Source organism: Bradyrhizobium sp. GCM10028915, assembly GCF_042666195.1.
GTDB lineage: Bacteria > Pseudomonadota > Alphaproteobacteria > Rhizobiales > Xanthobacteraceae > Bradyrhizobium > Bradyrhizobium canariense_D.
On record NZ_JBHTFN010000011.1, the window covers coordinates 113,525 to 171,195 of the forward strand.

Sequence of the window (57,671 nt, forward strand, 5' to 3'; positions counted from 1 at the left end):
GCGGCAGGAGATCATTGCGGGAGCCGTGGCGGTGGCGATGAGGGAATTTTGCGAGAGGCGGTAGTTCGCGCCCCTAGCAATGACGGGAATCTATAGCGGCCCTCCCCGGTACTCCCGGTTTGCCAAGCTTGCCTCCTCCAGGTCCAGATCGCGCTCGATCCGCCGCCGCGTCTCGTCGGTGATCTGGCCCTCGCGCAGCAGCTCGTGGATGAACTTGCGCTCGGTGGCGATCAGACCGCGGGTCAGGGCGGTGCCGGCGGCGGAGACGTCGTGGTGGGTGGGATCGAGCGAGTCCGGCAGCTGGTTGACCCGGATCTCGTGGCGGGCGCGCAGGAGCCGCATCACCTCGTCGGACACGTCCTTTTCCTCGGTCAGCGCGTCGAGCGACTTTAGCGCCGCGTCGAGGGCCTGGCGCCGTGCCGCGATCTCGGCCTCGTGCTCGGCGGCATGCTCGTTGCGACCGGCTTCCGCGACACCGAGCCAACGAACCACGGGGGGCAGCGTGAGGCCGACGCCGATCAGTGTGATGAAGATGACGCCGAACGCGACGAACAGGATCAGGTCGCGAAACGGGAAGGCCTCGCCGCCCGGCAGCGTGAACGGCAGCGCCAGTGCTGCCGCCAGCGACACCGCGCCGCGCACGCCGGTGAACGCAAGCACGAACGGCCATTGCCATGGTGGTGACGGATCGCGCGCACGCAGCGACTTGCTGAGCATTCGTGGCAGATAGGTCGCGGGATAGAGCCAGGCGAAGCGCGCGATCACGACCACCGCCAGCACCACGGCAGTCGCAATCATGATGTCGTCGAGCGGGAACGCCTTCGATTTCTCGTAGAGTGCGCGCATCTGGAATCCGGTGAGCAGGAACAGCAAGCCCTCGATCAGATAGATCACGAGGTCCCAGAAGAAGATGCCTTGCAGGCGCGTCGATGCCGAGATCAGCAGCGGGCCATTCCAGCTCACATAGAGGCCACAGGCGACGGTGGCGATCACGCCGGAGCCGCCGAGATGCTCGGGCAGCCAGTAGGACACGTAGGGCGTGATCAGCGACAGTGTCAGCTCGACCTGCGGGTCTCCCGACCATTTGCGGAACCGCAGGGAGAGCCAACCGACGCCGATGCCGAAGGCGATCTCGCCGGCGACGATGAGCAAGAACTCGCCGCCTGCCAGAGGCAGCGAGAATTGCCCGACCATGATTGCGGCGAGCGCGAAGCGGTAGAGGATCAGAGCGGTGGCATCATTCGCGAGCCCTTCGCCTTCGAGGATGACCATCAGCCTGCGCGGCAGATGCAGCCGGCGCGCGATCGCGAGCGGCGCCACCACGTCGGGCGGCGCGACGATGGCGCCGAGCAGGAAGCCGATCGTCCAGGGCAGGCCGATGAAATAATGCGTGGCGGTTGCGACCAACGCCGCGGTGAAGATCACCGCACCGACCGCCAGCAGCACGATCGGGCGAAGATTCTTTTTGAACTCGCGCCAGCTCATCGCGACGCTCGCCGAGTAGATCAGCGGCGGCAGCACCATCAGCAGCACCAGTTCCGGCGGCAGTTCGACCGCTGGCATGCCCGGCACGAAGGCAAGGCCGACACCTGAGAGCATCAGCAGAATGGCGGGCGCGATGTTGAAGCGGCGCGCGACAAGCGCGGTGCCCGCCAGCACGGCGAGCAGGATGAGAAAGGTCTGAAATTTCGCTTCCATGATGGTCTGTCTTCACCCGGAAGCGGCCGCAAGGTCAATGCGTGCGGCTCACGCCAGCCGCTCGGCCACGATGCGGCCGATGCGTGCGAACACGGCTTCGATCTGCGCCGCGCTCGGCGTGCCGCCCTGGGTATAGGTCGCGATCAGGATCGGTGCATCGGGCTTCGTATCGGGCTTGGGCCAGGCCACCGCGATGTCGCCCGAGGCGTCCTTGCCGTTGTTGCCGGTCTTGTCGCCGATCTTCCAGCTTGCGGGGAGCCCGCCACGCAGCCGGTTTGCACCGGTCTTGCAGCCCACTAGCCACTCCGTGAGCTGCGCACGCGAGGTGGCCGACAGCGCCTCGCCCGTGAGCAGCCGGCGCAGATTGCCTGCCATCGCCGCCGGCGTCGTGGTGTCGCGGGGATCGCCGGGCGGTGAGCGGTTGAGCTCGGGCTCGTTGTGGTCGAGCCGCGAGGTGGTGTCGCCGAGCGACCGCCAGAACGCGGTGAGTGCGGCGGGACCGCCGATCCGCGCCAGCAATAAATTGGCGCAGGTGTTGTCGCTGAGCTCGACGATCGCCTTGCACATCTCGGTGACCGACATTGCGCCGGCGGCAATGTTCTGCTTGGCAACCGGTGCGTACTCCAGCAGGTCGGCCTTGCCGTACGGGATCATGGCCGCAAGCTGATCCTCGCCACGATCGACCCGCGCCAGGACGCAAGCCGCCAGCGAAGCCTTGAATGTCGAGCACATGACGAACCGTTCGTCGGCGCGCCAGGCGAGCCTTGCGCCGGTCGCGAGGTTCTCGGCATAGACCCCGATCCGGCCGCCACTCTCGCGCTCATAGGTTTCGAGCTCAGGCTGCGCGTCTGCGGCGAGCGCGGGGGAGGCGGCGATCCAGTACAGCGAGGCGAGCAGCGAACGGCGGTCGAGAAGCATGGTGGACCTTTTGAGCGAGACGGGGGCGGAGGAGAGATGCGGCATGCACTCCATCCGCATCGTCATTGCGAGCGCAGCGAAGCAATCCGGTCTTCCTCCGCGGAAAGACTCTGGCTAGCTTCGCTGCGCTCGCAATGACGGAGGATGTGGGACGAGTGTGCCCGATTTCGGGCAGCGGAAGCCCTCACTCTCGCAGATCATACCGGTAAGACTTCGATACGATCTGCCAGCCATCGGCGAGCTTCATAGCCACCAGATAGTCCGTGAAAAAACGCGGCGGCAGTTGGCATCGGACCTTGATGAAGGCGGTCTTGTCGTCCGAACGGTCAATCGTGACGATGAAATCCTCGCGCGGCTTGCCTTCGGCCTTGCCGGAGGGGCGCTTGCGCACGCGGTCGAGCCAGTCCGGCACGGTCAGCACCTGCAGCTCGCCCTTCTCGACCCAGCGCAAATCGGCGGAGGGATGGAAGATGGCGCCGAGCTTTTCGGCATCACCCTCGTAAAGTCCGTCGAAGTAAGATTGCACGACGGCTTCGACGCTCGAACGGTTCTGGCTCATGGGTCATCCCTTTGAATGATGGCTCAGGGCGAACTTAGTCGTACACGTCAAAATGCGCTATGGTGTCCGTACCATTTGCTGGGACGCTGTGATGACCGGATCAGAGAATTCGAACGCTCCCTTCCTGATCGGCGAATGCTGCTGCCGCGCCGTGCGCTACGAGGTAGCGGACGCGTTCTCCTATGCGATGAACTGCCATTGCTCGAATTGCCGCCGCACCACCGGCGCTGCCTTCAAGCCGTTCGCCGGCATCGAGCAGGGCAAGCTCCGCATCGTCAGAGGCGAGAACCAGCTCACCATCTACGGTGACGAAACCACCCACGACGCCCACTGCGCCCGCTGCGGCTCGTTGCTTTATTCCCGGGTGCGCGACGGAAAATGGGTCCACGTCGCCATGGGAACCCTGGTCGATGCCCCCTCGATCCGACCGAGCGCCCACATTTTCGTGGGGTCGAAGGCGCCCTGGCACGAGATTACGGATAATCTGCCGCAATATCGGGGCCACATCGGGGATGTCTGAGGGAACCTGCTGCGCACCTGTTTGGCGGCGAACCGCGGCCGGACTGGCGCGACGAACAAAGGGGATCTTTCGGCTTGCCGCCGGCGCCATCTTCGTGACCTCCGTTACAAGCGTCCGCGACGGACCCTGCTAAAGCCGTCCCAAAGGGCGCGAACCGCCCCGAAATCGGAAGTCGTGTCATGCGCAAATTGCTCAGACTTTGCCCAGTCCTCCTCGCCGTCGCGCTGCTATTCGGCGCCGGGCCTGCTTTCGCCGGAAAGCGCGTCGCGCTCGTGATCGCCAACTCCGCCTATCAGCATGCGCCGTCGCTGACGAACCCCGTCAATGACGGTTCGGTGATGGCCCGGACGCTGAAGGAGGCCGGGTTCGACATCGTCGATTCCCGGCACGACCTGACGGCGCAGGAAACCCGGCGTGTGCTGCGCGAATTCGCCGACCGGACCCGCGATGCCGATATCGCCGTGGTCTATTATGCCGGCCACGGCCTCGAGGTCGAAGGCTCGAACTATCTGATCCCTGTCGACGCCAAGCTGGAGCGTGACACCGACGTCTTTGACGAGGCGCTCTCCCTCGACCGCGTCCTGGTCGCGGTCGAACCGGCCAAGCAGCTTCGCCTGGTGATCCTGGATGCCTGCCGTGACAATCCGTTCGGCAAGACCATGAAGCGCACGATCGCCTCGCGAGGCGTCGGCCGCGGCCTCGCCCAGGTCGAGCCGACCAGCTCGAACACGCTGATCGCCTATTCGGCCAAGGCCGGTTTCACGGCGCAGGATGGCGACGGTGCGAACAGCCCCTTTACGGTGGCGCTGTCGAAGCATCTGACGAGGCCCGGCCTCGACGTCCGCCGTGCCTTCGGCTTCGTGCGCGACGACGTGCTCAAGTCGACAGGTAATAAGCAGGAGCCGTTCGTCTATGGCTCGCTCGGCGGCGAGGACGTGCCGCTGGTGCCGGTCAAGGTGACCGCTGGGGCTGCCGCTGCGCCCGCGCCCAACCCTCAGGCCGACATCCGCCGCGATTACGAGCTCGCGCTCCAGGTCGGCAACCGGCCGGCGTGGGAGGCCTTTCTCGCCCAGCATCCCGACGGCTTCTATGCGAGCCTTGCCAAGCTGCAACTCGAGAAAATCGGCGCCGAGCAGGCTCATGCGGCGGCCACCGAGAAGGCGAAACAGGCCGAGGCCGAGCGCGATCGTCTTGCCGCACTTGGCGCGCAGGAGGATACGCAGGCCAAGGCAGCCGCCGATGCGGAGGCCGCCGAGCAGATACAGCTTGCGGCGCAAAAGGCCAAGGAGCAGGCGCAGCAGCAGGCGGCCGCTGCCGAGCAGCAGCGCGTCAATCTCGCCGCCGCGGCGCCGAGTGCAGCGCCCGCCAGCACGGCGGGCCCCGCCGGCACCAACGTCGCCTCGCTGACGCCGGCCATCGCGCCGGCCGATCTCAGCCGCTCGGTACAGACCGAGCTCGGCCGCGTCGGCTGCTTCTCCGGCGCCCCCGACGGCAACTGGACGACATCCGCGCAGCGGTCGTTATCGCAGTTCAACCGTTATGCCGGCACCAAGCTCGACGTGAAGGTGGCGAGCACCGATGCACTCGACACGGTCAAGTCGAAACAGTCGCGCGTCTGTCCGCTGGTTTGCGAGCACGGCTTCAAGACCGACGGCGACAAATGCACCAAGATCGTCTGCCGTGATGGCTATGCGCTCAACGACGACAACGAGTGCGAGAAGCAGCGTGCCGCCAAGCCTGCGACCGCCAAGCCTGCGACCGCCAAGCGGGACGACGGCGACGAGCGTCCCGCACGGCAGCGTCGTCAGGCCGGCGGTGAGGCTGCCGGAGCGGCCGGCGGCATTGGTGGCGCTGCGGGCATCGCTGCTGCCGCTGGCGCCAGCCGCCGCTCGAGTGGCGGACAGCTATTCTGCAACAACAGTGGCTGTCGTGCGGTCAACCGAGGCTGCCATCTCGAATATCGCGGCGGCGGCGGCCCGGGCAACGATGGCAATGCCGAGGTCTGTAACTAGGATTGCGGAAATGAGTTCAGGTCGAGATCGCGCTCGCCGCGATGTTGACCGTCAGCGCCAGCAAGGCCGTGTTGTAGATGAATGAGACGATGCCGTGCGCGGTGGCGGTGCGGCGGATGGTCTTGTCGGAGATGCCGACATCGGAGACCTGCGCGGTCATGCCGATCACGAACGAGAAATAGACGAAGTCCCAGTAATCTGCGTGGTCTTCCTTGTCGCCGCTGGGAAACTGAAGGCCGCCCGGCGTGGCGTGCCGGTAATAATCATGCGCGTAATGCAGAGCGAAGATTGTGTGCACGGCGGCCCATGACAATACGATGGTGGTGATTGCGATGCTCAGCTCCAGGCCGCCGCGATGCGGCGTTCCAAGCTCGGAGACGATCGCGGCGATGCTGGCGAAGGCGCCGATCGCCGTCACCAGCAGGATCACGAAGCGACCGTCGTCCTGCATCGCTGCGGCGCGGCGGATGTGCTGGTGGTCGTTGCACAGCATCATCGCGTAGACCAGCACCAGATAAACGGCGATCAACGCATCCCAGCCGAACAGAAGCCGCGTGACCAGCCGGTGCGAACCCGGGATGAGCAGGCAGACGAGAATACCAACGGCAAGCGACATGAACGTCCGCGGACGCGCATAAATCAGCCGCATCGGCCGCGACATCTTGCGAAAGCGGGCGAGGGCGGGGTCTTCCTTGCTGCCGCCCGCCATCGCGCTATCAGCTCTTCCGTTCGGCCACGAACCGCGCAGCCGCTTGCAGCACGGCGGCCCGTTCGCCGAAGATCGACACGGCGCTGTCGGCGCGCGCGAGCAGATCGCGCACGCGCTGCTTGGCGCCTTCGATGCCGAGCTGGGTGACGAAGGTGGTCTTGCCGAGCGCTGCATCAGCGCCGGCAGGCTTGCCGAGCGCGGCGGCATCGCCTTCGACGTCGAGCAGGTCGTCGGCGATCTGGAAGGCTTCGCCGAGCGCGCGGCCGTAATCGTCGAGCGCCTGATATTCCTTTTGCGAGGCCTGGCCGAGGATCGCGCCGGCGATGCAGCCGTAGCGCAGCAGCGCGCCGGTCTTCATCTGCTGAATGCGGGCGACGTCGATCGGCTCGTTGCCGCCAAAGCGGCCTTCGCCGGCGAGGTCGAGAATCTGGCCGCCGACCATGCCGCCGATGCCGGCGCAGCGCGCGAGTGCGCGGGTCAGCAAAAGCCTCACATTGGCGTCGCGATGAATCTCGTCGCGGGTGATGATGTCGAAGGCGAGTGTCAGGAGGCCGTCGCCGGCGAGGATCGCGGTCGCGTCGTCGGTCTTCTGGTGCAGGGTCGGGCGGCCGCGGCGCAGGTCCGAATTGTCCATCGCCGGCAGATCGTCATGGATCAGCGAATAGCAGTGGATGCATTCGAGCGCCGCACCGACGAGCAGCGCGGCTTCGCGGGACACGCCGAACACGGCCGCGCTCTCGACCACCAGGAAGGGCCGGAGGCGCTTGCCACCGTTGAGGCTCGAATAGCGCATTGCGTCCATCAGTCGCTTGGGCCGGGCGATCTCATCGGGCAGGATGTCGTCCGACAGCAGGCGCCCGAGCAGGGCCTCGGTGTCATCAGCGGTCTTGTCCAGACGTTTGGCGAAATCGGACGGGGACGTGCCGGTCATCAAGAAGGGCTCCAGAACTAAAATTCGGCGGGACAATCCTTTATGCGCCCGCCTCAGTCAATCGTTTGGAAGGCCTAAAAAGTGCTGGAAAAGGCCCGAATTATCACAGACTTAATGCCGGGCCCGTGGCCGCGTTTCGTTCTGCGCCGGAAAGGTTGATTTGCGCGTCGTCAAAACCCTTCTCCTGGTGCTCGCGGTCGCGGCTCTCGCGCCCTATGTCGTCGCGCCGTTCTACCGTGCCGGCCATCCCGTTTCGACGCTGATGATCTGGCGCTCGCTGCGGGGTGCGCCGATGCAGCGGGAATGGATCGATCTGGCGGCGATGTCGCCCTCGCTGCCACGCTCGGTGGTGGCGGCCGAGGACGCCCATTTCTGCAAGCATCACGGCATTGACTGGGGTGCGCTGCGTGAGGCGATCGACGATGCGAAGGAGGACGGCACCCCGTTCCGGGGCGCTTCCACCATCACCCAGCAGGTGGCGAAAAACCTGTTCCTCTGGCAGGGGCGGGACTTCGTCCGGAAGGCGCTGGAATTCCCGTTGGCGCTGTGGATCGATCTCGTCCTGCCCAAGGCACGGATCCTGGAGATTTACCTCAACATCGCCGAGCTCGGCCCGCAGAGCCAGTTTGGGGCCGAGGCCGCCAGCGCCTATGCCTTCGGCAAGTCGGCGGCGAACCTCTCCCCCCGGGAGGCCGCGCTTCTAGCCTCTATCCTGCCGAATCCGGTCAAACGCAGCGCCAGGACGCCGGGACCGGGTGTCCGGCGGCTGGCCGGGACCTATGTGGCGCGAGCGCAGGCGAGTTCACTTTCGACCTGCTGGCGGGAGAATCGCTGATTTCCGGTCCTTTTCGGGCGCATTTTCCGGCCCAGAGCCCTAGATTTAAGGCAGGCCTTCCTCTATAAGCCCGGCCTTGACCGGCATTCAGCTCGCCTCGGTTTGCGGGTGCTGAGCCGTCCCCTCGCGGACGATGCCCCAAAACACCAATCCCTAGAGGATATTGAAATGGCCGTTCCGAGAAGAAAAACCTCGCCGTCCCGTCGTGGCATGCGCCGCTCGGCAGACGCCATCAAGAAGCCGACCTATGTGGAAGACAAGGATTCCGGCGAACTGCGTCGTCCGCACCATCTCGACCTCAAGACCGGCATGTACAAGGGCCGTCAGGTCCTGAAGAAGAAAGAGTCCTGAGTTCGGGACCTTTCTGTGGGCAGGACGATCGGGCCTGCCTGATTTCGGCCCACCCATGAGATATGACAGTGACGGCGGCGGAGCGAATGCATCGCCGCCGCATTGTCCTGTCTGGATATCTTGATCGAGAAGGCATTTCGCCGATGGTCGGTTTCCCGCTGCTCCTGATCCCGCTCGCGGTCTACAACATCATCGCATTCCTGATGCCGAGCGTGTCCTTTGCGGACGTGCTGTTCAAAGTGCCGATGATCACGGGCGAGGCCTGGCCGGTCACGCTCGCCGACGTGATGCTCGCGCTAGGTATCGTGCTGCTGCTGCTCGAAGTGGTCAAGGGCGCGCGGCCCGGCTCGAAATTCCTGATGGATCATCTGCTGTCGCTGATCGTGTTCGGCGCGGCTGCGGCCGAATTCGTGATGTGGCCGAAATTCGGCAACTCCACCTATTTCCTTCTGGTGCTGCTCGCGATGGCCGATTTCCTCGGCGGCATCGCCCAGCGCACCCGCCGCCGCGTCGCTTATGTCGCTGAAACGACGGTGCCGGCGCCCCGCAAGACCAAGCGCCAGGCCGAGACGCCGGCGGATGAGTTCGAGCCCAAGTTCGAGCCAGTGTCCGCTCCGCGACCAGCTCCGGCGGAGCCGCCCGCGCCCACGGCACAATCGGTCGCCGAATCCGTGCTGATGGATCACCCGGCGCCGAAGCCTGTGAGTGCGCCCTCGCCGGAAATTCCCTCGCCGCATTTGCAGCCGGGCAACGGCACCCAGCCGTCTCCCGACGCGCCGCGCTGATTCAAGCCACCTGCCGCGTGCGCGCGCTAACGCTCGGAAGCGGGCGCTTGCTGCCATAGGCGACCTGCGCATCCTCGGAAGACGCGCGGCGGAGCCGGCTCGCCTGGGGCAGATGCTCGGCATTGGCGATGAGCTGGGCGACGAAGCTGGGATCGGGGCGTGGCAGCGGGGCCTTGTGGACCCACTGCAAAACCGGCATCACCGGCACCAGGGCCGAGCCTGTGCCGTTGTCCGCCACGTCCAGTTGACCAGTACTCAACATCGCAATCACCGTTGACCGGCCTAGATTGTCGCGTTTCGAGACGCTGGCGCCGGTGCGTGTCATGTACTCGCAAGGCCTATGCCGGGTGAGCCGCTTCGGTTCCTGCGAGCGAGGAAACGTGGTTTCCAAATTGTTTATCAACTTTGCCTAGGGTCAATGGCGAATCTGGCTTTATCCTGTGCCGGCTCAGGACTCCCCGCTGTCCCGAAACGAGGCGATTTTGACCCCCGCATTGCCGCAAGCCTCCGACATCCTGGCTGCCCTCGGCCAGGCCGTGTTCGCCTGGGACATCGCCAGCGATGCCATCGTCTGGGGTGAGCAGGTCAGCGCCATCTTTCCCGGAATTCCCGCCGAACGGCTGGCCACCGGCGCCGAATTCGCCAGGCTGATCGAGCCCGCGCAATCAATGCGGACCGCCGCGCTGGCGCAGACCTCAGCCGTGCATGGCGCCGACGGCACGCCCTACCGGGTCGAGTACGGCGTGCGCATGAGCGCCGCCGATCCCATGGTCTGGATCGAGGAGACCGGCCGCTGGTTCGCCGGCCCCGACGGCCGCCCGGTGCGTGCGATCGGCTCCGTCCGCATCAACAATGAACGCCATGCCCGCGACGAGGAACTGACGAAGCTGGCCCGGCTCGATCCGCTGACCGGCGAGCTCAATCGCTCGCATCTGATCGCCGCGCTGGCCGAGGCCATCGAGGAGACGACCCGTTTCCGCTCGACCGCGGCCTTCATGCTGGTCGGCATCGATCATCTCGCGCGTGTCAACGAGGCCTTCGGCTTCGACGTTGCCGACGCCGTGATCCTCGACGTCGCCACGCGCATTCGCGCGCGCTTGCGCGGCGGCGACGTGCTCGGCCGCTTCTCCGGCAACAAGTTCGGCCTGATCCTGAAGAACTGCACCGTCGATGACATGAACGTGGCTGCCGAACGTTTCCTCGCCGGCATTCGCGACGAGGTGGTGCCGACCAAATCCGGACCGGTGTCGGTCACCGCCTCGATCGGCGCGGTCAGCGTGCCGCGCTATGCCCGCAACGCCGATGAAGCCGTCAATCGCGCCCACGAGACCCTGGACACCGCGAAACAACGCCGCGTCGGCTCGTTCGCAGCCTGGCGCCCGGATGCCGCGCGCGACGCCCAGCGCCGCGTCAACATCCGCGTCACCGACGAGATCGTCACCGCACTGAATGAGCGCCGCATCAAGCTTGCCTATGAGCCGGTAGTTGCCGCCCTTTCGCGCGACTGCGCCTTTCACGAATGCCTGGTGCGGATGGACCAGGGCGACGGCCAGGTGCTGCTCGCGCCCGACATCGTGCCGGTTGCGGAACGCCTCGGCCTGATCCGCCTGGTCGATCACCGGGTGCTCGAGCTCGTGGTCGCCGAGCTCGCGGCCGCGCCGGACATCTGCCTCAGCCTCAACATCTCGCCCGACACCACCATGGATCCGGATTGGTGGGCGGGAATCGAATCGCTGATGCGTGCCCATCCCGGCGTTGCCGAGCGGCTGATCGTCGAGATCACCGAAACCGTCGCGATCCAGGACATCGACGATGTGCGCGGCTTCGTCACCCGGCTGAAGAATTTCGGCAGCCGCATCGCCATCGACGATTTCGGCGCCGGCTACACCTCGTTCCGCAATCTGCGCAAGCTGGGCGTGGACATCGTGAAGATCGACGGTGCCTTCGTGCAGAACATCACCCGTTCCGCCGACGACCGCGCCTTCGTGCAGACCCTGATCGACCTCGCCCGCCGCCTCGACATCAAGACGGTGGCCGAATGGGTGCAGGACGAAGAAGCTGCGAACATGCTGCGCGACTGGGGCTGCGACTACATCCAGGGCCGCCTGATCGGGCTCGCCTCAGCCGACCGCCCCTGGGGCGCGCCGCCGGATAACGTGCTGCCCGCGGCAGGCTGAGACACCTGCCAATCCCTCACGCGCCCTCATCCAGCGCCACGAGCTCGCGCTTCTTACGCAGCGCGGGTAATAGCGGCGCCATCAGCAGCACCAGCGCGAGCGCAAGACACGCTGCCGAGATCGGCCGCTGCACGAAGGTCCAGAGGTCGCCCTGCGACAGGATCAGCGACTTGCGCAGATTGTTCTCCATCATCGGTCCCAGCACGAACGCCAGCACCAGCGGCGCGGGCTCGAAGCCGAGCTTGCGCATGAAATAGCCGATGATCCCGAACGCGATCATCACGTAGACGTCGAACACATTGTTGCTCGAGCAGTAAACGCCCAGGATCGTGAACAGGATAATCAGCGGGAACAGGATGTTGTAGGGCAACTTGAGCAGCTGCACCCACATGCCGATCAGCGGCAGATTGAGGATCAGCAGCATGACGTTGCCGATATACATGCTGGCGACGATGCCCCAGAACAGGCCGGGGTTTTGCGTGATCAGTAGCGGCCCCGGTTGCAGGCCGTGGATGACGAAGGCGCCGAGCAGCAGTGCCATCACCACATTCGGCGGGATGCCCAAGGTCATCAGCGGAATGAACGCGCCGCCGGCCGCCGCGTTGTTGGCGGATTCGGGACCCGCTACGCCCTCGATTGCGCCATGGCCGAAGCGCTCCGGCGTCTTCGACAGCCGCTTCTCCAGCGCATAGGACGCGAACGAGGCCACCACCGCGCCGCCGCCCGGGAGAATGCCGAGCAGGAAGCCAAGTAACGTGCCGCGCGCCACCGGGCCGGCGCTCGCCTGCCAATCGGCCTTGTTGGGCAGCAGCTGCGTGATTTTGGCGTTGATGATGTCGCGTTTGATCACCTGCTCGGTATTGAGCAGCACCTCGGCGACGCCGAACAGGCCCATCACGACGGGGACCAGTCCTATGCCGTCGATCAGCTCCATGCGGCCGAATGTCAGCCGCGGCTGCGCGGTGATGCTGTCGAGCCCGATCAGTCCGAGCACGACGCCGATACATGCCATCAGAAGCGCTTTCGGCATCGATCCCTGCGTGAGGAAGGTGAGCACGACGAGGCCGAGCACCATCAGGCTGAAATATTCGGCAGGGCCGAACGCGATGGCGATGTTGGCGAGCCGAGGCGCCACCAGCATCAGTGCAACGAGTGAAAATGTGCCGGCGATGAACGAGCCGAAGGCTGAGATGCCCAGCGCGGGGCCGGCACGACCCTGCTTCGCCATCTGGTGGCCGTCAATACAGGTCACGACGGAAGCCGCCTCGCCGGGAATGTTGACCAGGATTGAGGTCGTCGAGCCGCCATACATCGAGCCGTAATAGATTCCCGCCATCATGATGATGCCGGATTCCGGCGTTCCTGACAGTGTCACCGGAAGCAACAGAGACATCGCCGAGATCGGCCCGATGCCCGGCAGCACGCCGACCAGCGTGCCGATGAAGACGCCGATGAAGCAGTAGAGCAGGTTGATCGGCAGGAGAGCGACGCCAAACCCATGCGCGACGTTGAGAAGCGTATCCATGCGATCAGCCGATCCCGAACAGGCCGGAGGGTAACTGGATCAGCAGCAGTCGCTTGAGCATCCACCACATGCCGAGCGGTGCCAGAACGGCGATCGGCATCGCCAATGTCCACCGCAAGGGATCGATCAAGCGCAACAAAAGCAGCATGAGCGGGATCGATGACAGCAGGAATCCCAGCGGCTCAAGGGCAAAGGAAAACGCGGTAAGGCAGACGATGACGAGTAACGGCTTGCTCCAGCTCACGTTCTGCCAACGCGAAGCCAGCGTTGGTCCGCCCTCGGTGATGGCCGAGATGATAATGCTGGCCGCGAACACGCACATCAGGATGCCCGTGTAGAAAAGCACGTAGCCGGAGCCAGGGTCGTTGATGGTGCCGAGCTTGAGCTTTAAGCCTTGCCAGATCACGAAGCCGCCGAGCGCGAGCCCGATCAACCCACCCCAGAGTTCGGAGTTGTTGAGGCGGAGTTTGACGGTGGTTTGGTCGTTCATCAATACCTCTCGGCCGTGCCGGGACGCTACGCGGCGCGAAGCGGTGCGCTGCAGATCCGGGATCGATAGGTGCGTGGCAAAGGTAGGTCCCGGCTCTGTGGTGCAGCGCTGGAGAAGCGCTGCACCACGCCCGGAACACGAAAGTGGCTCAATACTACTTCTTCGCAAGCCCGAGCGTATCGATCACCTTGCGCTCCGATTCCGTGACCTCGACGACGAACTTCTTGTAGTCCTCGGTATTCTTGTAGCTCGGCACCATGTCGTATTTGGCGAGCGTGGCGATCACTGCGGGATCCTCGACTGCCTTCTTGAAGGCGTCGTGCAGCTTGGCGACGATCTTGGGATCCATGCCCTTGGGGCCGGCGATGCCGAACGGGGAATCATAGACCATGGGATAGCCGAGTTCCTTCAGCGTCGGCACGTCAGGATAGTTCGGTGATCGCGCGCCGGTCCACACCATGAGAAGCTTCAGCTTGCCGGCGTCGACCAAGGGTCGCCAACCGGTGGAGTCGGCCTGCAGCATGGTGTGCTGGCCGAGTACCGCGGCGTTGGTCTCTGCCCCGCCCTTGAACGGCACCTGCGTGAGCTTGATGCCGGACATCGCGGCGATCTGCTCCATGCCGATATGAAGCGAGGTGCCGGTGCCGGGCGTCGCGTAGGTCACCTTGCCCGGATTTGCCTTCGCGAACTCGACCACGTCTTTCCAGGACTTGAATTGCGACTCCGCGCTGGTGGTTACGCCGAAGGTGTAGCCGGTGAGATGTATGATGTAGGTAAAATCCTTTGCCGGATCCCACGACACCTCCTGCATCAGGGGCAGGCGGAAGACGGTGATCGGAAGCTGTGAGATGGTGTAGCCGTCCGGCTTCGCAGCCGCGGCCATGGTGGCCGGTCCAACCGTACCGCCGCCACCGGCTTTGTTGTCGATCACGATGGGCTGCCCCAGGACCTTGGACGCGCTGTCGGCGATCGCGCGCATCGAGATGTCGGTCGATCCGCCGGCCGGCCATGGAACGATCAGCGTCACCGGTTTGGTGGGATAATCCTGTGCACCCGCGGCGGTTGCGAGCAGCGCGCTCACGACGGCATGCATGGCGGCAATGGCAAAGGTCTTCAGCCCGTATCGCGACATCGAAACTCCTCCCTCGCGGTGGCCTCGTTCGGACCGCCGTTTCTCATTGTTATGACGGGATTGTCCCCGAAATCATGGGAGAAGAAAAGCGCATTGCGCGGCGGCCCCGCAGGGGCGATACGGTGATCCCGCCGAAAAGCGCACGTGCGACAATTGGTCGTTTGGAGGCGTGCCGAGATACGGAATTTGGCTCTCGGCTGAGCCCTTACGCCACACGGCGGACTGCGCTCAGCGTCTCGATCATGCGTCCGACCTCCGCGGCCGGCGAGGGCTTGCCGAAATAATATCCCTGCACGGCGGTGCAGCCGCATTCGCGGACGAAGTCGAGTTGTTCGATCGTCTCGACGCCTTCCGCCGTGGTCTCGACGCCGAGCACCGAGCCGAGGCTGGCGATGGTGCGGACGATCGCCACACTCTCCGGGCTTTCGCCGAGCGTGCCGACGAAGGAGCGGTCGATCTTGATGCGATCGAACGGAAACTTGCGCAAATAGCTCAGAGAAGAATAGCCGACGCCGAAATCGTCGAGGCTGACGCGCACCCCCAACGCGCGCAGCTGGTGCAGGATCTCGATCGTCGCCTCGCTGTCGTCGAGCAGCGCCGTCTCGGTGACCTCGAGCTCGAGCCGATGCGGCGGCAGGCCGGCCTCCGCAAGCGCGCTCGTCACCATCGTCACCAGCCCGCGCGATCGGAACTGCACCGGCGACAGGTTCACCGCGACGGTGAGATCGGGCCAGGTCGCGGCGGTCGCGCAGGCTGTGCGCAGCACCCACTCTCCGATCGGAACGATCAGCCCGTTCTCTTCCGCAATCGGAATGAATTCGGCCGGCGGGACGAGGCCGCGCGAGGGATGTTTCCAGCGCAGCAGCGCCTCGAAGCCGGTAAGTTCGGTGGTGTCGAGCCGCACCTGCGGTTGGAACGCCAGGTGGAATTCACGGGCCTCCAGCGCGCCGCGCAGATCGTGCTCGAGCGCGTGCCGGCTGCGCGCCTCTTCCTCCATTTTGGGCTCGAACAGCTGATAGGCGCCGCGCCCCTTGGCCTTGGCCTGGTACAGCGCGAGGTCGGCGCATTTCATCAGCTCGTCGGCATCGAGCCCGTGATCGGGCGCGATTGCGATGCCGACGGAGACGCCGACATGGATCGACTGGTTCTCCAGCGGCGGCGGGTGACCAATGATCTCCACCAGGCGGCGTGCGAGCCTTTCCGCCGATTGCGGCTGCGGTCCGCGCTGGAGAACCGCGAACTCGTCGCCACCGAGCCGCGCGACGGTGTCGTGCTCGCCGACATTCTCCTGCAGCCGCGCCGCGACCCAGCGCAACAGCCGGTCGCCGGCCGCGTGTCCGAGGCGGTCGTTGACGGTCTTGAAATTGTCGAGATCGAAGCACAGCACGGCCATCGCGCCGCCTGCGATTGCGACCTGGTTCAGCCCCTCGCCCATCTTCTCGCGGAACAGCGTGCGGTTGGGCAGGTCGGTGAGCGAATCGTGCCGCGCCATATGCGCAACGCGGGCCTGGGCCTTGTGGCGCTCGGTAACGTCCTCATAGGTGACGACCCAGCCGCCATGCTCCATTCGCTTGTGATTGAGCTTGATGATGCGGCCGTCGCCCAAATAGCGGTGCAGTGTGTGCTCGCCCTCGCGCAGCCTCTCGACATAGTCGGCATAGAGCCGCGCGGCGGTGGTGTTTGGATGGATGCCGAGCTCGCAGCTGTGCTCCATGATCTCGCGCATCGACACACCCGGCTTCACCAATTCGGGCGACAGTCCGTACATCTCGATGTAGCGCCGATTGCAGACGATGACGCGCAAGCTCGAATCGAGCATGCACAGGCCCTGGCTCATGTTGTTCAGGGCCGCGTCGAACCGCCGATACTGCTCGCTCAACTGCTCGACTGCGTGCTCGCGCTCGGTGATGTCCTCGTAGGTGGCCACAAAACCACCCTCGGCCAGGGCGCAATAGCGCACCGAGATCGTGGTGCCGTTCGACATCCGTCGGCGTATCGGCGAGGAGTTGCGGTCGGCGATCCTTGCGCTGGCGGCCTCCAGGAGGTGTCGCGGGCTATACTCGGAAGAGAACGCGCCGTTTGCCATCGAGCGTTCGATCAGTTCGCCGAGATGCGTGCCCGGCTTGGCTTCCTCCGGCGAGAGCCGATAGATCTTCCGGTAGGTGGTGTTGCAGACGCGCAGGCGCATCTCGCTGTCGTAGAAGGCGAGTCCGTGCGCCATGTTCTCCAACGCCGCATCGAGCATGAAGTTCTGCTGCCTCAGCATCTCCTCGTATTGCAGCCGCTCGGTGACGTCTTCGTGCACCGTCACCCAGCCGCCGTCGGGCAGAAAACGGGAAACCACCTGCACCATCCTTCCGTCATAGCGCATCACCAGCAGGGTTTTCTCCTTCCTGGTGCGCACGTCCTCCAGCCTGGTGTCGTGGAATTCCTCGCCCGGCATGCCCGGCAGGTTGCCGCGCGACATCCAATGCTCGATGACCGTACAATGCGAGACGCCCGGCTTCACGATTTCCGGGTCGAGGTTATAGAGATTCAGGAAACGTTCGTTGCAGACGACGACGCGGCTGTCGGCATCGTACATGATCAAGCCGTGCGCCATGTTGGCGAGCGCGTGCTGGCTGCGCTCGGTCTGCACGCGCAGCTCCGCCTCGAGCCGGGCGAGGCGGCTGACGTCGTCGCAGATCGTCATCCAGCCGCCGCCGGGAAGCGGCTTCAGCTCGAGCGCCATGACGAGGCCGCTCGCGAGTGTCTGTTGAGTCCGGAACGGCTGGCCGGCTGCGATCCGCGCCAGGCGCGCGGCATAGAGTGCGTCGACTTCCCCCGCGGGGATGTTGCCGAGGGCCACACTGTGGGCGAGCACGTCGCGGTAGCTCGTGCCGACCCGCACGATTTCGGCCGACATGTTGAACAGGCTGAGATAGCGCTGATTGACCAGCACGATCCGGTTGCCGGCATCGTAGACGCAGACACCCTGTTCCATGTGGTCGAGTGCAAGCTGGCTCAGCCCGACCAGGGCCTTCGGGCCCTGCTCGCGGCGTGCATCAAGCTCGTTGTCGCGGATCGACGTCATGGGGCGGCGGGGTCTCGGCGGGCAATAGACTTAACGCAGGGCAATTCAGCCGCCGAGGCTAGCGAACAGGCGGGAAAATTCCCTTAAGCGCCGTAGTTTACGGAGGGTGACCGTGATGCAGAGATGCTGCCAATGTGGAGGGGGGTGCAAGGTAGCGTCGCGCCGGTCGGCCTGCGCAATTGCGCCTTAGGCCCGGATGGACATCGAATGTCTGGTCCAAACGGGCCTAAGGCCCGTACAGCACGAGTTCCGTATCCGTGAGATCGGCGAGCTGCGGCCGGTGCGGGCCCTTGAAATATTTGCGGCCGCGACGCTCGGTGTAGATGCCGACGAGGCCGGGAACGGAGCCGTTGGAATCGACGGCGACCGCGATCTTGCCGAGCCGCAGCAGCAGCCGGCCGATGCGGCCCGCGCATTCGGTGTACTCGGCCGCGTTGCGGCAGTAGATCAGCTTCATCGCGGGCGGCGCAATGATGCCACGGCGGATGCGCACCGGTTGCAGGATGAAGGGGAACGCTCCCTTCGGCGTGCGGCAGACGAGGCTGAGGCAATTGTAGCGCGCATGCCGCGTCAAGAGCTCGGTCTCGGCATCGGAAAGCCCGTCGATCGTTTTGGCGTGCTGCGAGATGACCTCGATCTTGCTCCAGCGTGGGACGCGCGCCAGCGCAGGCACGGAGAAGAATATACCCCTGCAATAGGCGCGAAAGCCCTGCGTCTCGATGATCGGCCAGGTCCACGGCGCCGGGCTGATGTTGAGATAGGTGACGTCCTTGTGCCGCTGCGCGATCTTGGTCAGGAGCGGGGCGTAGTTGCGGTAGGCCGGATCGACGTACCAGCTCGACAAATTGCACTGGAGGGCGGTCTCATCGCCGTCCCTCCGCGCCGTGTAGATCAGCAGCAGCACGCCGACCGGCGTGCCGTCATTGTCGAGCATGTAGCCGAAGCGCGGGTAGCCATCCGGTACCGGTCGGAAGGCTTGCCGGCGCAGGCCTTGGATCCAATAGCCGCGCGAGCGCCCGACGAAGCCGCGCGTCAGCAAGTCCGCGACCGCATCGACGTCGGACTCGGTGATCTCGCGGCATCGGACCTTGGTGTGGATCACGCTCGTCTTTCCCGTGGAAATGACCGGCCTCGTTCCGTTAGCGCCCGCCTTCGCCGTGGGCATCGGCCGCGATCTGCGGCTGCAGGACCATGATCTCCCGCACCTTGGCGGGCCAGGCGGAAGGGTCGGTGCCGTGGGTGTGGAACATGGCGACGGCCAGGCGGTCCATGCCGAAGGCGACGCAGCCGGTGTGGGCCGGCTCGCCATTGGCGTCCTTGATGTCCCAGGTCGTGCCGAAATGCTCGCGGTGATAATTGAAGCTCATGCAGGCGGTCGGCTGCTCTTCCGAGCGCAGCGGGATCAGCAGTTCGAACTTGAGCTGCTGCTGCTTCTGGCTCACCGCCTTCATCTGACCGACGCGGCCGAAGAACGGATCGCTGGCATAGTCGACGCGGAATGTGAGACCGAGATCGGTCGCAATCGCCTGCGCGCGCACCATCCAGCGCTCGCGGAAATCGGCGACGTCATCGGGGCTGCCGATGCAGACATATTCCCGCATCCGGAACGATTGCAGCCGGTCGAGATGTATTGACGGTTCACGGCGGAAGCAGTCGGCGGCGACGTCGAAGCGGAGGCCACCCTTCGGTAACTGGCCGCGGCTCGCCGCGATCGGATAGACGGGATAGCAGGCCGCCGGCGACAGCACGAGGTCCGCCGGCGAGAGCGAGCTGGTCCAGTCACCGCCGGCATCGAAGCGGCTTACCGCGGCGTTGATCTCGCGTTCGGTGCCGTGCAGGCCGCAGACGCAACCGAGCAGGTTCGGAAAGCTCTTGAGGTAGCCGGATTTTTCCAGCTGGGACCGGCTCATCACCGGCGGGAAGCGCATCACCTCAGTGCCGGCCTCGCGATGGCTCGTGATCAGCGCGGCGAGCTTTTCGACGATGCCCTCATAGAGCGCGGTGCGGGCATAAACGCCGTCCGAGCCCATAGGGTGGAACAGCTTCTCGGCGAGATGATCCAGCGGATCCGCGATCTGCGGCGCGGTCTCAGGCGAGTTGGGGAGAACAGCAATGTTCATGTTCGGCTTCCTGCTATCTGAAATTGTTCTTATTGAACGAAGGCACGTCGGTCTCGAAAGCTCGTCAGTCCCGAAGGCTTGTCGGCACGCCGCTCATCAGGGTCGACGTCGCGGCATTGGCCAGAATGCGGTCGTTGTTGATCATGATCGGCGACGACAATACGTCGCGCAGGTGGCGGCCCATGGTGAACTCACCGTCGTTGCGGTAGCCGGAAAGGCCTGCGGTGCGCATCGCGTGCATCACGGTCTCGACCGCGAGCTCCGAGGCCTGCACCTTCAGAAGCGTGATCGAAGACTGGAAGTCGAGCGAGCCGAGCGCGCGTTCATCGTGCTCGGCGAGAGCAAAGGCGTCGATATTGGCCGATATCAGCGCCCGCAGCTTGGCCAGCGACATCTTGGCGGCGGTGAAATGTGCGGCTGCCGGAGGCATCTGTCCGCCCGAGGTGCGGGCCGCCTTGCGGACGAAGGCCTGCGCACGGGTAACGGCGGCTGCAGCGATACCAGCCCAGGCCGAGGACCAGCACAGATGCGCGAACGGCGTCATGGTCTGGGCGTGGATCTTGTCGTAGGATTCCGGGAAGACGCGGTCGGTGGGGCAGTCGACCTTCAGCTCGAAACCGGTCGAGCAGGTGCCGCGCATGCCGAGCGTTTCCCAGCCCAGCGTCCGCTTCAGCGAATAATCGTCCCTGGCGAGCGCCAACAGCACCTGGTCGGACGCAGAAGCGTCTGTGGCGCGGCGGGCGATGGTCACGAGGCCGTCGGCCTCGGCACCGTAGGAGATCACGGTGGCGTCGCGCAGCAGCGAGACAGTGTCGCCGGCGACGTCGACGGCGGCGGCGCTAGCGCGGATGTTGCCGCCGTTCTGACCTTCGGTGGTGGAGGAGGCGAGCAGCCACTGGTCGCGTGCGACCCGGCGCATCATGGTTTCCATCCAGGGGATGCCGTGGCCGTGCCTGACGACGCAGGCGACCTTCGTGGTGTGCATGGCGTAGATCATCGCCGTGGAGGCGCAGGCGCGTCCGAGCGTGTAGCAGACGTCGGTGGCGTCGTGGATCGAGGCACCGAAGCCGCCGAACTCGGCCGGGATCATGACGCCGAGCAGCTTCTGCTCACGCGCAACCTCGAAAGCCTTGTGGGGGAAGCGGGCATCGCGATCGACCCCGTCTGCGTCGGCAGCCGCCACGGTGGCGGTGCGGGCGGCGCGCTCAATGAGAGAGGGACCATGCTCGAGAAAGCTCGTCTGCGTCTCGTCGACAGTGAGGACTGCTTCACGCACGTTCATATCGTCCGCCTCCGGTTTGCCGTTCAGGATCGCCGGCATCATTCGCGATGCCGCTTGAGCGATTCCTTCGACCATCTTTGCTTATGAGATGAGGCTACGGATTTAATTCAAATTCGTCGATGAAATAGAGGGTAAACAAAGCCCAATTCCGAACGAACAGTTAAGTTCGGGTTGTTTGCCTCGTCCGGATTTCCGCGATCGCGTTAGGGATCTGTAAGAAGCCGGAAATCCAACAATCTGAGTCATCGTTTACTAAGAAACGCGAAGTAATGGTGGCGTCCATTGCGGGATCGGCCCGCCGTGCCCATCGTAGCCGGCAACCGGTCCGACCTTTGTCGACAGATGGGAATTTACCGATGCAGGCTTTCGATACCGAGTTGCGCAATCGCATCATCAAGCTGGTGAAGGGCATCCTCGCGCAGAACTCGCTCTCCGCTGAGGTCACGCCGCAGGCCAAGCTCGTCGACGTCGGCCTGACCTCGATGGACATGGTCAATCTGATGCTCGGCGTCGAAGCCGAATTCGACTTCACGATTCCCCAGGTCGAGATCACACCGGAGAACTTCCAGTCCGTCGAGACGCTGGAGCGCATGGTCGCGACCCAGCTGCGGTCGGCGGCCGCGGCATAGCCGGGAGTGCTGGCGCGCGTTCTCCTGACGGCACCTCTTGACCCCATCACCCGTTCCAAAACCGACGTAAAACTGGCATAGCTTCTCCACGGAATCGCGATGGCGCGAACGGGGTGGAGCAGGCATGACGCAGGCGGTATTGGGCATCATCGGCGGCTCCGGCATCTACGATCTGCCGGGGCTGGAGGACGCTCGCGAAGAGGTGATCAGGAGTCCCTGGGGTGAACCGTCGGCACCCCTGCGGCGCGGCTCGATTGCCGGCCTGCCGATCGTGTTCCTGCCGCGCCACGACAAGGGCCACCGGCTGTCGCCCTCCGACATCAATTATCGCGCCAATATCGACGTCCTCAAGCGCGCAGGGGTCACAGACCTGATCTCGCTGTCGGCCTGCGGCTCGTTCAGGGAGGAACTGCCGCCGGGAACCTTCGTTCTCGTCGACCAGTTCGTCGATCGTACCCACAAACGCGAGAGCTCGTTCTTCGGGAGGGGATGCGTCGCGCATGTGTCGATGGCGCACCCGGTCTCGCCGCGGCTGCGCATCCACCTTGCCACGGCGGCCGAAGCCGAGGGCATCGCGTTTGCGCGCGGCGGCACCTATGTCTGCATGGAGGGACCGCAATTCTCGACCTATGCGGAAAGCATGACCTACAAGACGCTTGGCTATTCCGTAATCGGCATGACCAACATGCCCGAGGCGAAACTCGCGCGTGAGGCGGAGCTTTGCTACGCCACCGTCGCGATGGTGACGGATTTCGATTGCTGGCATCCTGATCACGACGCCGTCACCGTGCAGGACATCATCCGCGTTCTGAGCTCGAACGCCGACAAGGCAAAAGCGCTGGTGGCGCGGCTGGCGAAAGACTTCCCGCGCGAGCATGAGCCGTGCCCGATCGGCTCGGACCGCGCGCTCGATACCGCGCTGATCACCGCGCCCGAGGCGCGCGATCCCGAGCTCTTGAAGAAGCTCGACGCGGTGGCCGGGCGCATCCTGCGAACGTGATACGAAAGGCAGAATCCCATGAAGGTCGACGGCAAGCATTTCCGCAGCATCTGGCGTGAGCGCGACGGCTGGTCGGTCGGAGCGATCGACCAGCGCCGGCTGCCGCATGAGTTCATCGTTGCGAAGCTGACCTCATGCGAGGACGCGGCCCTCGCCATCCGCGACATGCTGGTGCGCGGTGCGCCACTGATCGGCGCGACCGCAGCTTACGGCATGGCGCTGGCGATGCGCGAGGACGCTTCCGACGCCGGCCTGAAGCGCGCCTACGACACGCTCGTGGTGGCGCGGCCGACCGCGATCAATCTGAAATGGGCCCTGGACGAGATGCGCGCGAGCCTCGCGCCGATCGATGCACTGGAGCGCGCGGAGGCCGCCTATGCGCGCGCCGACGAGATCGTCGAGCAGGACGTCGAGATCAACCGCGGCATCGCCGGCAACGGCCTGAAACTCATCGAGGCGATCGTCGCAAGGAAGAAGCCGGGCGAGACCGTCAATGTGCTGACCCATTGCAATGCCGGCTGGCTTGCGACCGTCGACTGGGGCACGGCGACGGCGCCGATCTATCTGGCGCACGAGCGCGGCATCAAGATCCACGTCTGGGTCGACGAGACGCGGCCGCGCAACCAGGGCGCCTCGCTCACGGCCTGGGAGCTTGGCCATCACGGCGTGGCGCATACGGTGATTCCGGACAACACCGGCGGGCATCTGATGCAGCACGGCATGGTCGATCTCGCCATCGTCGGCACCGATCGCGTTGCCGCCAATGGCGATGTCTGCAACAAGATCGGCACATATTTGAAGGCGCTCGCCGCTCACGACAATAATGTGCCGTTCTATGTCGCGCTGCCGTCGCCGACGATCGATTTCGCCGTTGATGACGGCATCCGCGACATCCCGATCGAGCAGCGCAGCGGCACGGAAGTCACCGACATGACCGGCCGCACCGCGGACGGAAGGCTTGAGACCGTGCGCATCGTGCCGGAGGGCTCGCCGGTCGCGAACTATGCCTTCGACGTGACCCCGGCACGGCTCATCACCGGCCTCATCACCGAGCGCGGCGTGCTGAAGCCCGATCGCGCCTCACTTGCCGCGGCGTTTCCGGAGCGGATCGCAGCTGCGGCGGAGTAGTTCTGGCTCGGCGATAGCTCGCAATGACGGAGAATGACGCTCTAGCTCAGCTTCAATCCCGTCGCGGCCTCGAGCCCGGCGATCGCCTGGGCGCCGCTGGTGACCTTGATCGTCGTCATGCCCATCTCGCGTGCCGGCTTCAGATTGACGCCGAGATCGTCGAGATAGACGCAATTCTTCGGATCGACCTTCAGCGTTTCGACCATCAGCTGATAGATGCGCGGGTCGGGCTTGCGCAGGCCGATTTTGGCGGACTCGATGACATGGTCGAACAGCACCATCACCTCGGCGACATAGAGTGAGCGCCCGGTCATGCTGCCGATCGCATTGGCCGGCAGATTGTTGGTAATGCAGCCGGTCTTGAATTGCGCCTTGATGCGCTTCAACGCTTCGACCATCTCGGGGCGCAGATCGCCCTGAAGCAGCGGCAGCACGTCGCGGCCGCGCACCTCCGCGCCGAGCGCCAGCGATTCCGTCGCGAACAGTCTGTCGAACGTGTCGATATCGACCTCGGCGCGCTCGAACTTGGCCCAGGCATTTTCCAGATGATTGGCGGCATTGGTGCGCCGGATGATGTCGATGGGCAGGCCACGCTCTGTCTCGAACCGCGTGAACGCTTCAAACGGCGAACTCGTCAGCACGCCACCAAAATCAAAGATCACAGCCTCGATCGTCAAGATCCCGCCCTCGTCAATTCCTTTCCAAGAGCGCTAGCATGCGCTATCGGCAAGGGCCAGTCCGAAGCCATCCTAATGCTGTCACCGACGCCAACACCAAAGCGTGTTCCCATGAAGAAGCTCGTAACCCTCATTGCGATCGCGCTGCCGCTCGCCACGCCCGCTTATGCCATCGTTGGTGGCGGCACGCCCCAGGCCGATGGCGTCGCGCGCGCCGTCGTCACGATCGTCGGCTCGCGCGGCAATTTCTGTACCGGCACCCTCGTTGCGCCAAAGCTGGTGCTTACCGTCGCCCACTGCGTGCAACCCGGCGCGGACTACAAGATCGTCGATCGCGGCACCGACGGGCAGCCGCAACTGCTGAATGTCCGCACCGTCGCGATCCATCCGAATTTCAACATGCAGGCAATGCAAGCGCATCGCGCTACCGCCGACGTGGCGCTGCTGCAGCTGGAAATTCCACTCAAGGGAAAATCGACGGTGCCCGTCGGCGCGCCGAATATTCCGATCCAAGTCGGCAGCCGCTTCGTCATCGCCGGTATCGGCGTCACCGTGCGTGGCGAGGGCAAGAGTGGCGGCGCGACGCGTGTTGCCGGCCTCGTCGCGACGGGTCAGCCCGGCACGCTCCAGATCCGGCTGGTCGACCCCGTAACCAACGGTGTTCGCGACGGAATTGGCGCCTGCACCGGCGATTCCGGCGGTCCCGTATTCGAGGACAAGCCGACCGGATCCGTGCTCGTCGGCGTCATCAGCTGGTCCACGGGGCCGAACGGAGCCGCCGGCTGCGGCGGGCTGACCGGTGTTACGCCGCTCACGCTCTATCGCGACTGGATCTTGCAGACCGCGCGGAGCTGGGGTGCGGCGCTGTGATTTGACCGCGACCCGATCTATGTCATCTTGAAGCGGAAGCGCGATGGGCGACCATGTCCGTCGCGGAGGAAACGCGCCGCCCAACCAAGGGCGGCCACAAAAACAAGCAAGGCATAGAAGCAACAATGAATGTCGCTGTTCGCAGTCACGCCACGGCCAAACAGGCTTCTGAACATTTCGACGTGCTGATCGTCGGCGCCGGCATCTCGGGCATCGGCAGCGCCTATCACATGACCAAGCAGCTTCCGGGTGCGAGCTTCGTCATCCTGGAAACGCAGGCGACGTTCGGCGGCACGTGGACCACGCATCGCTATCCCGGCATCCGCTCCGACAGCGATCTCCACACCTTCGGTTATAGCTTCAAGCCCTGGGTCGGGCCGCCGATCGCGACCGCCGAGGAAATCCTCGCCTACATGAACGAGGTGATCGACGAAAACGATATCGCGCGGCATATCCGCTACAAGCACAAGATCAATTCGGCGAGCTGGTCGAGCGAGCAAAACCTCTGGACTATCGAGGCGGTGACGACCGACACCGGCGAAGCGAAAACATTCACTGCGAACTTCCTCTGGATGTGCCAGGGCTATTACCGCCATTCGGAAGGCTATACGCCGGAATGGAAAGGTACCGATCGCTTCAAGGGCCGCATCGTTCATCCGCAGACCTGGCCTGATGATATCGACCTCGCGAACAAGAAAGTCGTCGTGATCGGCTCCGGCGCGACGGCGGCGACGCTGGTGCCGAACATTGCCGACAAATGCGCGCATGTCACGATGCTGCAGCGTTCGCCGACCTATTTCCGTCTCGGCCGCAACGCCATCGAGATCGCGGAGGAGCTGCGCCGGCTGCAGGTCGACGAGGCCTGGATCCACGAGATCGTTCGCCGCAAGATCCTGTTCGAGCAGGACGCGTTCACCAAGCTTTGCTTGTCAAAACCCGAGCAGGTGAAAAAGGAGCTGATCGGGCAGATCAGCGCAGTGCTCGGTCCGGAGTACGATGTCGACACGCATTTCACGCCGAGCTACCGGCCGTGGCGGCAGCGCATCGCCTTCGTGCCCGATGCCGATCTGTTCAAGGGCATCGCCAGCGGCAAGGCGTCCGTCGTCACCGACGAGATCGAGTGCTTCGTCGAGAACGGCATCCAGCTCAAATCCGGCAAGCTGCTCGAGGCCGACGTCATCATCACCGCAACCGGCTTCAATCTCGCGGCGCTCGGCGACATCGCCTTCGAGGTCGACGGCAAGCCGCTCGCCTTCGGCGACACCGTCACCTATCGCGGCATGATGTTCACGGGCGTGCCGAACATGGTCTGGGTGTTCGGCTATTTCCGCGCCAGCTGGACGCTGCGCGTCGACCTCGTCGCCGACTTCGTCTGCCGCCTGCTCGGTCACATGAAGGCCAAAGGTGCGAAGAAGGTCGAGGTCAAGTTGCGAGCCGAAGACCACAACATGCCGATCCTGCCCTGGATCGATCCGGAAAACTTCAATCCCGGCTATATGATGCGCAACATGGACTTGCTGCCCAAGCGCGGCGACAAGCCGGAATGGCAGCACAGCCAGGATTACTGGACCGAAAAGGACGAGATCCCGAAGACGAATCTGGATGGCGGGGAGTTTGTGTACGGGTGAGGACTAGGCGCTAACCAAGCATTGCAACGTCGTCCCGGCCTAGTGCGCAATTGCGCACGGGGGCCGGGACCCATACAGCGAGGCCTATCGATTGCGGACGGTGCTAGTCCGAACGACTAGTCTTCGCCAAATCACTCCCTGGGGTTATGGGTCCGGCCTTCGCCGGGACGACACGGTGTGCTGAGTCACATCCCAACTCACTCGGAGCAAGACTACGAATTCCTTCTTGTCGCATTCGTTGCAATCGCCGCAGCCGCGGTCCGGTTCTCGACTCCAAGCTTGGAGTAGATCTGCTCGAGATGCTTGTCGACCGTGCGCGGGCTCAAGCCCAAGATCTGCGCGATGTCGCGGTTGGTCTTGCCCTTGCTGAGCCAGGCCAGCACCTCGCCTTCGCGGGTGGTGAGGCCAAGCTCGCTGGTGAATTCGGGTGGCGGCGCGGTGCCGGACTCCCTAGAAAGCCGCAGCAGGAACTCGTTCGGAGCGGTCTCGCCCATGTAGTACAATCGGAGCTGAGGATTGTCGGGCAAGGAAGCCGCCTGCGACTTCGAGCTGCCCTTGCCCTTCGCCTGCTCCAGCCATTGCAGCAATGATACCGGCAGGACGAAATCGTCGTCGGCCTGCGCGCCGTGGTGGTCCGCCAGCAGCTTCTGCGCCTGCGGGGTCGCCCACAACAATTTGCCCTGGCGGTTGACCGCGAACAGGAATCGGCCGGAGACATCGAGCGCGGCGCGTGCGCTTTGCGTCAGCCGCGCATTGCCGAGATGAACGCGGATCCGCGCCAGCATCTCCTCGATCACGATCGGCTTGGTCACGTAGTCGACGCCGCCGGCCTCCAGCCCGCGCACGATGTGCTCGGTCTCGGCGAGCCCCGTCATGAATATCACCGGGACATTGGCAAGGCCCGCATCGCGCTTGAGGCGGCGGCAGGTCTCGAACCCGTCCATGCCCGGCATCACAGCGTCGAGCAGCACGATGTCAGGCGTGATTTGGTCGACGATACGCATCGCGGCCGCGCCATCGAGCGCCACCATCACCGTCATCCCGGCGCTGTCGAGCGCGTCGGTGAGCAGCCGCAGCGTCTCCGGGGAGTCGTCGACAACGAGCGCGACGTCGCGCTTTTTCGACTCAGTGCTCATACGCATGCAACGTCTTCAATGTGGCCATGTACTGGCCGAGATCGAAGCGGTCGATCAGCGACCGCATTTCCGCGACGAAGTCGGCATGTTCAGGGTGCTCACTGCCGATCTCGTCCAGCTTCAACTGGATAGCCTTGACGTAGCCGATCTGACCGAGCCCGATCAGAGCCTCGATGTGTCGTACGGGCGGCCGCGAGCCGCTCTCCGGCCGCCACAGCGGCACCGCGATCTCCTCCGAGCCGTGTTGCCATTCGACCTTGAGAAGCTGGCGGATACTTTCCAAAAGCCTGGGAATATCGATCGGCTTCATCAGGTAGCCGTCGTGGAAAGGCTGTGCCAGCGGTGTGCCGTGCGCCTCGAGCGCGCTGGCAGACACCATCAGGATGCGCGCCTGATGGTGGCCGCTGGCGCGCAGCGTCTCCGCCACCGTCCAGCCGTCCATGCCAGGCATGGAGATATCGAGCAGGAACAGATCAGGCCGGCAGTGCTGGGCTAGCGCCAGGCAGCCAGGCCCGTCGGGCGCGCTGAGCAGGATGAAGCCGAGTGGGGTCAACACCTCGCGCAGGAGGTCGCGATGCACGGGATCGTCGTCGGTGATGAGGATGGTCTTGCGCGCGCCGTGATAGCCCGAGATCGGGGCCTCCACCGGCGCAATGCGCTGCGGATTGGTGACTTCGGATAGCAGCATCTTGACCTTGAACGTGCTGCCGCTGCCGACCGTGCTCAAGACCTTGATGTCGCCGCCCATGACGCCGGCGAGCAACCGGCTGATGGTGAGGCCCAGCCCCGTGCCGGTCTGCGGCTGCGAGACACCGAGCGCGCCACGTTCGAAAGGTGCGAAGATGCGTTCGAGATCGTCGCCCTGGATGCCGGGGCCGGTGTCGATCACCTCGAACTCCGCGACCGGGCTGCGATAGTGCACCACGAACTGCACACTGCCGACCTGGGTGAATTTGATCGCGTTGGACAGCAGATTGATCAGCACCTGGCGCAGCCGCTTCTCGTCGGCATAGACCACGACCGGCAAATGCGCCGGCCGCCTGAACACGAAGTCGATGCTCTTGGCCGCGGCCTGAAGGCGGAACATGCCGACGAGCTGGTCGAGGAATTCGGTCACGCGCACCTCGTCGCGCGACAGGTACAGCCGCCCCGCCTCGATCTTGGAGATGTCCAGAATGCCGTCGATCAGGCCGGAGAGGTGATCGGCGCTGCGGCGGACGACGCGGACCTGGTCGCGCGGCTTGGTGTTGAGCGTGGTGTCCTGCTCCAGGAGTTGGGCATAGCCGCTGATCGCATTCAGCGGCGAGCGCAGCTCGTGGCTCAGGCCCACCACGTAGCGGCTCTTGGCGAGGTTGGCGGATTCTGCGATTTCCTTGGCGCGCTGGAGCTCGGCATCGGTGCGCTTGTGGGCGTCGATCTCCTGAATCAGCAGCGTGGTCTGGCGTCGGGTCTCGGCCTCGGCGGCCCGTCGGCTCTGCTGCGCCAGCACGAACAGCCAGGCCACGACGCCGATGATGATGCTGAGCGAGAAGAACACCTTCCAGAGCACGTTGGAGACGAGCATGTTCTCGCCGGGCACGCTGACCGAGGACTGGAGGTAGATCAGCCCCAGCACCAGCGCGACGAGGCCCGCGGAGACCACGAACACACCGATGTAGTGGCCAAACTGCGAATTGATTCGCTGATAGATGGCCTGCGGCAAGATCCTGGCGAGTGCGTCGGCGAACTGCACCTGCGCGCGCGCATGCGGTTTGCACAAATCGTGGCAGCGCGCATCGAGCGAGCAGCATAGCGAGCAGATCGGGCCGGCATAGGCAGGACAGGAGGTCATGTCCTCCGGCTCGAAATGGTGCTCGCAGATGCAGCACTGGATCGATTCGATGTTGGCCCAACTCCTCTTCGGCTTGCGCGCGATGTAATATTTTCCGTCGGTGAGCCAGGCGATGACGGGCGCGGTGACGAAGGCGACCGTCAGCGCGACGAAGGCCGCGAGCGCTTTCATGGTCGAGCCGAACAGGCCGTAGAATGCCGCGATCGAGACGATGGTCGCGATCGTCATCGCGCCGACGCCGACCGGGTTGATGTCGTAGAGATGGGCGCGCTTGAACTCCATCTGCGGCGGGCGCAGGCCGAGGGGCTTGTTGACCACGAGATCAGAGACCAGCGCACCGACCCAGGCGATCGCGACATTGGAGTAGAGCGCGAGCGTCTGCTCCAGCGCCTTGTAGACGCCGATCTCCATCAGCAGCAAGGCCACCATCACGTTGAACACCAGCCAGACGACCCGGCCCGGATGGCTATGAGTGAGACGCGAGAAGAAGTTCGACCAGGCGATCGAGCCTGCATAGGCGTTGGTGACGTTGATCTTGAGCTGCGACAGGATCACGAACGCGCCGGTGAGTGCCAGAGCCATGTCCGGCTGCGACAACACGTAGCGAAACGCCTCGAGATACATGTGCGCAGGCTCGGCCGCCAGCTCGCTGGAGAGGCCGTGGCTCAGCGCGAAGAAGGCGAGAAACGAGCCCAGCAGCAATTTCAGCGCGCCGAAGATGATCCAGCCGGGCCCCGCGATCAGCAGGGCGGCCCACCACGACGTTCGCGAGGTGCGGCGGTCGCGCGGCAGAAACCTGAGGAAGTCGACCTGCTCGCCGATCTGAGCCACCAGCGAAAACACCACGGAGGATGCTACGCCGAACAGCAGCAGATCGAAATGTCCGCTGGGGTCGCCGTGCTCGCCGGCGAATTTGCGCCACTCCGTGAACGAGTAAGGGTTGGCCCAGGCGATGGCGGCAAAGGGCAGGATGTGCAGGATGATCCAGATCGGCTGCGTCCAGAGCTGGAAGCGGCTGATCAGCGTGATGCCGTAGGTGACAAGCGGGATAATCGCGACCGCGCTGATGAGATAGCCGATCGGGCGCGGAATGCCGAAGCACATCTCGAGCGCCGTGGCCAGGATGACCGCTTCGATCGCGAAGAAGATGAAGGTGAAGGAGGCGTAGATCAGCGACGTGACGGTCGAGCCGATATAACCGAAGCCGGCGCCGCGGGTGAGCAGGTCAATGTCGATGCCGCATTTGGCGGCATAATAGGCAATCGGGACGCCGCAGCAGAAGATGATGATGGAGACGACGAGGATCGCGGCGGTGGCGTTGGTAACCCCATAATTCAGGGTGATGGTGCCGCCGATCGCCTCAAGCGCGAGAAAGGAGATGGCGCCCAGGGCAGTGTTGGCGACGCGGGCAGCGGACCACCGGCGCGCGCTCTTGGCGGTGAAGCGCAGCGCGTAGTCTTCCAGCGTCTGGTTGGCGACCCATTGGTTGTACTGGCGCCTGACGCGATCTATTCGCTGCCGCCCTGCCACTTCAGCCCCCACTCCTACTCCCGAACGCGCCGGACCCCCTCGCAAAATCCGTACCAAAAGCCTACGTCGTCATTTTGCGGTGCAGTATACGCGATCTTGCGTATGCTTGCAGTGCACAAATTCGAGCCATCCTCACGGCACCAATCGCGTGTCCTCGAACAACAGTGGGGTGCTCATGTCAGACGAAGCGAACAAGGGCCTATTATCGCCGCTCCGGCGCAAATTATTGATGGGAATGGCGGCCGTGCCGGCCATCACCATGCTACCGCGAGCATCTTTTGCGCAGGCCCCAGCGACCTCGGCAGTCAACACCACGGGTCTCGCGGTCACCGACACCGAGGTGACGGTCGGCATCCTGCATTCGGCGACCGGCACCATGGCCATCTCCGAGACCGGCTCGATCGAAGCCGAAAAGCTTGCCATCGAGCAGATCAATGCCATGGGCGGCGTGCTCGGTCGCAAGATCAAGTTCATCCAGGAAGACGGCGCCAGCGACTGGCCGACCTTTGCCGAGAAGGCCAAGAAGCTGCTGGTCAACGACAAGGTCGCGGCGATCATGGGCTGCTGGACCTCGGCGTCCCGCAAGGCCGTGCTGCCCGTCATGGAGCAGTACAACGGCATGCTCTATTACCCGACCTTCTACGAAGGTCTCGAGCAGTCCAAGAACGTGATCTACACAGGTCAGGAAGCCACTCAGCAGATCCTCGCCGGCCTGAACTGGATCGCCAAGGAGAAGGGCGCCAAGTCGTTCTTCTTCATCGGCTCCGACTACATCTGGCCGCGCACCTCGAACAAGATTGCGCGCAAGCATGTCGAGAACGTGCTGAAGGGCAAGGTGGTCGGCGAAGAGTATTATCCGCTCGGCAATACGCAGTTCAATTCGGTCATCAACAAGATCAAGCTGACCAAGCCCGACGTGATCTTCACCGACGTCGTCGGCGGCTCGAACGTCGCGTTCTACAAGCAGCTCAAGGCGGCCGGCATCGACCTCTCCAAGCAGGCGCTGCTCACGATCTCGGTGACCGAAGACGAGATCGACGGCATTGGCGGCGAGAACATCGCGGGCGCCTATGCCTGCATGAAGTACTTCCAGTCGCTCGACAATCCGAACAACAAGACCTTCGTCCCGGCGTTCAAGAAGATGTGGGGCGAGAAGACCGTGATCGGAGACGTCACCCAGGCTGCCTATCTCGGCCCGTGGCTGTGGAAGTTGACGGTGGAGAAGGCGGGCTCCTTCGACATCGACAAGATCGCGGCGGCGTCGCCGGGCATCGAGTTCAAGGGCGCTCCGGAAGGCTATGTGCGCATCCACGAAAATCATCACCTCTGGTCGAAGACCCGGGTGGGACGCGCCAAGCTCGATGGCCAGTTCGAACTGATCTACGAGACCGCCGATCTGGTCGAGCCGGATCCGTTCCCCAAGGGCTACCAGTAAGACGAGATCTATCAGTTAGTCACGGCGTTCGTCGCCGTTTCCCTCTCAGGCAAAACCTCTCCCTGGCGTGGACCGCAAATCCACGCCCAAGACCCCCGCGTCGCGAACCTGCTCGCGACGCGGGACCCTTTCCCGACGGAGGACATCGATGTTCGGCGACTACTCGCTTGGTGACCTTGGCTCCATCTTCGTCATGCAGGGCTTTGCAGGACTGATCCTGTTCTCCGTCTACGTCCTGATGGCGCTGGGTCTTGCGATCATCTTCGGCCAGATGGGCGTCATCAACATGGCCCATGGCGAGTTCATGATCCTTGGGGCCTACGTCACCTGGATGACCTCGAGCTTCTTCCAATCCTATTTGCCGAGCCTGTTCAGCGGCTATTTCTTCCTCGCGATGATCCTGGCCTTTGTCGCATCCGGTGCGTTGGGGATGCTGGTGGAATGGGTGCTGATACGGCATCTCTACAAGCGCCCGCTCGACACGCTGCTCGCGACTTGGGGCCTCAGCCTGATCCTGCAACAGGCCTATCGCTCCGTGTTCGGCGCGCGCGAGGTCGGCGTCGAGCTGCCGCAATGGATGCTCGGCTCGCTGCACGTGACCGACAGCATCGAAGTGCCGATCAACGGCGTCTTCGTGATGTGCCTCACCGTCCTGATCACTGTCGGCGTCGCCTACGTGATGTACAAATCGCGCTGGGGTCGACAGGTGCGCGCCGTCGTGCAGAACCGCATCATGGCCGGTGCCGTCGGCATCAACACCGAAAAGGTGGATCGCTACACTTTCGGCCTCGGCTGCGGCATTGCCGGTGTCGCTGGGAGCGCCTTCACCATGATCGGCTCGACCGGGCCGACCTCCGGACAGCTCTACATCGTCGATACGTTCCTGGTGGTCGTGTTCGGCGGCGCGGCAAGCCTGCTCGGCACCATCGCATCGGCCTTCTCAATCTCGCAGACCCAATCCACCCTCGAGTTCTTCCTGTCGGGCTCGATGGCTAAGGTGCTGACGTTGCTTGCCGTTGTCGGAATCCTGATGCTGCGGCCGCAGGGTCTCTTCGCCCTCAAGGTCCGCAAATAACAAGAAGCAGGCAAGTCATGGTCATCAACTCACGCTTCTTCAATCGATCCGAGCTCATGGGCTTCCTCGTGCTGGCCGCCGTGCTGTTCGTGATCCTGCCGCTCTCGCTGGATGTGTTCCGTCTCAACCTCGTCGCGAAGTATCTGACCTACGCCTTCGTCGCGCTCGGTCTCGTGCTGTGCTGGGGCTACGGCGGCATTCTCAGTCTGGGGCAGGGCGTGTTCTTCGGCCTCGGCGGCTATTGCATGGCGATGTTCCTCAAGCTGGAGGCCTCCAGCGTCGAAAATACCAAAATCCAGTCGACGCCAGGCATCCCGGACTTCATGGACTGGAATCAGATCACGTCACTGCCACTGTTCTGGCAGCCGTTTCACAGTCTCGCCTTCACCATCCTCGCCATCATCTTGGTCCCCGGCATCTTCGCGCTGATCATCGGCACTGCGATGTTCAAGCGGCGCGTGGGCGGCACCTACTTTGCCATCATCACCCAGGCGGTGGCGGCCATCCTCACCATCCTGATCGTGGGCCAGCAGGGCTACACCGGCGGCATCAACGGCATGACCGACCTGCGCACCCTCAAGGGATGGGACATCCGGCCCGACCACGCCAAGGTCATCTTGTACTTCGTCGAAGTGGTGCTGCTGTTCGCCTGCATCGGCATCGCGCAGTTCATCCGCCTGACCAAGCTCGGCCGCATCCTGGTGGCTATGCGCGAACAGGAGGACCGCGTCCGCTTCTCCGGCTACAGCGTCGCCAACTTCAAGATCTTTGCGTTCTGTATGGCCGCGGTTTTCGCCGCGATCGGCGGGGCCATGTTCGCGCTCAATGTCGGTTTCATGTCGCCGTCCTTTGTCGGCATCGTGCCGTCGATCGAGATGGTGATCTACACCGCGGTCGGCGGACGGATGTCGATCTTTGGCGCGATATGGGGGGCCATTCTGGTGAACTTCGCCAAGACCAGCCTGTCGGAATCCTTTCCGCAACTCTGGCTGTTTGGTCTCGGCGCGCTGTTCATCGCGGTCGTGCTCGCTTTCCCGAACGGCCTGTCGGGGCTCTGGGCCGACTATGTGCAGCCGCGCGTCGACCGCCTTTTCGCCTCGCGCAAGAAGCCGGGCTGGAGCGACAATTCGGTTGCCGACGGCGCACCAGCAGAGTGAGGAGACCATCATGCTCGTTGGTCATCACGATGCCGATGCCATGCTGGCAGTGAGGAGATAGGTCATGCTCGTCGGTCATCGCGATGCCGATGCCACGCTGGCAGTGAGGAGATAGATCATGCTCGTCGGTCATCAGCCCAAGGAATTCCTGCTCGCGGTCTCCGGGCTGACGGTTTCCTTCGACGGCTTCAAGGCCGTCAACGATCTCTCGTTTTACGTCGAGGAGAACGAGATCCGCGTCATCATCGGCCCCAATGGGGCCGGCAAGACCACGGTGCTCGACCTGATTTGCGGCAAGACCAAGGCGACCGAAGGCTCGATCCAGTTTCGCGGGACCGAGCTGACCAAGCTGAAGGAGAACGAGATCGTCAAGGCCGGCGTCGGCCGCAAGTTCCAGACGCCGTCGGTGTTCGAAGACCTCACCGTGTTCGAGAATCTCGAGATCTCGTTTCCGCGCGGCCGCACCGTATTCGGCTCACTCACGTTCCAGCGTGACCAGCTGGTGAGGTCACGCGTCGGAGAGGTTGCCGAGATGATCTTCCTCAAGGACAAGCTCAACACCTATGCCTCCGAGCTCAGTCATGGCCAGAAGCAATGGCTCGAGATCGGCATGCTGCTGATTCAGGATCCTGACCTGCTGATGCTGGACGAGCCCGTCGCCGGCATGAGCGTGTCCGAACGCACCAAGACCGCCGAGCTGCTCAACCGCATCATCAAAAACCGCTCGGTGCTCGTGATCGAGCACGACATGAAGTTCGTCGAGGACATCGCGCACAAGGTCACCGTGCTTCACCAGGGCCAGATCCTCTCGGAAGGCACCATGGAAAAGGTGAAGAACGATCCCAAGGTCGTCGAAGTTTATCTCGGTCACTAAGGAGCGCGACGATGCTGGCTATTTCTGATCTTCACGTCGCCTACGGCCAGAGCGAGGTGCTGCACGGGCTCAACGTCAAAGTCGCGCCCAACGAGATCGTGGCGATCATGGGTCGCAACGGCATGGGCAAAACCACGCTGATGAAATCGCTGATGGGGATCCTGCCGGCCAAGAGTGGCTCGGTGACCATGGACGGCGCCGAGCTCGGCAGCCTGCCGAGCTACGAGCGGGTGGCCAAGGGGCTCGCCTATGTGCCGCAAGGCCGCATGATCTTTTCTACCATGACGGTGAAGGAGAACATCGAGACCGGCCTCGTGGTCTCCGGCGGAACCGAAGTGCCCGGTGACATCTACGAACTGTTTCCGGTGCTGCTGGAGATGAAGGACCGCCGTGGCGGCAATCTCTCCGGCGGCCAGCAGCAACAACTCGCGATCGCTCGTGCGCTGGCGACCAAGCCAAAAGTGCTGCTGCTCGACGAGCCGACCGAAGGTATCCAGCCGTCGATCATCAAGGAGATGGCGCGCACGCTCAAGCGCATCCGCGACGAGAAGGGGCTTTCAATCGTCGTGTCCGAGCAGGTCCTGAGCTTCGCGCTCGATATCGCCGACCGTGTGCTGGTGATCGAGAACGGCGAGATCGTCCGTGATGATCCGCGCGACGCCGTCGATGCCGCGCAGGTCTCGAAATATCTGTCCGTCTAACCAACCGTGTAAAAGGGGAGCTTCTCGATGCCAGAGACACTGATCAAGGTCGATCTCACCAAGTCGGCCTATGAAAATGACATGGTGCATAACCGCTGGCACCCCGACATTCCGATCGTGGCCTGGGTCAATCCCGGCGACGACTTCATCATCGAGACTTATGACTGGACCGGCGGTTTCATCAAGAACAACGATTCCGCCGACGACGTGCGCGACATCGATCTGTCGATCGTGCACTTCCTCTCCGGCCCGATCGGCGTCAAGGGCGCCGAGCCCGGTGACCTCCTCGTCGTCGACCTGCTCGACGTTGGCCCGATGAAGGAGAGCATGTGGGGCTTCAACGGCTTCTTCTCCAAGCAGAACGGCGGCGGATTTCTTACGGATCATTTCCCGCTGGCGCAGAAGTCGATCTGGGACATCAAGGGTCTCTACACCTCGTCGCGGCATATTCCGGGCGTCAACTTCGCCGGCCTGATCCATCCCGGCCTGATCGGCTGTCTCCCCGATCCGAAGATGCTGGACACCTGGAACAAGCGCGAGGCCGAGCTGATCGCAACCAATCCGACCCGTGTGCCCGGCCTCGCCAATCCGCCGTTCGCGCCGACCGCTCATGGCGGCCGCGCCAAGGGCGAGGTCAAGGACAAGATCGGAGCCGAAGGCGCGCGCACCGTGCCGCCGCGGGAGCATGGCGGCAATTGCGACATCAAGGACCTTTCGCGCGGCTCGAAGATCTACTTCCCGGTCTACGTGCCCGGCGCCGGTCTCTCGATGGGCGATCTCCACTTCAGTCAGGGCGACGGCGAGATCACCTTCTGCGGTGCGATCGAGATGGCCGGCTGGCTGCATCTGAAGGTCGAGGTGATCAAGGACGGCATGGCGAAGTACGGCGTCAAGAATCCGATCTTCAAGCCGTCGCCGATCACACCGAACTACAAGGACTATCTGATCTTCGAAGGCATCTCGGTCGACGAGGCCGGCAAGCAGCACTATCTCGACGTCACCATCGCCTACCGCCAGGCCTGCCTGAATGCGATCGAATATCTGAAGAAGTTCGGCTACTCCGGCGCCCAGGCCTATTCGATCCTTGGTACGGCACCGGTTCAGGGGCACATCTCCGGCGTCGTCGACGTGCCCAATGCCTGTGCCACATTATGGCTGCCGACGGAAATCTTCGACTTCGAGGTGATGCCGTCCTCGGCAGGTCCGATCAAGCACATCAAGGGCGATATCCAGATGCCGATATCGCCGGACAAGTAATCCCTGCGCGACCGGATGCGAGACGGCGTATCTGCCGCCCCGCATCCGCCGCGACAGTTCTCTCACAGACAACAGCGTAGGGATGATGCGATGCCGGTCTATGAATATCTCTGTGACGATTGCGGTCCGTTCAAGGATATGCGCCCGATGGCCGAATGCGACGATCCGCAAGCCTGTCCGCAATGTGAAATCATGGCGCCCCGCGTGATTCTGACCGCCCCGAACTTCTTCTGCATGCCGTCGGAGACGCGCAAGGCTCACGCCGCCAACGAGCGCAGCACGCACGCGCCGCAGACGCTGGCGCAATACAAGGCCTCGCATGGCCCCGGTTGCGGCTGCTGCTCCACGGGCAAGAATTCGTCAAAGAACGCGCCGGATAAGAACAAGCCGGCGCGGCTGGTGACCAAGACCAGGAGCGGTGCCAAGGGTTTTCCCACCGCGCGGCCCTGGATGATCAGTCACTGATTCACGCGGCAATCTCAAACAGAGTAGAGGAGCAATTCAAATGCTTCACGGTGACATCTCCAGCAGCAACGACACCGTCGGCGTCGCGGTGGTCAACTATAAGATGCCGCGCCTGCACACCAAGGCCGAGGTGCTCGACAACGCCCGCAAGATCGCCGACATGGTGGTGGGCATGAAGACCGGCCTTCCCGGCATGGACCTAGTGATTTTCCCGGAATACTCCACCCAGGGCATCATGTACGAATCCAAGGAGATGTATGAGACCGCTTGCGCGGTGCCCGGTGAAGAGACCGCGATTTTTGCGGAGGCCTGCCGCAAGGCCAAGGTGTGGGGCGTGTTCTCGCTCACCGGCGAACGCCACGAGGAGCATCCGCACAAGGCGCCCTACAACACCCTGATCCTGATGAACGACAAGGGTGACATCGTGCAGAAGTACCGCAAGATCATGCCGTGGGTGCCGATCGAGGGCTGGTATCCCGGCAATTGCACCTATGTCTCCGACGGCCCGAAAGGGATGAAGGTCAGCCTGATCATCTGCGACGACGGCAACTTCCCGGAGATCTGGCGCGACTGCGCCATGAAGGGGGCCGAGCTGATCGTGCGCTGCCAGGGCTACATGTATCCGGCCAAGGAGCAGCAGATCCTGATTTCAAAAGCGATGGCATGGGCCAATAATGTCTATGTCGCGGTCGCCAACGCTGCCGGCTTCGACGGCGTCTATTCTTACTTCGGTCACTCCGCGATCATCGGTTTCGACGGCCGCACCCTCGGCGAGTGCGGCGAGGAGGACTACGGCATCCAATATGCCCAGCTGTCGAAGCATCTGATCCGCGATGCGCGCCGCAACGGCCAGTCGCAGAACCATCTCTACAAGCTGGTCCACCGCGGCTACACCGGCATGATCAATTCCGGCGAAAGCCCGCGCGGCCTCGCCGTCTGCCCCTATGATTTCTACAAGAACTGGATCGCCGATCCCGAAGGCACCCGGGACATGGTCGAGGCGATGACGCGCGCGACGCCCGGTACCGCCGAATGCCCGATCGACGGCATCCCGAATGAAGCGGCGCCCACCAATTACTAAGCCGTTGCCCAAATCAGTGTGTGTGAAGGCGTGCCGCTCGCTCCCGTTGGGACGCGGCGCCGCCCCAGATGATCAGTCATTGATGTGAACGACGGTCAATATTGCGACCGAACCGAACACGCAAACGTCGTGGATCGACCAGGCTGCGCCGGAAAAGCGTGCCTCTGGTGCAACATGGTCCGCTGAATCAGTCCGGTTTTGCTGTCCCCCAGCGATTCCGCCGATTCCGTAGTTCCACGGAGGGGCCCGGCGGCCTAGTTTGCCGGCGGCGCCGCTGGGGAGCGCTGGACTGAGGGCATCAAAGTGGAATTTGGGCCGCCGAGGGCTGGTCGGATTGGGCGGCGCCTTGCCGCGGTCGCTTCGTCTGTCGTGGCGGTCGTTCTCAGCCTCGGCCTATCGGCGACACCTGCGCAGGCGGACTGCGCGCCCGACCCGGCGGCAAGCGGGCAGACCGTCACCTGTAGCGGCACCGATGCCGACGGCTTTGCGGCAAGCGGCGGCGTCACCAATCTGACCGTAAATGTGCTGACTGGCGCCAGCGTCAACGATAACGGCACGGCGGCGATCAACGTCAATGACACCAACGTCATCACTAACAATGGCACGGTGGCGGCGGGCTCGGGCCTCACCGGCATCAATGGCGGCAATTCGAACACCGTGACCAACAACGGCGCCATCACGGTGCTTGATAACGGCCTCGGTATCTCCGCGCTCGATCACAACATCATCATCAATGCCGGGACCGTCACCACCGGCGACCACGGCAGCGCGATCTCGGTAGGAAACAACAATAGCGTTAGCAACAGCGGTGCGCTGTCCATCGGCGCGTCGGGCGCGGGCATCTTCGCGGTCCAGAGCAACACGATCACCAACGCCGCGACGGGCACGATCACCGGACTCGATGATTCAATCGGGATTTTCGCTTCGTTCGGTGGCACGACCGTGACCAATGCAGGCGCGATCAAGGTCGGCGATTCCTCCGGCTTCTCCGGCGGCATCGTTGCGACCATGGATAACAACACGGTCACCAACACCGCCACCGGCACGATTTCGGTCGGGCAGGGTGCCGCTGGCATCTTTATGCAGGGTAGTTTTCAAATCGTCAGCAATTTCGGCGCAATCACGGCCGGCGACTTTGGTGCCGGCATCGCCTTGTTCGGTGATGACGCCAAGGTCACCAATAGTGGCTCGATCAAGTCGGGCGATGGCACGTCCGCCGGCATTGCGGTGCAGGGCAATCGGGTCGCGATCAACCAAAACGGGACGATCAGCGTGGGTCTGGGCGGTGCGGGCATCGCGTTTACGGGCCTGTCCTCCACGATCAGCAACAATGGACGGATCACAGGGGCCGATTTCGCCGAGGGCATCGTAGCTCTCGGTGATTCCAACACCATCATCAACAGAGGTACGATCACGGTCGGCGATTCCGGCTTCGGCATCGACGTCAGCTCGTTCACAACGACAAACCACGTTGTCAATACCGGAACCATCACCGTCGGTGCTGGCGGCGTCGGCATCAGCGTGAGCGGCGGGGCCAACGTCTTCAACTCCGGGACCATCAACGCTGCGGCCGGAATCGCTGCAATCGAGTTTTGTGTCTGCGGCCCCAACACGCTGACGCTAGGACCCGGCAGCATCATCAACGGCCTGGTGCTCGGCACTGGCGTCGACACGTTCCAGCTCGGAGGCATCGGCAAGGATACGTTCAACCTCGACCTGATCGGTCCCCTTCTTCAGTATGACGGCTTCTCGACCTTCAACAAGGTCGACAATTCGACCTGGACGGTGACCGGCACGGGTAATCAGGACTGGAACGTGCTGGGCGGCACGCTCACGCTGGCCGGCACCATCAATGGCAATGTGAGTGTCGCGGCCGGCGGCACGTTCGGTGGCGTCGGCACGGTCGGAAGCTCCATCTCCGTCAACGGCGGCACGCTAGCACCGGGCAGTCCCACTGGGACGCTCAACGTGTCCGGTGATCTCTCGTTTACGTCGGCGTCGCACTACATGGTGCAGGTCTCGGGCACCAGCAACGGCGTCGCGGTCGTCACGGGAACGGCGACGCTCGCCGGTGCCACGGTCGTCGTCGTACCGACCGGCTCGATCGCGAAGCACTACACGATCCTGAACGCGGGCACGCTGCCCGACAGCTTCAATCCGGTCGTCGCGGGTTTGTCGTCGAACCTGCATGCGACCCTGAGCTACGACCCCAACAACGTCTTCCTGGATCTCGCGCTGGGCTATGGCGGCGGCCTCAATATCAACCAGCAGAATGTCGCCAACATTCTGACGCACTACTTCGACAACACCGGCAGCCTTCCCGTGGTGCTGGCGAATCTCTCGCCGACGGGACTGACGCAAGCCTCCGGCGAATCAGGGACGGGATCGCAGCAGACGACGTTCAATGCGATGAACCAATTTATCGGCTTGTTGACCGACGTCTTCAGCGCGGGACGCGGCGGCGCACCGGGCGCGACGCGCTATGCCGACGAGACGAACGCGACTGCCTATGCCGCGACCCGCAAGAACGCCAGCGACGCCCTTGCTTCGATCTACCGCAAGGCACCGCCGCTGACATTCGAGCAGCGCTGGGACGTCTGGGCCGCCGGCTATGGCGGCTCGCAGGCGACTGACGGCAATGCGGCGCTTGGCTCGAACAACGCCACCAGCAGCGTGTACGGCACGGCGGTTGGTCTGGATTATCGCTTCTCGCCGTCGACGATCGTAGGTTTTGCGCTCGCCGGCGGCGGCACCGGCTTCAATGTCAACGGGCTCGGCTGGGGCCGCTCGGATTTGTTCCAGGCCGGCGCCTTCGTGCGTCACAACGCAGGACCGGCCTATGTCACGGCCGCGCTGGCCTATGGCTGGCAGGACGTCACGACCAATCGCATCGTCACCGCCGCCGGCGTGGATCAGTTGCGTGCGCAGTTCAACGCCAACGCGCTCTCGGGCCGTGTCGAGGGCGGCTATCGCTATGCCTGGCAGTGGATCGGCCTCACCCCCTATGCGGCGCTCCAGGCCACCGTGTTCAGCCTTCCGAGCTATTCGGAGTTCGCTGTGGTCGGCAGCAACGTCTTCGCGCTGAATTATGCCGCCAAGGACGTGACCAGCACCCGCACCGAACTCGGCCTGCGCGCGGACAAGTCCTTTGCCGCAGCCGGCGGCCTGATAACCTTGCGCGGCCGCGTCGCCTGGGCGCATGACTACAATCCGGATCGCACCATCGGTGCGGTCTTCCAAACGTTGCCGGGATCGGCGTTCGTGGTGAACGGCGCCGCCCAAGCGCACGATGCCGCGCTGACCACAGCGGCGGTGCAGATGAGCTGGATGAACGGCTGGTCTGCGTCGGCGACTTTCGAGGGCGAGTTCTCGAACGTCACCCGCTCTTACGCCGGCAAGGGCGTCGTCCGCTACGCGTGGTAGGCGCTACCGTTTCTGCTGCGCCGGCTTGCGGGGCGGTCGCGGAGCGGCGGCCGGTGTGGGTGTCCCGCTCATCTTGTTGGCGGCTTCGCTGACGTCGAGCAGCGAGCGACGGATGTCATCGAGGAAGTTCGCCGATTTCTTTTTCATGGTGTCGGCGAGTTCGTGCAATCCCTGGATCTTTTCAAACATTTCATCCGCCTTGCCGTCGGCAAAGCCGGGCACCACGCCTTCGATCTTTGTGACCGCCTTGTCGAAGCCCGCGAAGGCGCTGTCGACCTTGGCCATGACGGAGTCGATTTCGCCGCCCTTGCTCCGGAGATCGGCGGTGTAGTTCTCGAACGTGCGCAGGCCTTCCTTGATCGCCGGGGCGTTGCTGACGATCGTACGGTCGACGCTATGCAGGGTGTCGACGATCGATTCGGCATCGCTGAGATCGGCGGTCAGCACGGGGACGCCGTCGGAGTCCAGCGGCACTGGCGGCGCCGAGGGCGCGCCGCCGATCAGCGAGACCGCGGCGACGCCGGTGAGGCCCTGGAACTCGATGCCCGCGACGGTGTCCTTGCGTATCGGCGCGGTATTGTCGAGCATCACCAGGGCCACGACCTTGCGCGGATTGTCCAGCTTGATCGACAGGATTTGGCCGGCGGGGACGCCATCGAAATTGACCGGTCCGCCGCGGCGCAATCCGCTGGCGGAGCCCCCCTCGAATACCACGCGCAACTGGCTGCGGCTCTGGAGGGTGCGCCATTTCTGCACGCCGAGCACGCCGCCGAACGCCACGGCGATCACCGCCAGCGTCGCCGTTCCGATCACCAGATTGCTCGCGCGTGCCATGCGGGATGATTTTACGGCCAAAGCGGGGAAGTTGGAAGGATGATGGCGTGGCCGCAATAATAGGATGGGCGAGTTAGGGAAGCGTAACCCGCCACTTCCTCTCGCGTTTTGTCGCAAGGATTGGCGGATTACGCCGCGCTAAACCGCCCTCAGCGACATCAATGCCCGGCGGTGTTCTTGGCCGCAGCATTGTTCAGCACGATCAGGGCATCGACGGCGACGCCTGTTTTGGCATTGATCAGGAACGGATTGACGTCGATCGAGGCGATCCGGTCGCCAGCATCCGCGATCAGGTTGGACAGGCCGACCAGCGCCTTCACCGCGGAGGCCTCGTGCAAGGCCGGTTTGCCCCGATAGCCGCGCATCTTGATGCCGGCCTTGGTGCGGCCGATCAGGAGTCGAGCCTCAGCCTCGTCCAGCGGCGCGCCGGCGAGCGCGACGTCCTTCATCAGCTCGATGTCGATGCCGCCGGTGCCGAACAGCACGACCGGGCCCATCTCGGCATCGAGGGAGGCGCCGACCACCAGTTCCAGATCGGCCTTCACCTGTTGCGCGATCAGGATGCCGTCGAGCTTCGGCTTGCCCTCCAGCTTGCTCACCCGCGCGGTGATGTCGGCGAACGCCTTCTTCACCGCGGCCGGGTTGTTGAGATTCAGCACCACGCCGCCGATATCTGATTTGTGCAGGATCTCGGCGCTGACGACTTTGGCCACGACGGGGAAGCCGATCTGCTTGGCGATCTTCACGGCCTCGGCTGCCGTCTGTGCGATTGCCTCCTTCGAGATCGGGATGCCATAGGCCTTCAGCAGCTTCTTGGAGGCGACCTCGTCGAGCGCGGCGCCAATTGCCGATTTCAGCGCCTTCTCAAGCACGGCGCGCGCTGCAGGCTTCGAGCTGGAGACGATATCAGGCACTTCCTTGCGCAGCTTGGCGTAGTCGAGCAGCGACTTGATCGCAGTCACCGCGCGATCCATGCCCTGCATGACCGCGAGATGCGGCAGCGACTTGCGCAAGGTCTTGGTGAACTCCGTGAAGCCGATCGACATCGCGCTGATATAGATCACCGGCTTGCCGGCCCGGCTCGCCATCTCGTCGACGATGCGCAGATTGCGCTCGCGCAGCTCGTGCGGCGCTTTCGGCAGCTCGGCATCGATGATGACGATGTCGATATCGGGGTCGTCGATCATCAGCCCGATCGATTTCATGTAGACGGAGGGATCGACCACCGCGGCAAAGCCGGCGTCGAGCGGGTTGCCGACGATCGAGCCCGGCCCGAGCATCTTTGCCAGCTCCGAGCCGACATGCGAGCTGAGTGGTGCAAAATTCAGGCCTTCTGCATCGAAGGCGTCGATCAGCATGCCGCGCTTGCCGCCGGATAGCGTCACTGCGGCGAGCCGGTCGCCCCTGGGCACTGCGGCGTGGACGAAACATTCGGTGGTCTCGATCAGCTCGTCGAGCCCGCCGACCCTGATGACCCCTTCGCGCGTTGCAATGGCGTCGAAGGTCTCGATCGAGCCCGCGAGCGCGCCGGTATGTGCCATCGCCGCCGCGCGGCCGCCCTCGGACGCTCCGAGCTTGAGCGCGATCACCGGTTTGCTCGCGGCGCGCGCCGCCTTGCAGGCGTCCCGGAATGCCTTGGTGTTGCGCACGCCTTCGAGGTAGACCACGATCACCTTGATGCTAGGATCCTCGGCGAAATAGCGCATCAGGTCCGGCGTCTCGAGCCCGGCCTCGTTGCCGGTCGTCACCATGTAGCCGACCCCGACGCCGCGATCTTCCAGGGCCTGGCGGATCGCCATGACGATGGCGCCGGATTGCCCGGCAATCGCCACCGCGCCCTGTTCCATGGTGACGATACGGTCGTCGATATTGGTGAAGAGCTTTTCGCCCGCGCTCAAATTGCCGAGGCAGTTCGGGCCGGTGACCGCCAATCCCGTCTCGCGCACGGCTGCTTGCAGTTCGGCGGCGAGCTTCTGGCTTTCCTCGTCCTGCAACTCGCTGAAGCCCGAGGTGACGATGGTGGCCGAGCGCGCGCCGGCCGCGGCGGCATCGCGGATCACCTGCACGGCAAAGCGCGCCGGCACCAGCACCAGCACGTGGTCGGGCTTCTCCGGGAGGCTTGCAAAGTCCTTGTAGCAGGGGACACCCCAGATGGTGTCGCGCTTGGAATTGACGGGATAGAGCCCGCCCTCGTAGCCGTATTTGACCAAATTGTTCCAGATGCGCTCGGCATAGTTGCCGGGCTTGTCGGTCGCGCCCACCAGCACGATGTTGCGCGGATGCAGCATGGCGTGGATGCCCTTGACGATGTCGCTGGCATCGGGCGGCGGAGACCATGGGCGCGATGAAGCTGAGGCGGCAGATACGCGAGCTTCCATGGTGTGACCTCACCTGTTGTTCTTGTTGGCGGTGCGTCACTCTGTTCTATGGCGAGTTCTTCGGACTGGCAACCACGTGGGCGGGTATGCCGTGCGGTGGAATGAGCGCGCGCCAAGCCCTGGTGATCGACATTTTGGGATCACTGCTCGCGCCGTGGTTCAGTATCGCAGGATGCCGAGCTTGTAGGCGTAGTGATAGGCCAGCTGCTTCGTCAGATAAGGAGCGATGGCGCGCCGGATCTGCATCTGTGTCGGTTCGAAGCCGAGAATGCGTCGCCGCAGGATGCCCATCTCCCTGACGCCGACCGCATAGGTCGATGCCGTCTTTTGTGCGTCATGGATTCGGAAGCAGGCGAGAAATCGCGGCAAGCGTGCGAATTTGAATCCTGCGGCTTGCGCCCGCAGGATGAAGTCCCAGTCCATCGCGTAGTGTAAGCTCTCGTCGATCGGCCCGATCCTGTCCCACACGCGCTTGCGCCAGAACATCGTCTCTTGCGGAATGTAGTCGGCATATCGCAACGCCTTGCCGTCATGAGGCGGGAGCACGGCGCGGCCGACCTCGAGTCCCTCGCGATCGATGAAGACGCGATGGCCGTAGACGACGTCGACACGCGGATGTGCGATGAAGTAATTTGCGACATACGCAAGTGTCCCGGGCAGCAGCACGTCGTCGCTGTTGAGATAGGCCATGATCTCGCTCTCGGCGCCGACGAAGCCGAGATTGATGGCGCTGGATTGCCCCTTGTCCGGTTCGCTGCTCCAGCTCAGGCTATCGCCGCGCCTCTTCAGGAGACCGAGCGTGCCGTCGATCGAGGCGCCGTCCTGCACGTGATAATACAGGTCCGGATAGTTCTGGCTGACGATGCTGTCGATCGTGGCGCCGAGATATTGCGCATGGTTGTAGCTCGGAGTGACCATCGCGATTCTGGGCGCGCCCGGATGGATCGCAGGAGCTCGCGGGAAAGCCGTCAGGTTGAGCAGGCGCGGCGGATATTGCTCGAAGGTCCACATCGGCGGGCGGCGCCAGAGGCTCCGAAGCGAGGAGCGTCTTTGCCCGGCGGCGATAAGATCCTGGTTCCTCTCCAGGAGCGCGACGCGGCTTTCCAGCTGTTCGAGACGCTGCCTGAACTCCTCATCCATCACCGTCTTCTCGCAAATTACAGCGGAAATGCTCAATAGGCCATTCTGATGGGTCTGCGGTCGACGGCGCCGGTTCAGGGGTTCCATCGAGCGGCATTGTCCCTACAGGTCGGGCGGATTCAAGAGGGGGGTGCGGATCGATTGCGAACCGCTATTCATCAGTGCCGATCAGGGTAGCATGCAGGATGTAGCGCTCGGGGCCGGACGCGACGGCGTCGAACGGCCAGCAGGTCGCGAGCACGAGTTCGGCTGCCCGTGCCGCAGGATCGATCCCCGAGGCATCGAAGCGAACCACAGCGGAGGAATCCGCGCGAAAACGAAAGTGCTTGCCATCACTGCGTGTGACGTCGATCAGGTCACCAATGGCGACATTCCGCAGGAAACGGAAATGAGTGTCGCGGTGCGCTGCATATACGGCAACGCCCCGCTCGCCCGCGTCAGCCGTTTGGCGGATATGGCCGGGCCCGAAAGCGAGCGCCTGGCCGCTCGCGCCTTCCAGTACGATCGCGCGGGCGCCGATCCGCCTCACCTCGATTCGCGCAACCGGCCAAGTATCGGCCCATGACCATGGCCTGACCACTTCGCCGGTCGCAACGCTCTGGTCGAATGCGCGCTCCAGCAGCACCTGCGCGAGCCATGCTTTGGCATGGATGTAGGCGCCGTCGCCGAACAGGATGATGCCGATCAGGGCGAGAGCGAGGGGAGAGATGATGCGCGGCATTGTACTAATTCCCGTCATTGCGGGGAGCGAAGCGACGAAGCAATCCAGACTGTCTCCGTGGATGAGTTTCTGGATGCTTCGCTTGCAATGACGAAGGTGAGAGGGCGAGTTCAAAAAGGCGCGCGCGGCCGTTGGTGTGTGGGACGGGCAGCCGCGCGCGCTAACAGAGGAGTTCGGGGGGCTCCTCTCTCAAGCGGCGTCAGTGAGCAAGGACTGACGCCGCTTGAACACGAACAGGATCAGGGCGAGCACGACCAAGATCAGGCCTGCGGTCATTTTCAGCTCGGCCGAGGTCGCGGTCTTGGGCAGGCGGATCGCATCCGGTGCAGCGGGCGTCGGTCGCCTCGTGGCCGGCTGGTTGCGTGCATCGGCGTGACGCTCGCGGAGCTGCGCTGGGACCTGCTGTCGTTCGCCAAAGACCTTCGCGAAATCCCAACCGGCCGGCAGGTTGATCGGCGATTCGCTGGGCTTGAGCGGCTCGCCTTCGGGACGGCTCGGCGTCTTGTCGACCGCGACGAGGCTGGTGAGCCGCGTGACGATCTGATGGTCGAGCGCCAGTGCCAGGATTGCCTTGTCCGAGTCTTCGGGCGTCATTTCGCGCAGGGTGCGCGCCACTTCGGCATCGGCGATCTTGCGCTTGGCCCAAAGCTTCGACAGGCCGTTGCCTTCGGCCGTATTTTGCAGCGGCAGCGTCACCGACCATGGGCGGTCACCGACGCGGCCCTTGATTTCGACCGAGCCCGCAAGCGTGTCGAGCTTTGCCGCCAGCACCAGCGGCTCGTCGCGATAGACGTCGGGAATGATCGTCGGTGTGACGTCGGCCTTCGCTTCGGAGAACTTTACGCTCAGCCCGGTCACGGCCGGGTTCTCGAGCTTGGCAAACAGGCCGCGCATACGCTCCTCGACCTGCTCGACGGAGCCGATATGGGTGAAGGCACCGCGGCCGAGCTCGGCGGCGCGCGTCATCAGATAGGTGTTGGGCGCCGACCCGATGCCGACCATGAACACGCGCGAGCGGCCGCGCATCGCCGTGATCGTTTCGAACAATTGCTGCTCGTTTCCGATCGCACCGTCGGTCAGGAATACGACCTGGCGAACCATGCCGGCGTCGCCAAGCTTGTCGGTCAGCGCGGCCCGCATCGCCGGCACCATCTCGGTGCCGCCACGCGCCTGCAGCGCGCTGACGAACGAGGTGGCTTCACCGACACGCTCGGCATCCGCCGCGACGGAGACCGGAAACAGCACGTCCATGGTATCGTCGAAACGGATGACGTTGAAACGGTCGGTCGGCTGGAGACGGGAGAGCGCGTAGGTGAGGCTCGCCTTGGCCTGAACGATCGACGTGCCGCCCATCGAGCCGGAATTGTCGATCACGAATATCACCTCGCGCGGCCGCGGCTTCTGCGTCGCCTGCTCGGCGGCGGGCGGGGTGACAAAGGCAAGCAAATAATCGGCGTCGCCGACGCGCTCGCGAAATAAGCCGACCGACGGCGCCTTCACGGCCGCTGGCTTCCAGGTCAGTTCGAAATCGCGGTCGGCAGCCACGGCACCGTCGGCAAGCGAGACGATTCGCATCGTATTGTCCGGGCTCGCGACCTTGACGTTATGATGGGGGCTCGTGACCTCGCCGAGCGCAAAGCCGGCGTTCAGACGCACCGTGATGCTGGTCGGATTGACCGGTGCATTCCTGGCGGGATCCAGCACGGGCGGCGAGATGCGGTCGCGGTCCGGCACCGGGTCCGAGTTGGTCGCGCCCCAGCCGGAGCCATCGTTGCGGAAATCGACGCTCTGGACGATCGGCGCCGGATTGTAGCGCGGCCCGACCACCAGCGGCAGGCGCAGCGAATATTCGTTGCCGGATTGATGCACCGGCTCCTGATATTCGATCTGCACCAGCACGGTTTCGCCGGGGCCGATATTGGCGACCGAGTTGGTGAAGATGTTCGGCCGCTCCTGTTCGGTGAGCGCGGCCTTCTGGCCGGCGCGGCGCGCCTCTTCGTAGATCATGCGCGCCTGTTGCCGCTCCTTGATGTCCCCGACGATGACGCGGTTGCCGACCACCATCTTCAGCGAATCGACGGCGCCGCCCGCGGGGAGCGGATAGACATAGGTGGCCTCGACCCAGTCCTTGGTCGGGTTGCGAAAGATTTGGGTGACTCGTGCTCGCAGTGTCGGGCCCGACACCGTGATGTCGACGTCGATGCCGAGGCGGATCGCTTCCGTGTAGGCGCCATCCTCCTTGAGGAGGAGAGACCCGGATTTGGCATCGCCGGGCTGGAGCAGGCTGGCCGGCTCCGTCGTCGCCGACCAGCCCGGCTCGAAGCTCACCAGCAGGGCCACGAAGGCGACCAGCATCACCGCGATGCCATGCGCCAGAAGGAACAGTCCGACCACGATCAGTCTGCCCAGCCAAGGGTGTTCGTTGCTGTCCGTCGTGTCATAGGTATCCATTTGGCCTGCTCCCGAGCATGTTTGCTGGCCCCGAGCATCCGCCGGGACGGCCCGATTTCGCGAGCAGAATGATCGGCAATGTTCCGCCACGGCCGGCCCGGCCCGCCGCCTCCGAGATGGCGAAGTGCGGTTTTGTGCTGGTTTGTCCGTCCTGCTAGGATGTCGTCCTGGAGCAGGGCCACGATGCAGACGCAGGACAAATTCACCGACAAGCAGCTGTCGGACGAGCAGAGCCGCGAGATCGCGGAGACCATTCGCGAGGAGCTCGCCAGGCGCCGGATCTCCCGGCAGGCGCTGGCCGAGCAGGCCAAGCTCAGCCTGTCGACGCTGGAGAAGGTGCTCGGCGGCCGACGGCCGTTCACGCTGGCGACCACGGTGCGGCTGGAGCAGGCGCTGGGCGTCTCCCTGCGCAGAAGCGCCGCCGTAGTGACGCCTCCGGCCGCAAACGATGTCGCGCCCGACAGCCTCGGCTCCTATGCCCATCGCGCGGTGACGTGGCTCGAGGACGTCTACATCACGCTGCGACCGTCGTTCGGCGACAAGGACGCGATCTTCGCCTACCGCACCGAGATCGTCTGGGAGCCGAAGGTCTCTTCACTGGTGTTCCGCGAGGGCGAGCGGACCGATGCCGCCTATGAACACACCGGCGAGGTCGCCGTGCCGCATCAGTCCGGCTTCATCTATCTCGTCATCATCAAGCACGGCCAGCATCGCGTGATCACTGTGTCGCGGCCGACGGTCGCCGGCGAGATGTACGGGATCATCTCGACGCTCCGCGCCGGTCCCGGCTCGCAGCTGACGCCGATCGCAGCGCCGATCGCTTATGTGCCGCTCCGAAACTTCGCGAAGCCCTCGCTGGGTCGGGTCGCGCCCGGCGATGCTAACCACGAATTGTACCAAAAGCATCTGCGCCGAACGGTGGAAGAATCGTTCGCGCTGTTTCTGTCGGTATAGCCCGCAAGAAATTATCCGGAATGACGAGCATGCGTCTATAAGGGGACATGCAGGACGCGTCCGCACTCTACGACGGCGAATCTCCGCTGTTCTCAATCATTATCCCGCTCGAATCTCACCGCGGGCAGTGGGAGATGTCCTGGCTCGGCTGGACGTCGCAAACTGCCGACACATCGCTCTACGAGATCATTCTGGTCGTGCCTCCGGATTTCACGGCACGCGAGCAGTTGAAGGCGCTGGCCGGCAACAGGGCTCGCCTCGAATTCACCGATTCCGAACACGACATCGGGCTCTGCGCATTCGGCGCGACGAAGGCGCGCGGCAGCTATCTGTTCTTCACGGAATCGCACTGCCGGCCCGAACCCGACGTGATCGAACTCTGCATTCGCGCGATCGATGCTCATCCCGATTGGGCCGGCTTTTCCTGCCGTTCGATCCCGATCTGCCATAACCGGTTATCCGTGGCAGAGGCCGCCATGTACCAGGCCGACATCGAGTTCGGTATGAAGCAGCATCCCTGGCGCAAGGTCCTGGATCAGTGTTTCGTGACGCGGCACGACGTCTACCGGGAATGCGGCGGCCTGCGCGAGGAGCTCGGTCATTTCGCCGAATGGGTGCTCGCCGCCGCCTATCACGCGAGAGGTCATTCCATCGGCTATCTCGAGGAGGCGCGCTTCCATCACTACTATGTCGGTGAGATCGGTGAGCTGAAGCAATTCACGCTCGACTTCGTGCAAGGCGAGATTCGCTATCTGAGCGAAGCCCGCAACGATGCCGGCAGCGAGCTGCTCGACATTCCGGTCGAGTGGAGCTCGCGGAGCGAGGCCGGCGCGTCGCTCGCCCGCAATGCACTGAACGCGCTCCTGCGCTCCAGCCTCGCTGACGGCGGGGGAGGGCCTGGCGAGAAATGGCTGGCGCTATGGCGTTGGGCCGTGCCGGCGCTGCTCGGCGGCCTCGGCGCGCGCGGTTTCGCGCGGCTGGCGGCATGGCACGCGCGGGCCGTGCTGGTCGCTGTGACGGCCGCCGGATCGAGCGATGCGATCGCGCGATGGATGCGGCGATACATCGCCGCGCTGATCCGGCATCAGAGGCTCGATTGCATTCATCGTCTCGGACGAGATGCGGGACCTGTTGACGGGCTCCTTGGTGAGCGCGTTGTCGCGCAGATCGGATTCCATGCCGAAGAGTTCTCTGCCGGTCACACTTTCCGCTGGAGCGAACCAGAGGCAGCCGTGCGCATCAAGGGGAAGCCGGGCCGCACCATTGTCCGCGTTCGAAGCCCCGCACTTCGCGCACCGCTAGATACGATAGACACGCGATTCTATGTCGATGGTACGGCCATCCGCCCCGAAGCGGTCGTGACCGGTTATGACAGCTACACACTGAGCCTCGATCTGCCGCCGTCAGGCATCGCCACCCTCGCCTGGGCATGCCCCATGTTCAGGGGCGTCGGCGATTCGCGTCGTCTCGGCCTGCCCGTCGCGGGCATCGACGTCGGCGACGACATGATCGAGGTTGAAAGCGCGGGAACAGCGCCGTCGCTTGTTTGAAAAGAATAGCGGCCCTTCGGCCGCTATTCGGTCGGTTCAGGCTGTTGCTCTCAATCGAACTAGCCGCCCGTTTCGGCGCTGATGATATCGCCGAACAGTTCCCACTGGCCCTTCTTGAACCGCCACATCTTGAGCTGCTCGATCGGCGCGAAGTCCGTGGCGGAGGTGTTGATCTTGATGCCCGGGATCAGTGTGTCGGGCACGAAGTCCTTGAGGCTCGCTGCCTGCTTCATCACATTCTCACGGGTCAGATTGTCGCCCGCCTGCTTCAGCACCTGCACCATGGTCTGGGCTGCGGCATAGGCGTAAACCAGATTGGCGTCCGAAATATTTGCACCGGGTATGTATTTGTCGACGAAGACCATGAACTTCTTCATGCCCTCATCATCCTTCCACTGCGGATCCGACGCATCCTTCAGATAACCAGCCGACAGCACCCCTTCGGATGCCTCGAGGCCGGCAGGCTTCATCACCGCGCCGATGGACACCGAGACATCGGTCATGAGATGCATCGGCTTCCACTCCAGCTCCGCGATCTTCTTGATCGCCTGCGCCGCGAATTTCGGCGTGGCGATGTTCACGAAGACATCGGCGCCGGTGCCCTTAAGCTTGACGATATGGGCGTCGATCGAAGGCTCCGACGTCTCGTAGCTCTCTTCTGCCACGATCAGTTTCGATGCCTTGTCGCCGAACACGTCCTTAATGCCGGCGAGGTAGTCCTTGCCGAAATCGTCGTTGGCATAAAAAATCGCGACCTTCGCGTCCGGCTTCTCCTTCAGAATATACTTCGCGAAGATCTGTGCCTCGACGCGGTAGCTGGGCTGGAAGCCCATCGTCCAGGGAAAGTTCTTCGGGTCATTCCACTTGCTGGCGCCTGTAGCGAGGAACAGCTGCGGCACCTTCTTGGAATTATGATATTTCTGCACGGCGGTCTGGGTCGGCGTGCCCAGCGCGTTGAACACCAGGAAGACCTCGTCGCTCTCGATCAGCTTGCGGATCTGCTCAACGGTCTTCGGCGGCGAGTAGCCGTCGTCGTAGGAGATCCAATTGATCTTTCGGCCGTTGATGCCACCCTGGTCGTTGATCATCTTGAAATAGGCTTCCTCGGTCTTGCCGATGACCCCGTAGGCGGAAGCCGGGCCGGAATAGGCCTCGACATTGCCGATCTTGATCTCGGTGTCGGTGACGCCGGTGTCGTACGCCTTTTGCGCATACGCGGTTTGGGCTGTCAGCAGCACCAACGCCGTTGCTGCGGCGAGCAGGGAGAGTTTCTTTTTCATGAAAATTCCTTGGCTTTTCTGGGTTGGAACACGCACGTCAAAAAGAAAAGTGCCCGCGAGAGGGGCGCTTTGATCAGGCGTTGGCGGCTTTCTTGTCGACTTCCGAGGCGCCCGAGAATTCCTTGCGCAAGGTCGGCTTGTGGATCTTGCCGGTGGCGTTGCGGGGTAACGCATCGACGAAGCGGACCTGGCGTGGACATTTGAAGCGCGCGAGATTCGCCGCGCAGTGCGCGAAGACATCTGTCTCGGTCAACCGCTGGCCGGGCTTGGCCGCGACGATGGCGAGGCCAACCTCGCCCCATTGCGGATCGGGAATGCCGATCACGGCGGCTTCCGCGATAGCGTCGAGTTGGTGCAGGACGTTCTCGACCTCGGCCGGATAGACGTTCTCGCCACCGGAAATGTACATGTCCTTCCAGCGGTCGACGATGTAATAAAAACCTTCCTCATCGACGCGTGTCGCGTCGCCCGTGTGCAGCCAGCCATCGGTGAACGACGTCTTGTTCGCCTCCGGCCTGTTCCAGTAGCCGGGCGTAATGTTCGGTCCCTTGACCCAGAGCTCGCCGAGTTCGCCGACATCGGCGTCGCCGCCGTCAGGACGCACGATGCGCACTTCAGTGTGCAGCACCGGCTTGCCGGCGGAGCCGGCTTTCCGTGCCGCATCCTCGCGGTCGAGCACCAGCACGGCCGGCGAGGTCTCGGTCATGCCGTAGCCCTGCTGGAGTGCGACGCCACGCGCCTCCCACACCTTGAGCAGCGGCACCGGCATTGGTGCGCCGCCGACACCTCCCACGATCAACCGGCCGAGGTCGGTGGTCGCGAACGCCGGATGCTGGGCCATGAACTGGTAGATCGCGGGCACGCCGAAGAACACGTTGATGCCCTGTGCGGGATCGTTGATCAGGCCGAGCGCCGTGCCGGGATCGAAGGCGCGCATGATCATCACGGTGCCGCCGGCGTGCAGCACCGGATTGGTGTAGCAATTCAGGCCGCCGGTGTGGAACAGCGGCAGCACGGTGAGCAGCACCGAGGACGGCCCGATGCAGGCGGGGCCGCCGAGATTGACGCAATTCCAGAAGGTCATGCCATGGGTGATGGTGGCGCCCTTGGGATGACCCGTTGTGCCCGAGGTGTACATGATGGTCGAGACGTCATCGAGGGTCACCTCCTCGATTTTCTCGAGTGGCTTTGCGGCGGCGATGCCGGCCTCATAAGTCCCGCTGGGGCCAAGCAGCAGGCTCGTCGCAATGCCGCAGAGCCTTGCCACGGCCAGCGCCGTTTCGGCGAGATCGGTGTCGTGGATCATCACCTTCGGCGCGCAATCTGCGGTGATGAACTGGAGTTCGGGAACGGTGAGGCGGGTGTTCAGCGGCACGAAGATCGCACCTAACCGCCCGCAGGCGAATTGCACCTCCAGCGTATCGGTCGTGTTCAGCGCCAGCACCGCGACCCGCTCGCCGCGCGAGACTTTCAGCGCATGGCGCAGAAATGACGCGAGACGCGAGATGCGCGCGTCGAGCTGCGCATAGGTAAAGCGGCGCTCGCTCGCGAGGTCTATCACCGCAATCTTGTTCGGTGTGCGGCGGCCATGGTGGGCAATCCAGTCGTAGTAACGAACGGCCAAGAATTCCTCCCTCGGCGGACTTGTGCCGCCCGCGTCCCTATTGCCATGCACCATGCCCGGCATGGCCCAAGGGCCAGCCGGAGTTTGTGCACCATCCTTTTTTTGATCCGGAGTTGGCGCGCGAGCGATGAAAATCGTCTTGCGTTGAGTTGCTAGAGCGAGCTTGCTTGGAGCGGGGCTCGGCCAGCCACTCCGCGCAAGTGAGCCGCCAAGGTTCCGGCCATGTGGACGAGACGAATCCGCCAGCAAGGCGAGAGTGCGATGATGAGCCCGTTCTATACCGCCGAGCATGACGCCTTTCGCGAGGTGATGCGCCGCTTCGTCGACAAGGAGATTGCGCCCTTCGCCCACGAGTGGGATGAGGCCGGTGAATTCCCCCGCGCGCTCTATCGCAAGGCGGCCGAGATCGGGCTCTTGGGACTCGGTTTCCCCGAGGAATATGGCGGGATCGCCGCCGACCAGTTCATGAGGATCGTCGCCAGCCAGGAGCTGGCGCGGGCTGGCGCCGGCGGTGTCAGCGCCAGCTTGATGAGCCATACGATCGGTTCGCCGCCGGTCGCGCGGGCCGCGCGCCCCGAGGTGAAGGCGCGCGTGCTGCCTCAGGTGCTCGCGGGTGAGAAAATCTCCGCGCTCGCGATCACCGAGCCGGGCGGCGGCTCTGATGTCGCGGGCCTCCGCACCAAGGCGCGGCGCGACGGAGATCACTACGTCGTGAGCGGCGAGAAGACCTTCATCACATCCGGGATGCGTGCCGACTATTTGACCGTTGCGGTGCGCACCGGCGGCGAGGGCGCCGGCGGCGTCAGCCTGCTCCTGATCGAGGGGGATACGCCCGGCCTGTCCCGGACAAAGCTGAAGAAGATGGGCTGGTGGGCCTCCGACACCGCGGCCCTGCATTTCGACGAGTGCCGCGTACCGGCGGAAAACCTGATCGGCGAGGAAGGCCAGGGGTTCAAGATCATCATGCGGAATTTCAACAGCGAGCGCATGGGCATGGCGGCAGGCTGCACCGCGTTCGCGCGCGTCTGCCTCGACGAGGCCATTGCCTACGCCAAGGAGCGCAAGACCTTCGGCAAGCCGCTCGCGCAGCACCAGGTGATCCGCCACAAGATCGTCGACATGGCGCAGAAGGTCGCCGCATCGCAAGCGATGCTGGAGATGCTGGCCTGGCGGCTGGAGCAGGGCGAAAGCCCGGTCGCCGAAATCTGCATGATGAAGAACCAGGCGACCCAGACGATGGCGTTCTGCGCCTCGGAAGCGGTGCAGATTTTTGGCGGCGCCGGCTTCATGCGCGGCATCAAGGCCGAGCGCATCTACCGTGAGGTCAAGGTCAACGCGATCGGCGGCGGCACCGAGGAGATCATGAAGGATCTCGCGTCGCGGCAGATAGGGTTGTGACCTCTTTCTCCGTCATGGCCGGGACGAGCCCGGCCATGACGAGCACCTCAGAGATACCAAGAACTGGGCTAATTAAGATGCTGTTCACCGCCGACCACGACGAGATCCGCCGTTCCTTGCAAAAATTCATTGCCAACGAGATCAATCCGCATGTCGATGAATGGGAGAAGGCCGACATCTTCCCGGCGCACGAGCTGTTCAGGAAGATGGGCAGGCTCGGCTTTCTCGGGCTGAACAAGCCGGTCGAATTCGGCGGCTCCGGCCTCGACTATTCCTATGCGCTGATGATGGCGGAGGAACTCGGCGCGATCAATTGCGGCGGCGTGC

At 63.8% G+C, this 57,671-nt stretch carries 47 protein-coding genes and 1 pseudogene (2 of these 48 running past the window's edge); 25 read left to right on the forward strand and 23 right to left on the reverse strand.

Annotation, left to right across the window (positions count from 1 at the left end):
* On the forward strand, positions 1-64 hold the 3' end of the coding sequence (locus tag ACFQX9_RS08845) for an N-acetylmuramoyl-L-alanine amidase (RefSeq protein WP_018455915.1). 758 nt of this gene lie to the left of the window's left edge; 64 of the gene's 822 nt are visible here — the last part of the coding sequence; its start codon lies beyond the left edge, outside the window; the stop codon is at positions 62-64.
* 26 nt (positions 65-90) lie between these two features.
* On the opposite strand, the gene ACFQX9_RS08850 is transcribed toward ACFQX9_RS08845, so the two are convergent.
* From ACFQX9_RS08850 to ACFQX9_RS08860, 3 genes are all read right to left on the reverse strand, one after another.
* A complete protein-coding gene (locus ACFQX9_RS08850) occupies positions 91-1,698 on the reverse strand; it encodes a Na+/H+ antiporter (RefSeq protein ID WP_085385517.1) in 1,608 nt (535 codons plus the stop codon).
* Positions 1,699-1,746: 48 nt separating this feature from the next.
* Positions 1,747-2,616, reverse strand: coding sequence for a class A beta-lactamase (gene bla, locus ACFQX9_RS08855; RefSeq protein ID WP_085362047.1), 870 nt, complete (start codon positions 2,614-2,616; stop codon positions 1,747-1,749).
* 184 nt (positions 2,617-2,800) lie between these two features.
* Positions 2,801-3,175 carry a nuclear transport factor 2 family protein gene (locus ACFQX9_RS08860; protein ID WP_007598116.1) on the reverse strand — a complete coding sequence of 125 codons (375 nt, stop codon included), beginning with the start codon at positions 3,173-3,175 and terminating at the stop codon, positions 2,801-2,803.
* Positions 3,176-3,266: 91 nt separating this feature from the next.
* Between ACFQX9_RS08860 and ACFQX9_RS08865 the strand changes: the two genes are divergently transcribed.
* On the forward strand, positions 3,267-3,695 hold the full coding sequence (locus tag ACFQX9_RS08865; protein WP_018455918.1) for a GFA family protein: 429 nt from the start codon (positions 3,267-3,269) through the stop codon (positions 3,693-3,695).
* A gap of 179 nt (positions 3,696-3,874) precedes the next feature.
* Entirely contained in the window at positions 3,875-5,707 is a 1,833-nt protein-coding gene (locus tag ACFQX9_RS08870; protein ID WP_377787814.1) for a caspase domain-containing protein, read from the forward strand.
* 16 nt (positions 5,708-5,723) lie between these two features.
* On the opposite strand, the gene ACFQX9_RS08875 is transcribed toward ACFQX9_RS08870, so the two are convergent.
* Together ACFQX9_RS08875 and ACFQX9_RS08880 are read right to left on the reverse strand one after the other, a co-directional pair.
* Positions 5,724-6,416 (reverse strand): DUF1345 domain-containing protein, encoded by a 693-nt coding sequence (locus tag ACFQX9_RS08875; protein ID WP_085349782.1) that lies wholly within the window; start codon positions 6,414-6,416, stop codon positions 5,724-5,726.
* 7 nt (positions 6,417-6,423) lie between these two features.
* Entirely contained in the window at positions 6,424-7,347 is a 924-nt protein-coding gene (locus tag ACFQX9_RS08880) for a polyprenyl synthetase family protein (protein WP_377787817.1), read from the reverse strand.
* Positions 7,348-7,507: 160 nt separating this feature from the next.
* On the opposite strand from ACFQX9_RS08880, the gene mtgA reads away from it, so the two are divergent.
* From mtgA to ACFQX9_RS08895, 3 genes are all read left to right on the forward strand, one after another.
* Complete coding sequence (gene mtgA / locus ACFQX9_RS08885) at positions 7,508-8,182, forward strand: monofunctional biosynthetic peptidoglycan transglycosylase (RefSeq protein ID WP_018455922.1); 675 nt, start codon at positions 7,508-7,510, stop codon at positions 8,180-8,182.
* A 168-nt stretch (positions 8,183-8,350) separates the two neighbouring features.
* Positions 8,351-8,533: a 50S ribosomal protein L32 gene (rpmF, locus tag ACFQX9_RS08890; protein WP_007598106.1), complete on the forward strand. Its 183-nt coding sequence runs from the start codon at positions 8,351-8,353 to the stop codon at positions 8,531-8,533.
* A gap of 143 nt (positions 8,534-8,676) precedes the next feature.
* Positions 8,677-9,318, forward strand: a complete 642-nt coding sequence (locus ACFQX9_RS08895) for a hypothetical protein (protein ID WP_026233053.1) — start codon at positions 8,677-8,679, stop codon at positions 9,316-9,318.
* Position 9,319: 1 nt separating this feature from the next.
* Here ACFQX9_RS08895 and ACFQX9_RS08900 read toward each other — a convergent pair whose 3' ends face one another.
* Positions 9,320-9,580, reverse strand: coding sequence for a hypothetical protein (locus ACFQX9_RS08900; protein WP_166517526.1), 261 nt, complete (start codon positions 9,578-9,580; stop codon positions 9,320-9,322).
* A 220-nt stretch (positions 9,581-9,800) separates the two neighbouring features.
* Here ACFQX9_RS08900 and ACFQX9_RS08905 point away from each other — a divergent pair, with 220 nt between their 5' ends.
* Entirely contained in the window at positions 9,801-11,495 is a 1,695-nt protein-coding gene (locus ACFQX9_RS08905) for a bifunctional diguanylate cyclase/phosphodiesterase (RefSeq protein WP_026233055.1), read from the forward strand.
* Between the two features lie 16 nt (positions 11,496-11,511).
* Here ACFQX9_RS08905 and ACFQX9_RS08910 read toward each other — a convergent pair whose 3' ends face one another.
* The 7 genes from ACFQX9_RS08910 to ACFQX9_RS08940 form a co-directional block, all read right to left on the reverse strand.
* Positions 11,512-13,020 (reverse strand): tripartite tricarboxylate transporter permease, encoded by a 1,509-nt coding sequence (locus ACFQX9_RS08910; protein ID WP_377787823.1) that lies wholly within the window; start codon positions 13,018-13,020, stop codon positions 11,512-11,514.
* Between the two features lie 4 nt (positions 13,021-13,024).
* Positions 13,025-13,510, reverse strand: coding sequence for a tripartite tricarboxylate transporter TctB family protein (locus tag ACFQX9_RS08915; RefSeq protein ID WP_204513108.1), 486 nt, complete (start codon positions 13,508-13,510; stop codon positions 13,025-13,027).
* A 154-nt stretch (positions 13,511-13,664) separates the two neighbouring features.
* Positions 13,665-14,642 (reverse strand): tripartite tricarboxylate transporter substrate binding protein, encoded by a 978-nt coding sequence (locus tag ACFQX9_RS08920; protein WP_085349787.1) that lies wholly within the window; start codon positions 14,640-14,642, stop codon positions 13,665-13,667.
* A 205-nt stretch (positions 14,643-14,847) separates the two neighbouring features.
* Positions 14,848-17,715 (reverse strand): PAS-domain containing protein, encoded by a 2,868-nt coding sequence (locus ACFQX9_RS08925; RefSeq protein WP_377787826.1) that lies wholly within the window; start codon positions 17,713-17,715, stop codon positions 14,848-14,850.
* A 226-nt stretch (positions 17,716-17,941) separates the two neighbouring features.
* Positions 17,942-18,817 (reverse strand): acyl-CoA acyltransferase, encoded by an 876-nt coding sequence (locus tag ACFQX9_RS08930; protein WP_377787829.1) that lies wholly within the window; start codon positions 18,815-18,817, stop codon positions 17,942-17,944.
* A gap of 37 nt (positions 18,818-18,854) precedes the next feature.
* Positions 18,855-19,835: an amino acid--[acyl-carrier-protein] ligase gene (locus tag ACFQX9_RS08935; RefSeq protein WP_377787832.1), complete on the reverse strand. Its 981-nt coding sequence runs from the start codon at positions 19,833-19,835 to the stop codon at positions 18,855-18,857.
* A 64-nt stretch (positions 19,836-19,899) separates the two neighbouring features.
* Complete coding sequence (locus ACFQX9_RS08940) at positions 19,900-21,117, reverse strand: acyl-CoA dehydrogenase family protein (RefSeq protein ID WP_026233057.1); 1,218 nt, start codon at positions 21,115-21,117, stop codon at positions 19,900-19,902.
* Between the two features lie 356 nt (positions 21,118-21,473).
* Between ACFQX9_RS08940 and ACFQX9_RS08945 the strand changes: the two genes are divergently transcribed.
* From ACFQX9_RS08945 to mtnA, 3 genes are all read left to right on the forward strand, one after another.
* A complete protein-coding gene (locus ACFQX9_RS08945; protein ID WP_018455933.1) occupies positions 21,474-21,746 on the forward strand; it encodes a phosphopantetheine-binding protein in 273 nt (90 codons plus the stop codon).
* Between the two features lie 124 nt (positions 21,747-21,870).
* Positions 21,871-22,746: an S-methyl-5'-thioadenosine phosphorylase gene (locus ACFQX9_RS08950; protein WP_018455934.1), complete on the forward strand. Its 876-nt coding sequence runs from the start codon at positions 21,871-21,873 to the stop codon at positions 22,744-22,746.
* A gap of 18 nt (positions 22,747-22,764) precedes the next feature.
* The gene (gene mtnA / locus ACFQX9_RS08955) at positions 22,765-23,874 is read left to right on the forward strand and encodes an S-methyl-5-thioribose-1-phosphate isomerase (RefSeq protein WP_018455935.1); all 1,110 of its coding nucleotides are present in this window, start codon (positions 22,765-22,767) and stop codon (positions 23,872-23,874) included.
* A gap of 41 nt (positions 23,875-23,915) precedes the next feature.
* Here mtnA and ACFQX9_RS08960 read toward each other — a convergent pair whose 3' ends face one another.
* Positions 23,916-24,551: an HAD-IA family hydrolase gene (locus ACFQX9_RS08960; RefSeq protein ID WP_018455936.1), complete on the reverse strand. Its 636-nt coding sequence runs from the start codon at positions 24,549-24,551 to the stop codon at positions 23,916-23,918.
* Positions 24,552-24,662: 111 nt separating this feature from the next.
* Between ACFQX9_RS08960 and ACFQX9_RS08965 the strand changes: the two genes are divergently transcribed.
* Together ACFQX9_RS08965 and ACFQX9_RS08970 are read left to right on the forward strand one after the other, a co-directional pair.
* Complete coding sequence (locus tag ACFQX9_RS08965; protein ID WP_377787836.1) at positions 24,663-25,421, forward strand: S1 family peptidase; 759 nt, start codon at positions 24,663-24,665, stop codon at positions 25,419-25,421.
* A 125-nt stretch (positions 25,422-25,546) separates the two neighbouring features.
* Positions 25,547-27,049 (forward strand): NAD(P)/FAD-dependent oxidoreductase, encoded by a 1,503-nt coding sequence (locus tag ACFQX9_RS08970; RefSeq protein WP_085385568.1) that lies wholly within the window; start codon positions 25,547-25,549, stop codon positions 27,047-27,049.
* A 212-nt stretch (positions 27,050-27,261) separates the two neighbouring features.
* Here ACFQX9_RS08970 and ACFQX9_RS08975 read toward each other — a convergent pair whose 3' ends face one another.
* Positions 27,262-28,191: a response regulator gene (locus ACFQX9_RS08975; RefSeq protein ID WP_007598081.1), complete on the reverse strand. Its 930-nt coding sequence runs from the start codon at positions 28,189-28,191 to the stop codon at positions 27,262-27,264.
* The gene (locus tag ACFQX9_RS08980; protein ID WP_377787884.1) at positions 28,175-31,546 is read right to left on the reverse strand and encodes an ATP-binding protein; all 3,372 of its coding nucleotides are present in this window, start codon (positions 31,544-31,546) and stop codon (positions 28,175-28,177) included. Before ACFQX9_RS08980 ends, ACFQX9_RS08975 begins: the two co-directional genes overlap by 17 nt.
* Before the next feature lie 175 nt (positions 31,547-31,721).
* Here ACFQX9_RS08980 and urtA point away from each other — a divergent pair, with 175 nt between their 5' ends.
* From urtA to ACFQX9_RS09025, 9 genes are all read left to right on the forward strand, one after another.
* The gene (gene urtA / locus ACFQX9_RS08985) at positions 31,722-32,981 is read left to right on the forward strand and encodes an urea ABC transporter substrate-binding protein (RefSeq protein ID WP_018455941.1); all 1,260 of its coding nucleotides are present in this window, start codon (positions 31,722-31,724) and stop codon (positions 32,979-32,981) included.
* 148 nt (positions 32,982-33,129) lie between these two features.
* Positions 33,130-34,056: an urea ABC transporter permease subunit UrtB gene (urtB, locus tag ACFQX9_RS08990; protein WP_018455942.1), complete on the forward strand. Its 927-nt coding sequence runs from the start codon at positions 33,130-33,132 to the stop codon at positions 34,054-34,056.
* A gap of 17 nt (positions 34,057-34,073) precedes the next feature.
* The gene (gene urtC / locus ACFQX9_RS08995) at positions 34,074-35,213 is read left to right on the forward strand and encodes an urea ABC transporter permease subunit UrtC (RefSeq protein WP_018455943.1); all 1,140 of its coding nucleotides are present in this window, start codon (positions 34,074-34,076) and stop codon (positions 35,211-35,213) included.
* A 118-nt stretch (positions 35,214-35,331) separates the two neighbouring features.
* Positions 35,332-36,087: an urea ABC transporter ATP-binding protein UrtD gene (gene urtD / locus ACFQX9_RS09000; RefSeq protein ID WP_018455944.1), complete on the forward strand. Its 756-nt coding sequence runs from the start codon at positions 35,332-35,334 to the stop codon at positions 36,085-36,087.
* A gap of 11 nt (positions 36,088-36,098) precedes the next feature.
* Positions 36,099-36,788, forward strand: coding sequence for an urea ABC transporter ATP-binding subunit UrtE (gene urtE / locus ACFQX9_RS09005; RefSeq protein WP_027514532.1), 690 nt, complete (start codon positions 36,099-36,101; stop codon positions 36,786-36,788).
* Between the two features lie 27 nt (positions 36,789-36,815).
* Positions 36,816-38,045 (forward strand): formamidase, encoded by a 1,230-nt coding sequence (fmdA, locus tag ACFQX9_RS09010; RefSeq protein WP_377787841.1) that lies wholly within the window; start codon positions 36,816-36,818, stop codon positions 38,043-38,045.
* A 90-nt stretch (positions 38,046-38,135) separates the two neighbouring features.
* Positions 38,136-38,510: a zinc ribbon domain-containing protein gene (locus ACFQX9_RS09015; RefSeq protein ID WP_018455946.1), complete on the forward strand. Its 375-nt coding sequence runs from the start codon at positions 38,136-38,138 to the stop codon at positions 38,508-38,510.
* A gap of 40 nt (positions 38,511-38,550) precedes the next feature.
* A complete protein-coding gene (locus ACFQX9_RS09020) occupies positions 38,551-39,591 on the forward strand; it encodes an aliphatic amidase (RefSeq protein ID WP_085348669.1) in 1,041 nt (346 codons plus the stop codon).
* A gap of 303 nt (positions 39,592-39,894) precedes the next feature.
* Positions 39,895-43,014, forward strand: a complete 3,120-nt coding sequence (locus ACFQX9_RS09025; RefSeq protein WP_377787846.1) for an autotransporter domain-containing protein — start codon at positions 39,895-39,897, stop codon at positions 43,012-43,014.
* A gap of 3 nt (positions 43,015-43,017) precedes the next feature.
* Here ACFQX9_RS09025 and ACFQX9_RS09030 read toward each other — a convergent pair whose 3' ends face one another.
* The 5 genes from ACFQX9_RS09030 to ACFQX9_RS09050 form a co-directional block, all read right to left on the reverse strand.
* A complete protein-coding gene (locus tag ACFQX9_RS09030; RefSeq protein WP_377787849.1) occupies positions 43,018-43,848 on the reverse strand; it encodes an MlaD family protein in 831 nt (276 codons plus the stop codon).
* 158 nt (positions 43,849-44,006) lie between these two features.
* Entirely contained in the window at positions 44,007-46,226 is a 2,220-nt protein-coding gene (locus tag ACFQX9_RS09035) for an acetate--CoA ligase family protein (protein ID WP_377787852.1), read from the reverse strand.
* A 159-nt stretch (positions 46,227-46,385) separates the two neighbouring features.
* Positions 46,386-47,366 carry a glycosyltransferase family 2 protein gene (locus ACFQX9_RS09040; RefSeq protein WP_377787855.1) on the reverse strand — a complete coding sequence of 327 codons (981 nt, stop codon included), beginning with the start codon at positions 47,364-47,366 and terminating at the stop codon, positions 46,386-46,388.
* 151 nt (positions 47,367-47,517) lie between these two features.
* Positions 47,518-48,087, reverse strand: a complete 570-nt coding sequence (locus tag ACFQX9_RS09045; protein ID WP_085348665.1) for a class GN sortase — start codon at positions 48,085-48,087, stop codon at positions 47,518-47,520.
* A gap of 189 nt (positions 48,088-48,276) precedes the next feature.
* Entirely contained in the window at positions 48,277-50,538 is a 2,262-nt protein-coding gene (locus tag ACFQX9_RS09050; protein WP_377787859.1) for a marine proteobacterial sortase target protein, read from the reverse strand.
* A gap of 183 nt (positions 50,539-50,721) precedes the next feature.
* Between ACFQX9_RS09050 and ACFQX9_RS09055 the strand changes: the two genes are divergently transcribed.
* Together ACFQX9_RS09055 and ACFQX9_RS09060 are read left to right on the forward strand one after the other, a co-directional pair.
* Positions 50,722-51,492: a helix-turn-helix transcriptional regulator gene (locus tag ACFQX9_RS09055; protein WP_007598058.1), complete on the forward strand. Its 771-nt coding sequence runs from the start codon at positions 50,722-50,724 to the stop codon at positions 51,490-51,492.
* A 47-nt stretch (positions 51,493-51,539) separates the two neighbouring features.
* Positions 51,540-53,042: a glycosyltransferase family 2 protein gene (locus ACFQX9_RS09060; protein ID WP_377787864.1), complete on the forward strand. Its 1,503-nt coding sequence runs from the start codon at positions 51,540-51,542 to the stop codon at positions 53,040-53,042.
* Positions 53,043-53,101: 59 nt separating this feature from the next.
* On the opposite strand, the gene ACFQX9_RS09065 is transcribed toward ACFQX9_RS09060, so the two are convergent.
* Positions 53,102-54,322 (reverse strand): ABC transporter substrate-binding protein, encoded by a 1,221-nt coding sequence (locus ACFQX9_RS09065; RefSeq protein WP_377787867.1) that lies wholly within the window; start codon positions 54,320-54,322, stop codon positions 53,102-53,104.
* A gap of 73 nt (positions 54,323-54,395) precedes the next feature.
* Positions 54,396-55,946 carry a long-chain fatty acid--CoA ligase gene (locus ACFQX9_RS09070; RefSeq protein ID WP_026233060.1) on the reverse strand — a complete coding sequence of 517 codons (1,551 nt, stop codon included), beginning with the start codon at positions 55,944-55,946 and terminating at the stop codon, positions 54,396-54,398.
* 261 nt (positions 55,947-56,207) lie between these two features.
* Here ACFQX9_RS09070 and ACFQX9_RS09075 point away from each other — a divergent pair, with 261 nt between their 5' ends.
* Both ACFQX9_RS09075 and ACFQX9_RS09080 read left to right on the forward strand, forming a co-directional pair.
* Positions 56,208-57,344, forward strand: coding sequence for an acyl-CoA dehydrogenase family protein (locus tag ACFQX9_RS09075; protein ID WP_377787887.1), 1,137 nt, complete (start codon positions 56,208-56,210; stop codon positions 57,342-57,344).
* A 77-nt stretch (positions 57,345-57,421) separates the two neighbouring features.
* Positions 57,422-57,671, forward strand: a pseudogene (locus ACFQX9_RS09080) (acyl-CoA dehydrogenase family protein) (it continues 916 nt past the right edge of the window).

Bases quoted from the DNA above. Each gene is read 5' to 3' on its own strand.
- ACFQX9_RS08850 (WP_085385517.1), bottom strand. From the start codon at position 1,698: ATGGAAGCGAAATTTCAGACCTTTCTCATCCTGCTCGCCGTGCTGGCG.
- bla (WP_085362047.1), bottom strand. From the start codon at position 2,616: ATGCTTCTCGACCGCCGTTCGCTGCTCGCCTCGCTGTACTGGATCGCC.
- ACFQX9_RS08860 (WP_007598116.1), bottom strand. From the start codon at position 3,175: ATGAGCCAGAACCGTTCGAGCGTCGAAGCCGTCGTGCAATCTTACTTC.
- ACFQX9_RS08865 (WP_018455918.1), top strand. From the start codon at position 3,267: ATGACCGGATCAGAGAATTCGAACGCTCCCTTCCTGATCGGCGAATGC.
- ACFQX9_RS08870 (WP_377787814.1), top strand. From the start codon at position 3,875: ATGCGCAAATTGCTCAGACTTTGCCCAGTCCTCCTCGCCGTCGCGCTG.
- ACFQX9_RS08875 (WP_085349782.1), bottom strand. From the start codon at position 6,416: ATGGCGGGCGGCAGCAAGGAAGACCCCGCCCTCGCCCGCTTTCGCAAG.
- ACFQX9_RS08880 (WP_377787817.1), bottom strand. From the start codon at position 7,347: ATGACCGGCACGTCCCCGTCCGATTTCGCCAAACGTCTGGACAAGACC.
- rpmF (WP_007598106.1), top strand. From the start codon at position 8,351: ATGGCCGTTCCGAGAAGAAAAACCTCGCCGTCCCGTCGTGGCATGCGC.
- ACFQX9_RS08895 (WP_026233053.1), top strand. From the start codon at position 8,677: ATGGTCGGTTTCCCGCTGCTCCTGATCCCGCTCGCGGTCTACAACATC.
- ACFQX9_RS08900 (WP_166517526.1), bottom strand. From the start codon at position 9,580: ATGTTGAGTACTGGTCAACTGGACGTGGCGGACAACGGCACAGGCTCG.
- ACFQX9_RS08910 (WP_377787823.1), bottom strand. From the start codon at position 13,020: ATGGATACGCTTCTCAACGTCGCGCATGGGTTTGGCGTCGCTCTCCTG.
- ACFQX9_RS08915 (WP_204513108.1), bottom strand. From the start codon at position 13,510: ATGAACGACCAAACCACCGTCAAACTCCGCCTCAACAACTCCGAACTC.
- ACFQX9_RS08920 (WP_085349787.1), bottom strand. From the start codon at position 14,642: ATGTCGCGATACGGGCTGAAGACCTTTGCCATTGCCGCCATGCATGCC.
- ACFQX9_RS08925 (WP_377787826.1), bottom strand. From the start codon at position 17,715: ATGACGTCGATCCGCGACAACGAGCTTGATGCACGCCGCGAGCAGGGC.
- ACFQX9_RS08935 (WP_377787832.1), bottom strand. From the start codon at position 19,835: ATGAACATTGCTGTTCTCCCCAACTCGCCTGAGACCGCGCCGCAGATC.
- ACFQX9_RS08940 (WP_026233057.1), bottom strand. From the start codon at position 21,117: ATGAACGTGCGTGAAGCAGTCCTCACTGTCGACGAGACGCAGACGAGC.
- ACFQX9_RS08945 (WP_018455933.1), top strand. From the start codon at position 21,474: ATGCAGGCTTTCGATACCGAGTTGCGCAATCGCATCATCAAGCTGGTG.
- ACFQX9_RS08950 (WP_018455934.1), top strand. From the start codon at position 21,871: ATGACGCAGGCGGTATTGGGCATCATCGGCGGCTCCGGCATCTACGAT.
- mtnA (WP_018455935.1), top strand. From the start codon at position 22,765: ATGAAGGTCGACGGCAAGCATTTCCGCAGCATCTGGCGTGAGCGCGAC.
- ACFQX9_RS08965 (WP_377787836.1), top strand. From the start codon at position 24,663: ATGAAGAAGCTCGTAACCCTCATTGCGATCGCGCTGCCGCTCGCCACG.
- ACFQX9_RS08970 (WP_085385568.1), top strand. From the start codon at position 25,547: ATGAATGTCGCTGTTCGCAGTCACGCCACGGCCAAACAGGCTTCTGAA.
- ACFQX9_RS08975 (WP_007598081.1), bottom strand. From the start codon at position 28,191: ATGCGTATGAGCACTGAGTCGAAAAAGCGCGACGTCGCGCTCGTTGTC.
- urtA (WP_018455941.1), top strand. From the start codon at position 31,722: ATGTCAGACGAAGCGAACAAGGGCCTATTATCGCCGCTCCGGCGCAAA.
- urtB (WP_018455942.1), top strand. From the start codon at position 33,130: ATGTTCGGCGACTACTCGCTTGGTGACCTTGGCTCCATCTTCGTCATG.
- urtC (WP_018455943.1), top strand. From the start codon at position 34,074: ATGGTCATCAACTCACGCTTCTTCAATCGATCCGAGCTCATGGGCTTC.
- urtD (WP_018455944.1), top strand. From the start codon at position 35,332: ATGCTCGTCGGTCATCAGCCCAAGGAATTCCTGCTCGCGGTCTCCGGG.
- urtE (WP_027514532.1), top strand. From the start codon at position 36,099: ATGCTGGCTATTTCTGATCTTCACGTCGCCTACGGCCAGAGCGAGGTG.
- fmdA (WP_377787841.1), top strand. From the start codon at position 36,816: ATGCCAGAGACACTGATCAAGGTCGATCTCACCAAGTCGGCCTATGAA.
- ACFQX9_RS09015 (WP_018455946.1), top strand. From the start codon at position 38,136: ATGCCGGTCTATGAATATCTCTGTGACGATTGCGGTCCGTTCAAGGAT.
- ACFQX9_RS09020 (WP_085348669.1), top strand. From the start codon at position 38,551: ATGCTTCACGGTGACATCTCCAGCAGCAACGACACCGTCGGCGTCGCG.
- ACFQX9_RS09030 (WP_377787849.1), bottom strand. From the start codon at position 43,848: ATGGCACGCGCGAGCAATCTGGTGATCGGAACGGCGACGCTGGCGGTG.
- ACFQX9_RS09035 (WP_377787852.1), bottom strand. From the start codon at position 46,226: ATGGAAGCTCGCGTATCTGCCGCCTCAGCTTCATCGCGCCCATGGTCT.
- ACFQX9_RS09040 (WP_377787855.1), bottom strand. From the start codon at position 47,366: ATGGATGAGGAGTTCAGGCAGCGTCTCGAACAGCTGGAAAGCCGCGTC.
- ACFQX9_RS09045 (WP_085348665.1), bottom strand. From the start codon at position 48,087: ATGCCGCGCATCATCTCTCCCCTCGCTCTCGCCCTGATCGGCATCATC.
- ACFQX9_RS09050 (WP_377787859.1), bottom strand. From the start codon at position 50,538: ATGGATACCTATGACACGACGGACAGCAACGAACACCCTTGGCTGGGC.
- ACFQX9_RS09055 (WP_007598058.1), top strand. From the start codon at position 50,722: ATGCAGACGCAGGACAAATTCACCGACAAGCAGCTGTCGGACGAGCAG.
- ACFQX9_RS09060 (WP_377787864.1), top strand. From the start codon at position 51,540: ATGCAGGACGCGTCCGCACTCTACGACGGCGAATCTCCGCTGTTCTCA.
- ACFQX9_RS09065 (WP_377787867.1), bottom strand. From the start codon at position 54,322: ATGAAAAAGAAACTCTCCCTGCTCGCCGCAGCAACGGCGTTGGTGCTG.
- ACFQX9_RS09075 (WP_377787887.1), top strand. From the start codon at position 56,208: ATGATGAGCCCGTTCTATACCGCCGAGCATGACGCCTTTCGCGAGGTG.